This is a genomic window from Rhodococcus sp. 2H158, from assembly GCF_053764755.1.
The window spans coordinates 283,915-341,585 of record NZ_JBSNCE010000001.1 but is presented as its reverse complement, the minus strand read 5'-3'; the positions used below and the strand labels follow the sequence as shown (position 1 = coordinate 341,585).

The window sequence follows — 57,671 nt, the reverse complement described above, 5'->3', positions numbered from 1 at the left end:
CGGGCACCGTGCCGCTGCTGGCCATGCGGCTCATGCAGGCCCTCGCCGACGCCGGCCTGCCGCCGGGGGTGCTCAACCTCGTCATCGGCGGCCGGGCGGTCGGCGCCGGCATCGCCGACCATCCGGGGATCGACGCGCTGACCTTCACCGGTTCCACGGCGGTGGGCCGGAGCCTCGCGGCGGCGGGAGCCGCGCGGGGGGTGCCGGTGCAGGCGGAGATGGGCGGCAAGAACGCGGCGGTGGTGCTCGGCGACGCGGACCTCGATCTCGCCGCCGAACAGGTGCTGCTCGGCGCGTTCCGGTCGTCGGGACAGAAGTGCACGGCGACGTCGCGGCTGATCGTCACGGACGACGTCGCCGACGAGTTCGTCGGTGAACTCGTCGCCCGGATCGGGAAGTGGACCGTCGGCAATCCCCTGGACGAGCACGTCCACATGGGTCCGGTGGTCGACGCCGCGGCGCGGGCGTCGATCCGGGCGGGGGTCGACGAGGCGGTACGCCAGGGTGCCCGCGTGTTGTGTGGGGGCAGGCCCTACGAGGACGGTGAACTGGCGGCCGGGTTCTACGTGCCGCCCACCGTGCTCGAGCTGCCCGGCACCCGGCTCGACGTGTGGCGCGAGGAACTGTTCGGGCCCGTACTGGCCGTGTGCCGGGCGGCCGACGCCGAGACGGCGTTCGCGCTCGCCGACGACAGCGAGTACGGCTTGTCGGCGGCCGTGTTCACCCAGGACCTCACCCGCGCCCTCGGGGCGCTCGAGGGCCTGGACGTGGGCATCCTGCACATCAACTCCGAATCCGCCGGCGCCGACCCGCACGTCCCGTTCGGCGGCGCGAAGAAGAGCGGGTACGGCCCGAAGGAACAGGGTCGGGCCGCACGGGAGTTCTTCACCCACACCACGACCGTCTACCTTCGCGGCGGGAGGCCGATCGCATGAGCAGGGGCGCACTCGACGGCATCGTCGTCGCCGACTTCACCCGGGTCCTCGCCGGCCCCTACGCCACGATGATGCTCGCGGACATGGGTGCCGAGGTCGTCAAGATCGAACGTCCCGGCACCGGCGACGACACCCGCGCGTGGGGACCGCCCTACGACGACGAGGGCTCGGCCACGTACTTCAACTCGGTGAACCGCAACAAGACCTCCGTGGTCCTGGACCTCGCGTCGGAGGACGGCCGCGCCGAGGCCCGTCGGCTCGTGGCGCGCGCGGACATCGTGGTCGAGAACTTCCGCGCGGGCACCATGGAGCGGCTCGGCCTGGGCTACGACGAGCTGCTCGACGTCAACCCGGGGCTGATCTACTGCTCCGTCACCGGTTTCGGGAGCGGCGACGGAGCGACCCTGCCGGGCTACGACCTGCTCGTGCAGGCCGTCGGTGGGCTCATGAGCATCACCGGACCCGAGGCCGACGCGCCGACGAAGGTGGGCGTCGCGGTCGTCGACGTGCTCACGGGCCTGCACGCCCTCGCCGGGATCCTCGCTGCGCTGCACCACCGGGAGCGCACCGGCGAGGGGCAGCGCGTCGAAACCAATCTTCTTGCCGCGCTGCTGTCGTCGCTCGTCAATCAGGGCTCGGCGTACCTCGGTGCCGGGGTGGTGCCCGGCATCCTCGGCAACCGGCACCCGAGCATCGCCCCGTACGAGGTGTTCCCGACCAAGGACCGGCCGCTGGCGCTGGCGGTGGGCAACGACAAGCAGTTCACGCGGCTCGCCGAGACGATCGGCGCGCCCGAGCTGGCCACCGATCCGCGCTTCCGCAGCAACCCGCTGCGCGTCGCGCACCGCGAGGAACTGTGCGAGGGGATCACCTCGATCCTCGTCACGGCCGGGGCCGACCACTGGTACGACGAACTCTCCCGCGTGGGTGTTCCGGCCGGGCCCATCAACGACGTCGCCGAGGCCTTCGAGTTCGCCCGTCGCCTCGGTCTCGACGCCGTCGTGTCGGTGCCCGGAAGTGCCACACCGCAGGTCGGAAACCCGTTGACCTTCTCCAGGACTCCGGTCCGGTACCGGTCGGCTCCGCCACCCCTGGGTGGAGCCGCGGACTGACCGGAGCGGCCTGGAGGAGTGCCCGTCCCGTCGCGTCCGGCCGCGGCGGGACGGGCGTCGTGCCGCACCGAACCGAACGGCGGCGCGCACCTCCGTCGTCCGTCCCCTCCCGCGATCAGGGATGCGCGGCGGCACGATCCTCGTGTGCGGGAACGGTGGATGCGGGCCGGCGCAGACCGAAGGACTCGAAGCCGACGACGTACAGCAGCGTCACCAACGCGAACAGGTCCATGAACCCGAGGGCGTTGCCGTGCAGACCGTCGGCGACGGCCGGTTCGTGCAGCACGATCTCGGCGACCACGTAGTAGTACAGCACGAACGTGGTCACGGCGAGGGCGAACGTGATCGCCACGCGCGACAGCAGATTCGCCACGGCCCCGCCGCCCGTCGGCTTGTTTCCGAAGGCGTTGGCCCACAGGATCATCCATGCCACCCAGCACACGCCCAGCTGGGCCGGGAACTGATCGAGCGGGAAACCCGGTTCGGCTGCCGTGCCGGGGCCGACGAGCACCGCACACACGGCGCGCAGTGCCGCGAACAGCACGGTGCCGAGCACGATGTTGCCGACCGTCGAGACCAGTGCGACCCGCATGCGGCTGCCGGCGAGCCGCCACGGCCAGTTCTCCAAGGTCTGCCCTGTGAGCACGATCGCGACGATGATCGAGTAGTACCAGCCGAGCAGTGTGTCGATGCCGAGCAGTGCTGTGCCCTCCCGAACCGTCTCCGAGACCGCGGGTACGCCCAACACGAGATAGAGCAGTGCGGTGGGGACGAGGAGGGAGACGATTTCGCAGGCGCCGACCCACGGCTGTTTCAGGCCCAGATCGGTCCACGGCCAGTGTCCCCAGTTGAGCACCACCAGCACCCACGTGGAGAAGCCGAACAGGACGAACAACGCGCCCGTGAAGTAGCCCAGGCCGTCGGGGCGGTCGGCCGCGTAGTCGGGATACAGGTGGCCGATTCCGCTCGCCAGGACATACGTGACGACGACGGCGAAAGCCGAGGTGGCGGCGAGGAACACAATGCCGCGCCAGGGTTGCCGTAGCCGGTCGAATCCCCAGAGTTCGAGGTTGAATCCGGCCCACACGACGAACAGGAGGGCCCAGAACAGGGCGGCGTTGAACGGCAACGGATACAGGTCGAACGGGCTGAGCTGCGGGTCGGCGAGCAGATACCACGCCGCGACGGAGACGGTGGTGATCACGGCGGTGTTGGCGACACCGAATCCGAGCCACCCCGGGGACGTGTCGGCGTGCGAGCGTTCGGGCATGGGGTACCGAAACCTTCTGTGATGCCCTCGAAACGAGGGGCGAGGGGAACGTCGGCCGAGGAGATCGGTGAGTGGTGTGGTGGCCGGAGTCGGCTGCCGGATCGCGGACCGTGTCCTCGAGGGTTCTTCGTCAGCTCCGGCGGCGCAGTTCGGGACCGGCCGTGGGAGCGTGGGGCATCGGAGTGTCCTTCCCGTGAGAATGCGACTCGTGAGAATGTGACTCGGAGCACACTCGAAACGATCACGCGTCACAACCGTTGCGCCGCGTTGCATCCCCCGCCCGGGTCCGGATCGTCCGCCCCGGCCGTCCGGCATCTCCCGGGCCTTGACGGCCGGCCACGACTCCGCCCGGGTGTGGATGGAGTCGAGGTCGCAGCGGTCACCCGAAATGTTGGCTACAATTGTGTACATGACGACTCTTCCGGTGGCCGAGGCGCGGGCGCAGTTCTCCCGCCTGGTCGACGAGGCCGAGCGCACCCACGAGCGGTTCGAGATCACCCGAAATGGGCACCGGGCCGCGGTGCTGCTCGGTGCCGACGACTACGACGCGCTGCGCGAGACCATTGCCGTGCTGGCCGAGAAGTCCCTGCTTGCCGACCACCTCACGGGAATGGCCGAGATCGAGGCCGGGGACAGCCTCGATGCCGCATCCCTCGCCGAGATCATGTCCGCGGGCAAGCCCGACGACGAGTGAGCGTTCCCGGCGAGCCCTACACCCTGATCGTGGCCCGTACCGCTGCCCGTGCGCTCGAGCGGACCCTGCCCGAGAAGGTCGCCGCCGCGGTGTACGAGTTCATCACCGGGCCCCTCCTCGAAAACCCGCACCGGGTCGGCAAGGAACTCGCCCCACCGTTGGCACCGGCCTACTCCGCCCGCCGCGGCTCCTACCGGGTGCTGTACCTGATCGACGAGAACACCCGCCAGGTCCGAGTCACCGCGATCTCCCACCGCGCCGACGCGTACCGCACCTGAATCTTCCGGGGCGCGGCCGGGGTGACGATCTCGTCGAGGCGCTGCGACCGGACGTCGGCACCTATCCGCCACGGCCGTCCAGCATCTCCCGGGCCTTGACGGCCAGCCACCACTCCACCCGGGTGTGGATCGAGTCGAGGTCGCGGCCGGTGAGTTCGGTGATGCGGGCGAGCCGGTTCCGCAGGGTGTGCCGGTGGATGCCGAGGGCAACGGCGGTGCTCTCGGCCTGACCGTTGTGCTCGAGGTACGCGGCGAGGGTCTCGACCAGACGTCCGCTCGATCCGTGCTTCGCGTCGTAGGCATCGAGTGCTTCGAGGCCGGTGCGGGCGATGGCCTGCAACGCGTCCGGATCCTGCATGCCCAGCAACACGGAAAAGGTACCGAGCTCGGCGAACGCCACCGGTGTCCGGCCCCCGTCCCGCGCTGCCCGGGCCGCCGAGAGAGCCTGCTGCACACCGATGTTCGCGTCCTTGACGCCGCACGGACCACCCAGCCCGCACCGGACCGGGCGGCCGAGCTGCGCGCGGACGCGGTCCTGGACCCGGGTCGCGATCTCGCGGGCGCGGTCGGCCGGCAGGACCACCGCGACATCCGCGCCGGCCGAGGCCGTCAGGTGGGGGATCCCCTCGGCGGCGAGGGCTGCGCCGACCTCGGTCCCGGCCGCCTCCTCCCGTCGCGGCTCCTACCGGGTGCTGTACCCGATCGACGAGGGCGTAGAGGGTGCGATCCGATTCCCGCACGACAGTTGCGCCTGCGACCGAGGCGGCCGCAGAACGTGCTCGCCCGGTCTGCGAACCCGATATTCGCCCGTTTCGCAGCGCAGTCAGGCGCGAGCGAGGTTCGAATCAGCCAGCTTGTCGATGCGCGCTGCGAGATCCAGGATTCGGTGCGCATCTCGCACGTGCAGACTCTCGATCATCTTCCCGTCCAGCGTGATTACGCTGCTTCCTGCGGCTGCGGCATCCTCGTACGCTACAACGACCCGCCGTGCATATTCGATCTCCTCCGAAGAGGGTCCGAAGACCGCGTTGGCCGGACCGATCTGCGAAGGGTGGACGACGGTCTTGCCATCGAAGCCCATTTCACGCCCTTGGCGAGCTTCGGCCAGGTAGCCGTCGCTGTCACGGATGTCGTTGAACACCCCGTCCAAGATCACCTTTCCCGCCGTTCGGGCACCCAGAACGCCGAGTGACAAGCTTGTCAGGACCGGAGCCCGTCCGGGACGCGGAAGAGCATGAAGATCGTTGATCAGGTCGTTGGTTCCGACGACCAGCACAGACACGCGATCGCTGGCAGAAGCGAGCTCTTCGACGTGCAGGAAGGCAGCCGGCGTCTCGATCATGAGCCAGAGAGTCGTCCGCTCCCCTGCCCCTGCAGCGTCCAGTTCGTTCACCAGCATGCGGACATCGTCGCCGGACTCGATCTTCGGCACCAGAACGCCGTCGGCACCGGACCGGGCAGCCGCCGCCATATCGCCTGCGTGCCAATCGGTACCGATTCCGTTGACCCGAATCACCACCTCGCGGGGCTTCAGGACGCCGGAGCGCACGACCTTGCACACACGGTCCCTCGAGTCCGATTTGGCATCGTCGCCGACGGCGTCTTCGAGGTCGAGAATCACTACGTCGGCGGGTAGATTTCCAGCCTTCTCCAGGGCGCGTGTGTTGTTCCCGGGAACGTAGAGAGCGGAACGGCGGGGACGCGCTACATCGGTCATGGACTGGGCCTTCTTTCGCTTGGCGGGACATCCGCTCATGAGATTGTTAGTCCGCTAACAAGCTTTGTCAACCCTGGCGCACCTTCACCGATGTCCTTAGGGCCGTCTCTTAAATATTGTTCGTTGACAAACTAGCAATTTGGTGGTGTTCTTTCGGGCACGAGGTCTCCGTCACACCCGATCCTGCACTGTGCTCCACTTCATCCTTGCCGACGTCCGGGCGGGTGGACCGGCATCGGCCTCATCCTTGGGCGGATCCGACGACGAGCTGTCGCGGACGACCCCAAGCAGCGACTGCGCACTCCTGACGATCTTCCATACCAGCAACTTCGACAACTCGGCCGACAGACCAGAAAAACCGGAGGGTCAATGATCATGAAAATATCGATGTTCGGCTTGCGTGGCAGGCTTCGGACTGCGACCGGCTGCCTGGCAGCGATCGCTCTCCTCACGGCCGGCTGCGCGAGCACCGACAGCAACGGTGACGCGGAGACATCGGATTCGGGCCCGATCACTCTCTACGCAAGCATGGGTGTTTCCGGGACCGGAGCGGCGATCCAGCCTGCCGTCGAGGCCGGGGTGCGCGCTGCCGTCTCGACGATCAACGACAACGGAGGACTGCTGGGTCGTCCCATCGAGGTGGAAGTCCAGAACAACGAAAGTGACCCCACCAAGGCGGTGTCGCTGCTACAAGCAGAGATGAACGGCTCCACTCCCCCCGATCTCGTGTGGGCGGGAACATCGAGCTCTGAAACCCTTGCGCTCATGGGGGTTACCACGAGGTCGAAGGTCATGGCGTTCACTCCGGGCAACAATCAGGAACTCGGCGACGCGTCGAAGTTCCCGTACCTCTTCGGATCCTCGCCTGTCGGCAGCGCCATCGCCGACACGCTGACCGACTACCTGGTGGACGGCGGGTACAAGACCATCGGAATCCTGACACCCAACGACGCCCTCGGAAACTCGGCGGCAGAGCGGTACAAGGCTGCCTTCGAAGAGGAGGGCCTCGCCGTGGTGACCGATCGCTACGAGACCGACGCTGTGGAGATGGACGGACCGTTGGCGCGTCTGGCCGACAAGAATCCGGACGTGGTCGTCTTCAATGCCGTGGCCAACCCCGCTTACGTCCTCAAGAGCCGAATCAAGGTCGGCCTGGAGGACGTACCGTTCGTCGGCGACCTCTCGACCACCAATGTCGACTTCGCCGGAGCGGTGAGCCCGCAGGAGAAGGAAGGCGTCACTCTGGCTGCCTACACGCTCGCAACTACTCAGAGCGACCGCCCGGGTGCCAAGAATCTGCTGGACTCTCTGCACTCAGCAGGCGTGAACATGAAGTCGTCGCTGAGTCTCTACGGGATTGCCTACGACGTGGTCCTGTCCTACGCCAACGCGGTCGACGCCGTCGGCTCCACCGACGTGGACAAGGTCCGAGCAGCAATGGAATCCGGTGACGGGGATACCTATCCGCTGTCGCTGACCGATGATCAGGGATGGACCGAGGAAGTTCATCTGGGTAGCGGAGATGCGCCCAACTATTTCACCTTCATCCCCGTCTCTCCGCTGGTCGACGGCCAGTTCCAGCTCGGCTCCTGAGAAAGGCAGCACGCAGTGTCGACAGCAATTCTCACCGGGTTGGTCCTCGGATCGATCTACATTCTCGTCGCCGTCGGATACAACATCGTCTTCCTTGCATCGGGAGCATTCAACTTCGCTCAGGCCGCCGTGGTCATGCTCGGTGCCTTCGTCGCCTCCACGTTCGGTGTCGAACGTGGAGTCCCGACGATCGGAGTCCTCGCCTTGGCTGCACTGATCGGTGCTGTCGTCGGAATCGCCACCGAAATCGCCGCAATCCGTCCGGTCATAGGCAAGGGATTGCACGGGGAACTCGTGACCACCGTCGGGGTATCGACGATTCTGACCGGTCTCGTCGTCGTGATCTGGGGCGTCGATACTCGGCCGATCAATCCGCTGATCTCGGCGGACACCGTCAGTGTCCTGGGTGGTCGTGTCACAGTGGACGGCCTCGTTCTGATCGCCGCCGCGGTCCTCAGCTGCGTTGCCCTGTGGGGCTGGTCCCGCTTCACATTGGGCGGATTGGCGTCTCTCGCCGTGTCCGAGAACCGTGAAGCGGCGACATTGCGCGGAATCAACGTCAATTACCTGTCGATACTCGCCACCGCGGCTGCCGGAGCCATCGGTGGTGCCGCCGGCGTATTCGTCGGCACGCAGACGTTGGCGGTCCCGACCATCGCCGCAGTTCTCACACTGAACTCGTTCTTGGTACTCATCATCGGCGGGATGGGCTCCTTCCCCGGACTTCTGATCGGTGGACTGGTGGTCGGCACTCTCGAAGCGCTGACCGGAAGGTACCTGGGCAGCGAATACGTCACTCTCGCGCTGTTCGCGCTTCTTCTCGCCGTCCTCCTGGTGAAACCCGAGGGCCTCTTCGGACAGAAAGTCAACAGAGTCGTATGAACCTCTTTCCTCGCCTGAAAATAGACGGACGCCGTCTTTGGCTTCTCCCCTTGTCGCTGGGGGTGCTGGTGCTGCTGGCACCACTGTTCGGTCTGAGCGCGGTGAATCAACGCCAGTTCATCCTGGTGGCAGTTCTCGCCCTCACGGTCAGCGGGCTCAACTTGGCGTGGGGCTACGGGGGAGAACTCGCGATCGGTCAGTTGGCCATGTATGCCCTCGGTGCGTACGTCACCGGCTGGATGGTGATGGAGGGTTACGACCTGGCCTTCGCCATGCTGGCCTCGTGTATCGCGGCGGCCGCCCTCGGCCTGCTCACAGGTCTACCCGCATTGCGTGTGCGTGGCTGGGGCGTCGCCATGGCCTCGTTCTTCTTGATCATCCTGATTCCCGACATCATCAAGCTCTTCGAAGATCAGACCGGTGGCCAGATCGGCATGATCGGGATCCCGGGTCCGGTTCTCTTCGGGCAGGAGCTCTCGGACGATCAGTTCTACGGACTCGTCATGCTCTGTCTGATCGTGTGGCTCGTCCTCATGCGCAACCTGGTTACATCCCGCCACGGGTCCGCTCTGCGCGTGATGCGTGAAAGTCCTGTCCTGACTGCGAGTCTAGGACTCGATGTACGGCGCCTGAAGCTCACGATCTACGTCATGGCGGCGATTCCGGCGGGACTCGCCGGCAGCCTCTTCGTCTTCGTCGACCGATTCATCGCTCCGGACTACTTCGATTTCGCCGCCGCTATTCTCATCGTCGCCGCTGCTGTCCTGGGCGGAGCCGAGACCGTCTACGGCGCGATCGTCGGAGCAGCGATTCTGACGATCCTTCCGCAACGCTTCGGATCGTTCGATCATTACGCCGAGATCGTATTCGGTGCTTTCCTCCTCGTCGGAGGCATCCTCCTGACCAACACGCGACTCAGGAACGGCCTCGACAGCCTGAAGCTACGAATCCGCAATTGGGGAAGCACACCGACCGCCCGGGCCTCCACGGAGGCCGCTCGCGTACCCGAACTGGCACCGCGTGCGCTGAAGGTCGATTCGATAACCAAGACGTTCGGCGGCAATACTGCTCTCAACGGTGTGACGATCGAAGCGCAACCCGGGCAGATCACAGCTCTGATCGGCGCCAACGGATCGGGAAAGACCACAATGCTCAACGTGATCTCCGGCTTCTACCCTGCGGACTCGGGCACGGTCTCTCTCGACGGCGAACCGCTGCCCTTGGGCAAAGCGTCGCAGACCGCCCGTCGAGGCATCGCCCGCACATTCCAGACCCCCATCGTGCCGTCCTCGATGACGACAGAGGAGGCCGTCGAGGTCGCCCGTTACGTACGTGACTACTGCGGGATCCCGAGTTCGATGCTCCGCTTACCGAAACATCGGGATGTGGCCCGCAGAGACGAGGACGAGGCTGGCACCTGGTTGCGTGCAACAGGGCTCGCTCACGAATCCAACTCACTCGCAAGGGGGTTGTCACTGGGCGATCGACGAATGCTCGAGGTTGCACGTGCACTGGCGACCGGCGCCTCCGTCCTGCTTCTCGACGAAGTCGCCTCCGGGTTGGACCCGGTCGATCTGGACCGATTGAGCGTTCTGCTGCGTGCAGTACGGGATGCAGGTGGCACCGTTGTTCTGGTCGAACACAACTTTCGTCTGGTCTGCGACCTCGCCGACTCGATCTACGTTCTCGAACGTGGGGAGCTGATCGCTCAGGGAGACCCCGACGCGATCCAACGTGATCCGGCTGTCGCGCGCAGCTATCTGGGCGACGAGCTCTCGTCGGAGGACGAACTCGCCTCCCTCGACACCGTGGGGAGTAACCATGACTGACCGCGACACGGTTCTGGAAGTTTCGGGCCTTTCCGCGGGCTACGGAGACATCGGTGTCCTGTTCGACGTCGGTCTCACCGCCTGGAAAGGTTCGGTCACCGCAGTATTCGGATCCAACGGTGCCGGCAAGACCACCCTGATGTCTGCCATTACCGGCCTGATTCGTACCAGCAGTGGCCACATCGAACTCGACGGCGTCGACATCTCCGACAAACCCGCTCACAAGCGCTCGGCGGCCGGCGTCGCCCTGGTGCAAGAGAACAAGCGCGTCTTCCACAAGCGCACGGTGCATGAAAACCTCGTACTCGGTGGACACGCCCTCGGGCGTTCGGAGCGCCATAGAGCTCTGACCACCGCATACGACCGCTTTCCGGTCCTGAGGGACAAGAGCAACGACAAGGCCGGATCTCTTTCCGGTGGACAACAGCAGATGCTCGCCATTGCGCAAGCGTTGATGCCAGGTCCGAAAGTTCTTCTTCTGGACGAGCCCTCTGCAGGGCTGGCACCCATCATCGTCAACGACCTGCTTCACAGTATTGCCCGCATGAAGGCCGAGGGCATGGCAGTCGTTCTCGTCGAGCAGCTCGTCGGTCAAGCGCTTTCGATCGCCGACCACGTAGTAGCGCTACAACATGGTCGAGTGGTGATCGATTCCGACGCCGCCTCAGTGGATGACGAGAAGTTGCGCGCCGCCTATCTGGGAGCGAGCGATGAAGAGGTAGCTCACCGAGTCGACGCAGCAGATTCGATGTACGTGGAATCCGGCGCGATCAGGTCGGATACGTCGAGAACCTGACAACCCGTCACCGGGTGTGGGTCGTATCTCACGCTGTGGGGACCCACACCCGGGCTTCTGGAAAGGCTTCAACGCATGACACAGGCTTCGGCGAACGAACCCGCTCTCGGCGCGGGGGTGCTCCGGTCACGGATCGCAGACCTGCTGGACAAACAATCGTTGTACGAGAATATTGCGCTCTACTGCCGTGGAATGGACCGCAAGGACCTCGCGACGATGCAGTCGACCTTCTGGCCCGAGGCCACCGACGATCACGGCGCGTTCGTGGGATCGGCATACGACTTCTGTGAATGGGCTTACGAGAACCAGAAGAAGGGACAGCATCGTTCGCATCACTACATCACGAACGTACTGATCGACTTGGACGAAGACACTGCCCGACGAGAGACGGCGGTGGTCTATGTCATGGTTCGCCCCGAGGAGGACCGGATCGAGGTCATGGGTGGGCGGTACCGTGACGTCTGCGAGAAGAGAAGGGGGGAATGGAAAGTTCTCAGGCGAGTTGTGATCTTCGATTTCGCCCAACAGCTCTCACCGATCGCAGACTTCGGCGACGTCTTCGGCGGCATACCTCCGAGCGCCCACTTCGGCGGCCTGTTTCCGAATGATCCTGTGTACGAGTCCGAGTGGTGATTTCCGGACAGACCAGGAAGGCTGTCGACGGCCATGTGGCACAGGGCAGCTCTGGGGACGTTGCAACTGCGAGTCGATGACCTCGGTCGACGCCGGCTCCGGATGGCAATTCGGATGCCTTCTCCTGCGCATCCACCGAAGCCGGCCCCGTCAGATGGCGTTGAACCAGTCGTACCGATAGAGCTGACCTCGCGCCTACTCGTCCGCGCCTACTCGGTGGAGGCCTTCACAGTCCTTCCGGGACGGGACTCTTGGAGAGATACTGTGTGCACTGCTCCATATACGCAGTGAGTACGGAGACAGGGTCGATTCCCTCAGGATCGAGCATCCAGAGATAGCCGACTCCACGAAGTTGAGCCACGATCCCTGCTGCATGCTGTTCCGGGTCCAGTTCCGGGTTGATCGAACCGTCCTCCATTCCCTTCTGGAGGATCGACATTACCTGTGACTGCAGGTCGCGGTGGAAGTCCACCATCCTGGGACGCAGGTCCGGAACCGGCCTGAGCGCTTCGAAGGACAGGGCGTACATCACCGCCAGCGACCAAGCATCGCTCTCATAGGAATCGCGGATCCTGGAGATGAAGGCCTGCAGAATTTCGAGACCCGTCCGGCCGTCATCCTCCGGCTGCACCGCCGCAACCTGAACAGACCAGTGCTCGACGATCTCGTCGACGAGTGCTTCGAGGAGTTTGCCCTTGGAGCCGAATCTCGCTGTCGCGAGGCTCCGGCTGTATCCGGCCCGTTCACCGATCGTCGCCAGAGTCATCACCTGGTAACCACCCTCGATTACGAGATCGCCCGCCGCCTTGAGAAGAAGGCGCGTCGAACGCTCGGAACGAATCTGATGGCCGTTCGGCTCACGTGAAGTTGCCACATGACGATTATAGTTGACCAGCCAACACGAGTCTGCCCCCTCGGCGGGTTCCACCGCCCGCGCACTGCATCACTGCTCGGACGGGCCCGAGCGCATCCGGCCCCGTCCCCCGCCCTGCGGATGCTCGCTGGTCACGTGGGGTGGGGGTGACGGCTTCTGCACCGCATGTCTTCCGGCGTCCTTGGTGTATCGGCACCGTGTGGAAGCGCCTCTATTCCGGAGGGGAGGTCGCCGCATGGGCCCCGATACCCCCGGTCCGGTAGTTGATTCCGGGCATGATCCGACGCAACCGCTCCGCGAATCCGTCGGTCGTGAGGCCGAAGTGCGCGAGTATGTCCTCCTCGGAGGCTCCTCGGCGCGGGGTCCACACAGCGGCGAACTCGAGAAGACGTCGAGACTCGGTGTCCAGATGCTTCGATCCGGAAACTACATTCTTGCGGCTGCTGTCCAGGACTGTTCGCCCGGTATTCCTGTCCGGCCTTGAATCGGTACTCGTGCCGAGATACTGCCTGGCGAGCCCTCGTCATCGTGGACGGTGAAACTCACCGGCGCGAGCCGTCGTGAGCCTCTGCCAAGTCCGGCTCCTCCATTGCTCGATCCTGGCCGCGGTTCGCTACCAGGACCCCTACGACGATCATCCCGACAGCGGCAACCGTCGCGGGTATGACAGCCAGCAGGAAGATGGTCTTGGCCGGCACGTGCGCCGCCAGAAGCGCTCCACCGATGGTAGGGCCGACCACCGACCCGACCCGCCCGACTCCGGAAAGGAAGCCGAGGCCTGTGGCTCGCAGCCAGCTCGGATAGACGTCGGTGGCGACTGCATTGACGGACATCTGAGTGCCGATCGCACAGGCGCCGACTACGAACAGGGAGATCGACAGGACGGCCAGGGAGCCCAGCGACACAGCCGTCACGACAGTTGCGAGTGCGGCAACCAGGAAGGCCGCACTCAAGAGCCTGTAGGGATTCGCGCTTCGGTCCACTCGAGTACCAATGGCAACTCCACCGATCATCGCCCCGAGGTTGCAGATCGCGGAGGCGAGGACGGCCTGCTGGGTCGAGAAGCCGGCATCGGTGAGGACCGACGGTATCCACGACATCAGGAAGAGAATCAGAAGTACTGCGCTGAAGAACACTACGCAGAGCACCAATGTAACCGGGGCATGGCGCCGAGCGAACAGCAGCTTGATCGATGGCTTGTTTCCCCCGCCGTCGTTCTGCACAGTCAGCGGTACACCGGAAGGAGCCACGGCCTGCGCGTTCACGGCTCGCAGGATCGATCGTGCCTCGTCGTGCCGTCCCTTGATCGTCAAGAACTGCACGGTCTCCGGGAGCCACCGAACGAGCGCCGGAACCAGCAGAAGCGGAAACAGGCCTCCGACGACGAAGACAGACCGCCATCCGAGGGTGGGCATGATTGCGCTGGCCAACAACCCGCCGAGAAATCCTCCCGCGGCGCTGCTGGCGCCGACAATCGTGACGACCGTGGCCCGGATCCGTTTGGGGGCGAACTCCGCACCGTAGGCGTAACTGTTCGGAATGACCGCGCCGAGTCCGATCCCTGCGAGGAAACGCAGCGGAATGATCTGTCCGATGTCCTGTGTGGCAACGACGCAGAGGGTCATCGATCCGAAGATGACGACACCGGCAATCAACACCGGCCGTCGACCGTAACGATCCGCTCGCGGAGCCAAGATCACTGCGCCGACGATCATTCCGAGTAACGAGGCGACGATTGCGGGGGTCAGGCTCGCGGTGGTCGTCCCCCATTCCTCGGCGATGGCCGGCGCAGTAATCGCCATGATCAGAGCATCGAATCCGTCGAAGAAGGACACTGCCATGACCGACGCAATCGCTTTGCGCTGCAGAGAAGACAACGACGCGTTGTCGATGATGCGCTGGATATCGAACGTGGGTGGTGTAGGCACGTGATGGTCCTCGGGTCAGATCGATGAGATTCGAGGTGACGCAATCGCTTGGTCACGACCGAGTCGTTCGGGATTCCGCCTGTTCGTGTTGCGCGTCACAGCTATAGTCGACCAAGAAACTTTGGTTGTCAACCTACAAACATTTTCGACGGCATGACTCTCCGCCCCGTGCTGCCCTGCGGCGCACCCCGCTGCAGCGCGGGATCCCTTGTGTCTCGGATTCCGACGCGCGAGATCGGTCGTCCGGGTAAGTGACCTACGCTCCCGGCGACAACGTCGGTACTTGCTGGGGTCGGTACCAGCAGCTACCCTACATTAAATTGCTAGTCGACCAACTATGATTGGGGCTATTCGTGAACCGTACACTGGCCGATCCGCGACCCAGAATCCCACTCGCCTACCGAACCGAGGAACGAGAAGCCATTCAGGAGATGGCCCGCGACTTCGCCATGCGTGAAGTCCTTCCGGTAGCGAACGAACTCGACCCGCAACACGGCCTCATCCCCGATGCCCTTCGCGCCAAGATGGCGGAACTCGGCTTCTTCGGGGTCCTGATCCCCGAAGAACACGGCGGCTTGGGCCTGGGTGTTTTCGAGTACGCACTGATCACCGAAGAACTCGCACGCGCGTGGATGAGCGTCGCCAGCATCATTACGCGCTCCAGTGTCGCCTCCGCCCTGGACCCGACCCAGCGGGCCGAAATACTGCCTCGCGCCGCACGCGGCGAATGGCTTGGTGCGTTCGCTATGAGTGAGCCTGGAGCGGGATCCGATATCGCGGCCATCCGTACGCGGGCCGACAAGGTCGACGGCGGCTGGGTGATCAACGGACAGAAGATGTGGTGTACATTTGCCGACCAGTCCGACGGGATCATCGTGGTCGCGCGGACCGAACCCTACGACCCCCAGAATCGACACAAGGGCATTCGCCGCTTCATCGCCTACAAGAACCGGGGCGAGTTCCCCGAGGGCTGCACGGGGACACCCGTCCGAAAGATCGGCTACCACGGATGGCACACGTTCGAACTGTCCTTCAACGACTGCTTCGTACCCGATGACGCCCTTCTGGGGTACGAGCAGGACCCGAAAAGCCCCGATCAAGGATTCAAGCGTGTTGCTGCCGGCATGCTGACGCCCCGCGTCCACACTGCCGCCCGCTCGATCGGACTGGCTCGGGGCGCACTCGAGGACTCGATCAAGTACGTCCAAGAGCGAGAACAGTTCGGGCACTCCATCGGTGACTTCCAGGCGACCCGATTCAAGATTGCAAGGATGGCAACGGAAATCGAGATGTGCCGGGCTCTGATGTACGAGGTCGCGTCCGACATCGACCGAGGTGAGGCATCGGATATGAGGGCCGCGATGGTGAAATACGCAGCGGCGGAGATGTCCGAACGAGTGACATCGGAGGCTCTGCAGATTCACGGCGGCGCTGGATACACCACCGACTTCCCCATCGAGCGCTACTGGCGCGATGCACGTCTGACGAAGATCTTCGAGGGCACCTCCGAGATCATGCAGCGTCTGGTCTCCGATCGACTCCTGCCCCCCACCCCCTTCCGATGAAAAGCGCATCTCGGGGCACGCCCGGTGAAGCCGGCTGAGCCGGATCCGATCCGAAGGTCGGACTCCTTTCGGTCGACGAACGAGGATGAGAGATGGAAGCTCAGCACACGCTCAACGGACACCAGGTCCGTTCCGAACGTTCTACCCGTCTTCTGCTTCGCGCCGCAGCGGAACTCGTCGCGGAGGGCGGCTATCAGCTCATGACCCTTGCGACGGTCGGTGAACGCGCCGGGTACAGCCGCAGTCTTGCCACCGCCCGTTTCGGTTCCAAGGCGAAACTACTCGAAGCTCTCGTCGAAGAGATCGTCGTGCGATGGAGTGTGGAGACCGTCGAGCCGGAACTGCAGGATCTGTCCGGACTCGATGCGTTACGAGTGATGTTGACCGAGATCAAGGCTTCGTACGAGAAGAGCCCTCGGTCGTTGAGCACTCTCTACGCGCTGATCTTCGAGGCGGTGGGCCCGATTCCCGAACTACGGGACCGTTTCGTCGCCTTCCACAGGAACCAGCGGACTCGCGTCGCCACCTATATCAGGAGCGGTTTGGGGGACGGTTCGATCCGAGCCGGAATAGACCCTGACGAGCAGGCTGCGATGATCGTCGGTCAGCTGCGCGGCGTCGGATACCTGTGGAAGCTGGACCCGGACGACATCGACTCCGGCGCAGTCCTTGCCGCCTTCATCGACCAAGTCGTCCGTGACCTTGCCGCCGCACCCCCGCAGGCAGAGAACAACCTTTACGACGAACGTCTGCGCGTCTGAGTTCCGTCCGACGAACGATGTTCAATCTCACCCGAGCCTGTGAGGTCGACACCTACAGGTGGATAGAGGTACGCCATGCCAGGACCTTTGGCAGATATTAAAGTTATCGAACTGGCCGCAATCGGGCCCGGACCACATGCCGGCATGATCCTCGCGGATCTCGGCGCCGATGTGGTCCGCGTCGAACGGCGGGACGCCCCGTTCGGGCTGGGGCCGCAAGGCCGTAACGAGCAGTTGCGGGGTCGGCGTGTCATTACCGCCGACCTCAAGTCCGACACGGATCGAGCAACCGTACTGGGGCTGGTGAGACATGCCGATGTACTCATCGAGGGGTATCGGCCCGGTGTTGCCGAGCGCCTCGGTCTCGGACCCGAGGCATGCCATGCGGTGAATCCTCGTCTCGTCTATGGGCGAATGACCGGCTGGGGACAGGAGGGTCCGCTCGCGAACCGGGCCGGGCACGACATCAACTACCTTTCGATCGCAGGCATCCTCAATGCCGTGGGTCGAGCCGGACAACGACCGGTACCCCCGCTGAATCTCATCGGTGATTACGGCGGGGGCTCGACGTACCTCCTGATCGGTGTCCTGGCTGCGCTGTGGGAGCGGGAACGATCCGGCAGCGGCCAGGTCATCGACGCCGCGATGATCGACGGTGCCAGCAACCTCGCCCATATGCTGTGGTCGATGTACGGCGGGGGCGCGTGGAGCATCCATCGTGGCGAGAACTTCCTCGACGGCGGCGCGCCCTTCTACGACACCTACGAATGCGCGGACGGCGGGTACATGGCGGTCGGTGCGGTCGAGCCCCAGTTCTACCGACGACTGCTCGAGGGCACTGGTCTGACAGAAGAAGACCTGCCCGATCAGCACGACCGAGCCGGATGGCCTGTGATTCGTGCCCGGTTGACCGAAGCATTCCTCGCCGAACCCCGGCGACACTGGGAAGACGTCTTCGGTTCGGTCGATGCGTGTGTGACACCGGTCCTTTCCTTCGATGAGGCCGCCCGCCACGAACACGTTGTCGCCCGCGGCATCGTCGAGAACATGGGGGGCATCGTGCAACCCGCTCCCGCCCCCCGGTTCTCCCGCACCGCAACGGATATCCCGCAACGGCCGCCGAGCCGTCCGGTCGCCGCCCACGTGATTCTCTCGGACTGGAGCATGACAGGAAAAGACCGGAGCTGACCTGCCCCGACGGCTCGACGCAGTGCGCCCCTACCGAACGAAGAGAACCGCCGCCCGGATCATCCGAGCGGCGGTTCTCTTCGTTCACGAGCGGGCGCCGGCATCAAGCCTGTCGTCTATCCCGTTCTACGCACCTTCCGACAGCAACGACCACACACCGTCTGCACCGGCTGCGACCGTGAGCGCGCCGACTTCCTCGGCCCAGTTCCGTGCAGCACCACACTCGTCGCGCCAGCTCCAGATCCGAGTGGTGCACTGTCGCAGATCGTGTTCCTCGGTGAATCCGATCGCGCCGTGGATCTGGTGCGCGATCCTGGCGACGTTCCCCGCTGCTTCTGCAGCAGCCACCTTTCCTGCAGAGATCGCGAGTTGCCACCCCTCACCGTCGTCGAGTGCCATCGCCGCCGACTCGGCCACCGTCTTGCACAGCAGTACTTCACCGGCCATCTCCGCGATCTGGTGCTGAACGGATTGGAACTTGTCGAGCGACCGACCGAACTGCTCTCGCTCGGAAGCGTAGGTGAGTGACATCTCGAGGGACCGTTGCGCTGCCCCGGCCAGCATCGCCATACGCGCCAGCGCACCGCGGGCGACGAACAGGCCCTCGTCGATCCCGGAGTCTTCCGGAATGACGTGGACCCTGTGCGATGGCAGCGAGACCCGGCGGACCACCACGCGATCGCGTGGTTCCCCCGCGACATTGGTTCCCGGATCCTCCTCGAGCTCATCACGCCGGAACACCACGACGTGGGAGGCGGTCAGGACCACGAGGTGATCGGCGATTCGAGCCCACGGAACACGGATCAACTCGCCGTCGGCCAGCCAGCCGTCCGACTCCCGGACGAGCGCGAAGTGCGCCCCTGCGGCGGCCGCAGCCATCGGACCTTCCGGGATCGGGGCGTGACAGGCGCCGAGCAGCCATGCTGCCTGCAATGCCGTCTCGGCGAGAGGGACTGAAGCCCAATGCTGTCCGAGAACCCGCAGCACTGTCGCTGCAGCGTGGACATCCCCGCCGGATCCACCCTGCTCTTCGGGAACGGACAGAAGGGTGATGCCGATCTGGTCGAGCGCGGACCACAGCTGCGCGTTCCACTCCGTACCGTCGGCAAGTCCTGTCGGGGACGGATAGCGCTCACACGCATCGGACACCGCTTCGGCGAGAGCCTCGGCAATTTCGCTCATGCCACCTTCACCGCCTTCGCCACGACTCCGCGCAGTATTTCGTTTGTGCCCCCGCGAAGAGTGAATCCGGGGCTGTGCAGGACCGCTTCGGCGATCATCCGAGGTAATCGCTGCAGCGAGTCCAGGTCCGGTTCGACACCGACCATCAGCCGGATGCTGTCGATGAGATCCCCCTCGAAGCGCGTACCGAGATCCTTGACGATCGCCGCAGCAGTCGCAGGGTCTGCTCCGTCGTCGAGCCGGCCGGCTACAGCGAGGGACATCTGTCGGAGAGCCCACAAGCGCGACACGAGTTCGCCCAAGCGGACCCGATCGATATCGATACGGCTTCGGTTCATTTCACGAAGTGCCTCCACAAGCAGTGGGAAGGTCGACAAGATTCTCTCCGGCCCACTCCGCTCGAAGGCAAGTTCGCCGGTGACTTGTTTCCACCCGGCGCCCGGCGCACCCAGCACCCGCGAGTCCGGCACGAAAGTGTCGTGGAAGACGACTTCGTTGAAATGATGCTCGCCGGTCAGCAACTTGATCGGGCGGACCTCGATAGCCGGGTCCGGGAGTTCGATGATGACCTGGGTCAGGCCCGCGTGCCGGGACTCGCCGAGAGGCTCGGTTCGAATCAACGCGATCATCGCGTGAGCATGGTGCGCACCGCTGGTCCAGATCTTGGTGCCGGTGACCTTCCAGCCACCGTCCACCCTGACTCCTCGGGTACGGACCGAGGCGAGGTCGGATCCGGTGTCCGGCTCGCTCATGCCGATGGCGAAATAGCATTCCCCGCTGGCGATTCGAGGCAGGAAGGTCTTCCGTTGCTCCTCGGTTCCGAACTCGAGCAGCGATTGTCCGGACTGCCGGTCCGCGATCCAGTGCGCGGCCACGGGAGCGCCGGCGGCAAGTAGTTCCTCGGTGACCACGAAACGCGCCAACGCACCTTCGGCCGAGCCCCCGTACTCCGCGGGGAAGGCCATCCCGATCCAACCACGCTCGGCGAGCCGGCGACTGAAGTCCGGGTCCCAACCTGCCAGCCACTGATCGCAGTGCGGGGTGATACGCCCCTCCGAGATCTCCTCGCGCAGGAATGCCCGTACTCGGTGCCGCAGCTCCACCAGCCGATCCGGCAGCCTCACGGGTGACAGATTCAGAAACTCCATCGAAGCCCTTCCATAGTGGGACTACGCCCGGTCAACGTACGGCCCAACGGCCCGTGTACGGAGGGGGATCAGACTTGTCCAAGAACGCCCGGAACGCCGCGGGCGCGTCCTCGGTAGCGAAGTTGACCGCCTGTGCAGCGGCCTCGTTGCGAATTGCGGCGGGAAGGTCGATACCGACGCCCTCGTTGATCAGAGCCTTGGTCTGCGCCACCGCGATCGGGGGCAGTGCGGACAGCCGCTCGGCGAGGTCGTCGACGAAGTCGTCCAGCTCATCGGGAGGCCGTACCCAGCCCACCATCCCAATGCGGTGTGCCTCAGCCGCGTCGATCACCTCGGCGAGCAGCGCCAGCTGTTTCGCCTGCTGCATACCGACGATCTTCGGAAGCAGCCAGGAACCGCCGAAGTCGACGGACAGGCCTCGGCGCACGAAGATCTCACTGAACCGGGCGCGACTCGATGCGACAACGAAGTCGCACGCCAGCGCCATGTTGCACCCGGCACCGGCCGCAACCCCGTCCACCTTGGCGATCACGGGCATGGGCAGTTCGAACAGCGCCAGCGCGACGTCGCCGATGCGGCGCAGCCGTGGGATCGGGTGCTCCTCGTGTCTGCTCTTGGCGACATCGGCACCCGCACAGAAGGCGCCGCCTGCTCCCTGCAGGACCACGACCCGGGTGTCGGAGTCGTTGCGAATACCCTGCAATATCTCGGTGAGCGTGCGCCACATCGACGTGTCGATCGCGTTCTTGCGCTCGGGCCGGTTCAACGTGATGGTCGTGACGCCGCGAGCCGACGCGAGGACGACCGGTTCCGCTGAGTCCATCGGGTTTACCTGCCTTCGAATGACGGCGCGCGCCGCTCGCTGAGTGCGGCGCGCGCTTCAACGGAATCCCTGGTGCCGTGCACCACGGCCAGGTGGGAGGAGATCAAGTCGAGCGCGGTTCGCAGGTCGGAATGGACCGACTGCTGGGCGGCCCGCTTGATCATCGCGACGTTGATCGGTGGTTGCGCAGCGAGCCTATGCACGAAAGCGCGGTAGTTGTCGTCGAAGTCGCTGTCCGGAAGAACTCTGGTGGCCAAACCGATCCGCAGCGCCTCGTCTGCGTCCACGAAGTCCCCCGTCCAGAGCAACTCCAGGGCTTTGGACATGCCGACCAGGCGCGGAAGGTAATAGCATCCTCCGTCTCCCGGAACCAGGCCGACGCGGATATACGCCTCCGACATCCGAGCCGATTGGGCCAGCAGACGGATGTCGCACATGAGCGCCATATCCATCCCGGCGCCTACCGCTGCGCCGTTGACAGCGGCGATCAGCGGCTTGGACAGCTCGTCCACGGCTCGCGCCACTTCGTGGATGCCCTCGGTGAGCATGGACTTCAGTGCGAAGGGTTCGTCACCGACAGCCTCGAGCACCGACAGATCGATACCGGAGCAGAATGCGTCGCCGCTGCCGGTGACGACTACAACCCGTACCCGAGGGTCGGTGCGCGCGGATCTGAGCGCGTTCGCCCAGGCCTCGATCATCTCGAGCGTGAATGCGTTCTTGGCGTGGGGACGATTCAACAGGATCGTCCCCACACCGTCTTGAACCGTGTACTCCAGGTCAGCCATCGGCCGGTCTAACGAGGCGCCATGCGGAGCGCGCCGTCGAGCCGGATCGTCTCGCCGTTGAGATAGGCGTTCTCCAGGATCTGCGTCGCGAGCTGGGCGAACTCATCGGGCGTACCGAGTCGCTGCGGATTCGGAACGCTGACTGCGAGGCTCTGCCGAACATCCTCGCGCAGGCGGCCGAGCAGAGGCGTGTCCATGATGCCGGGTGCGATCGAGCAGACGCGAATCCCCTTGCTTGCCAGATCACGTGCGGCAGTGAGCGTCATACCCACGATTCCCGCCTTCGACGCCGTATACGGAATCTGTCCGATCTGACCCTCGAATGCGGCCACGGAGGCGGTCATGACGATCGCGCCACGTTCCCCGCCGATCGGCTCGTGCTTGGCCATGCGGGCGGCGCCGAGTCGCAGCGCGTTGAAGCTGCCGACCAGGTTGAGCTTGATGACGAACTCGAAGTCCGCGAGCGAACCCGGGTTACCTTCCTTGTCGAGCAGACGGAGCCTGCGACCGGAGCCTGCGCAGTGAACGAGGCCCTTGAGAGGTCCCATCTGTTCGGCAGCGTCCAGAGCGTCCCCGAAGGACTTCTCGTCCGTGACGTCGCCCGGCGTGAAGATCGCGCTCTCGCCGAGTTCCTTTGCCGCCGTGTCGCCGTTCGAGCCGGGAAGGTCCACCAGGGCGACCCTGGCACCTGCGTCGACCAGTCGCTGGGCCGTGGCCAGACCCAGTCCGGATGCTCCGCCCGTCACCGCGATGACGGATCCTTTCACCTGCATGCTGTTCTCCTGTTCAGTCTTCAGTGGGGTGTCAGAGCAGTTCGAGAATCGTCGCGTTGGCGAGACCGCCTGCTTCACACATGGTCTGCAGTCCGTATCGAATTCCGTTGTCGCGCATGTGATGGACCAGTCGAGTCATGAGAATCGCCCCGGATCCACCGAGCGGGTGGCCGACGGCGATGGCGCCGCCGAGGGGGTTCATACGGTCTTCCTTTGCGCCGGTCTCGGCCAGCCAAGCCAGCGGGACGGATGCAAACGCCTCGTTGACCTCGAAGGCGCCGATCTCGTCGATCGAGAGTCCGGACTTCTTCAACGCCAGTTCGGTGGCGCGGATCGGGGCCGTCAGCATGATCACGGGATCGTCACCTGCCACGACAGCAGTGTGGATCCGGGCCAGGGGCTTGAATCCGTGTTCTCGGGCGACTTCGGAGGAAGTCAGCAGCAGTGCGCCGGAACCGTCCGAGATCTGCGAGGCATTTCCTGCCGACACGACCCCGTCGCTCTTGAACGGGGTGGGGAGGGTGGCGAGCTTTTCCAGGGTGCCACCCCGACGAACGCCTTCGTCGGATTCCAAGCCGCCGATCGACACCAGTTGCGAGTCGAACGCGCCGGCATCGATGGCCTCGGCAGCCAGCTGGTGCGACCGCAGGGAGTACTCGTCGAGTGCGGTTCGGGACATCCCCCACCGCTCAGCGATCATTTCGGCACCGATACCCTGGTTGAACCCCTCGACACCGTAGCGCTCGAGCAGGACATCGGGTGCGGGCTGGCCGCCCTGGGCTGCGCTCCCAATCGGAACCCGCGTCATCGACTCCACGCCGCCGGCCACGACGAAGTCGTAGTGCCCTGCGATAACACCGGCCGCCGCGAAACTGACGGCCTGCTGGCTCGACCCGCATGCGCGGGTCACCGATGTAGCGGGAACGGACTCCGGCCAACCGGCCGCCAGGACGGCGTTTCTGCCGATGTTGCTGGCCTGCTCGGATACCTGGCTCACGCACCCCCAGATCACGTCGTCCACCGAGGCGGGGTCGAGGCCGGTGCGGGCGGCCAGGGCCTGCAGCACGGTGGCGGAGATGACGGCGGGATGGATGTCTGCCAGAGCTCCGTTCCGCTTGCCGATCGGTGTGCGGACGGCATCGACGATGACCGCATCTCTCATCTTCTTGCTCCTAATTTCATTGCGTGTCAACTAACAAGTATTTGAGGACGACAACACTCACCGGAAGCCGGTTGCGCAGGCTGTCCGTGTCCCGGTACGCAGCGTTACTGCTTGGCCGTCTCGCCTCCGTCGATGACATATACGGCCCCGGAGACGAATTTCGACGCCGACGACGAGAGGTAGCAGACCAGAGGGCCGATCTCGTCCGGCTCGGCCATCCGCCTCGCCGGAATCTTCCGCACGCGCTTGGCGAGAATCTCCGGGTTGCCGGTGACATACGACTGCGCCTCGGTGGAAAACGCCCCGGGGGCAATGGCATTGACCTGGATGTCGTGTCGGGCCCACTCTGCCGCGAGCGCCTTGGTCAGCTGGATCGCCGCACCTTTGGACGCGGAATACGCGGCCAGCGTCGCCTTACCGAGGATGCCCGAGGTGGACACGACGTTGATGATGCGCCCGCCCTTGCCCGCCTCGACGAAATGCCGGGCGGCAGCCTGCGAGAGTACGGCGATCGAGGCGACGTTGACCTCCATGGTCTCGTCGAACAGCGACATGTCCATCTCGAGGAAGTCTGCGGCAAGGGCGACACCCGCGTTGTTCACCACGGCGTCGAGGCTTCCGAGGGTCTCCACGGCGACCGCAGCGAGCGCGCCGACCTGCTCCCGATCGCGCATATCGCACACATGCGGGTGGATGGTGCCGGCGAAGTCCTCCGCTGCCAGCTCGCGGAGGCTGGCTTCCGTCCTCGCCACCGCCAGAACGTTCGCACCTTCGGCGGCCAGCGCCCGTGCGGCAGCTCGTCCCAGGCCCTTGCTCGCACCGGTGACGATGACTCCGCGGCCGGCCAGATTCAAATCCATATCGTGTACCTCTCCCGTTCGAATTCGCGACCGCAGTTCACGAACCGGTCCATACCGGTGCGCGCTTCTCTGTGAAGGCGAGCGCGCCTTCCTTCGCGTCCGCCGACGATCGCACCGGGGCGGTCAGCTCCGCCTGCCGCTCGAAAGCCTCCTCTGCCGGCCAGCCGGGGCTGTCCTGCAGAATCTGCTTCGTCGCTGCGACGGCCAGGGGGCCACAGACGGCGATCTCGGCGGCGAGTTCGAGTGCGGCGGCGACCGCCGTACCCGGCGCGACCACCTTGTTGACCAGCCCGAGACGCTCCGCGTCCCGCGCGGAGATCTGCTTTCCGGTGAGCGACAGCTCCATCGCCACGTGGTAGGGCAGACGCCCCGGAAGACGCAGCAATCCACCGCCGGCGGCGACAAGACCACGCTTCACCTCGGGCAGCGCGAAGAAGGCGTTCTCCGCGGCAACGATCATGTCGCACGCGAGGACGATCTCGAAACCTCCCGCGACAGCAGGGCCGTCGACCGCTGCGATGATGGGCTTTCGCGGGGGCTCCTGCGCGATACCGGCGAACCCACGGCGGGGGGTGAGCGGTCGTTCGCCGCGCAGGAATGCTTTGAGGTCCATGCCGGCACAGAACGTGGGACCGTTCGCTGCCAGCACCGCAACGGTGAGATCGCGGCGGTCGTCGAACTCGGTCAACGCCGCGTCGATGGCGTTGGACATATCCAAGTTGACGGCATTGCGTGCTGCAGGCCGATTGAGCGTGATAGTCCGCACGCCATTGTGGTCGGAGACGAGCAACGGTTGCTCGACATCGGTGTCCGTTGAAGTCACGGTCGGCTCCAGGAAGGTCGTGGGTGGGATCGAGGCGGACGGAGATGCCGCTCGAACCTTGTCCCGGTTGAAAATTCGGTCGACGAAGTGATCTCGATTCAGGGAGCGCGAGATGACGAACCGGTGGCTCTATCCGGTTGTCGCCGGCTCGATCCGCAGAAGTCGCGCAAGATTCCCGCCCAGGATTCCGCGCTCTTCCTCCGCGGTGAGGCCGAGTGCCTTGATGGCGGCGATCTCCGTTGCGGGGTCGGTCATCGGCCAGTCCGATCCGTAGACGACGCGGTCGGCACCGTGGCGTCGGATGAGGCTCCGGATTCGTTCCTGGGGTAGCGTCCCCATGCTCGGCGGCCACGATGTCTCGAGGTGGACGTCCGTTCCGACCGACCATTGCTCGGCTTCGTCGAGGACCTGGTACCCGCCGTAATGGGCGGCGACGAGACGCAGACCTTCGACCTCGGTCAGCATGGCGTGAAAGTGCTTCGGTGCGCCGCGTTCGTTCTGGTGTGCGTCCCCACCGGAACCCACGTGCGCGATGACCGGGATGTCGTTCTCCGCCAGGGCGGTGAGAATTTCACGTGTGCGGACGTCGGCGAAGGCGACCGATTGGAAGAGCGGATGCAGTTTGACCCCGACGACGCCGTTGTCCCACAGTGCTCGGAGGTTTTCGTCGACGGACAGGTCGGGATGGACCGTACCGAACGGGATGAAGCGTGAGCGGTCTACCTTGCCGATGAACTCGTTTGTGCGCCAGACGTTCTTGCCGACATTGGCAACGGCGAGGGTCATCGCCAGGTCGATACCGGCGGCATCCATCGTGCGGCGCAACCCGTCCAGCGTGCCGTCGTGGACCGGATCCAGGCCGACAGGACGGTCAGCGAGCACCTTGCGGGCGATCTCGTCAGGCCATACGTGGCAATGAGCATCGATGATCACTGGGAGTACTCCTTGATGAGCTTCTTCGACAGTGAATCGAGCAGAACCTCTGTTGCACCTTCGTAGACACGCATCGGACGTGCCGCCCGGTAGAGACGCTCGATCCGGGAACCGCGGACCAGACCGAATCGACCCATGACCTGGACACTGCGATCGACGGCACGGCCGGCGACTTCCGTCGCACCGATCTTGGCCATCGACGACAGGTGGAGACTGCCGGTCGGGTCGGAAGCTGCGGCGCGGGCCACCTGATAGGTGAACGTGCGCGCCATCTCGATCTCGGTCCACGACATCGCCAGCATCTGCGGTACCGGACCGAGACGTGCCAGCGGTGTACCGAACTGCTCCCGGGTGGTGGTGTGGCCGAGCGCGTCGTCGAGCGCTGCCTGAGCCGTACCGATGGCTGCACCGGCTACCGACACACGGAAGGTGGCGAGCGTGGCGAGCACGAGGGCGAAACCCTTGCCGGGAGCGCCGAGCCGATGTGAGATCGGCACGCGGACGTTGTCGAACACGATGTCGCCCAACACGTGAGGAGCGATGATCTGATGGGGTCGGCTCGTAGTGACGCCCGGGGTATCCGCAGGTACCAGCACGAGGGAGTATCCCGCTCCCCCGCCTGCCACATCCTCTTTGCCGAGGACACAGTAGTAGCTTGCGTCGCCCGCGTTGGTGATGAAGCTCTTGGCGCCGTTGACGACGAGGATGTCGCCGTCGGCCGTGATCGTGGTGCTCAGTGCCTTGAGGTCCGATCCCACCTCGGGTTCGGTCAGTGCCAGGGCGGCGATGGCGTCCATGTCGGCAACGCGAGGGAGCCAACGTTCCTTCATCTCGTCGGAGCCGCCCACGGAGATCGCATAACTTCCGATACCTTGCATCGCGAAGAGCGAATCCAGGTGACTCGAGGACGCGGCGAGCTGTTCACGCACGATCGTCACGGCGAGTGAGTCGGGGTTGTCGAAATGTCCCCCGTATGCAGCCGGCACTTGTACGGCCGCGAGGCCGCTCTCCTTCAGAAGCCGGAGAATCTCGGGATCGACCGAGTCACTCTCGTCGGCGCGGTCGGCGTGCGGGAGAGCGTCGTCGGCGAGGGCGCGGGCGCGCTTCTGCAGGGCGAGATAGTCCGCCTCGAGGGGATGGAACTGTGTGCTCACAGCTTCACCACCACGAACCTGGTCTGCGTGTAGTGGCGCAATGCCTCCATACCCTTCTCTCTTCCGTATCCGCTGTTCTTGACGCCGCCGAACGGACCCTCGACCAAACCCGCCATCCAGTCGTTGACATAGACTTGGCCGGCTTCGAGGCGAGATGCAACGCGGTGGGCCCGCCCGACATCACCGGTCCAGACACCCGCGGCGAGTCCGAAGTCGGAATCGTTCGCGATCGCAACGGCTTCGTCCTCCGAACCGAACCGAAGAACCGCGAGTACCGGTCCGAAGACTTCCTCGCGCGCAATCGTCATGGTGTTCGTTACGTCGGTGTAGACGGTCGGCTCGACGAGCCACCCGTCACCCGCCGGAGAGCCACCGGTCGCCAGGGTCGCACCGTCCTTGCGGGCGACCTCGAAGTACGACTGCACCTTCTCGAACTGGTCCTGCGTGGTCATGTGGCCGTAGGACTTCCCCGGCTGTACCTTTTTCACTTCCTCGAGCAGCAGCGTGACGAATTCGTCGTGGATTTCCTCGGCTACCAGCAGTCGGGTCCCCGCACTGCAGATCTGGCCGGCGTTCGCGGTGAAGGCACGCACCGCGCCTGCTGCGGCTTCCGGCAGGTTCGCGTCGGCGAAGACGATGTTGGCGGACTTGCCACCCAGTTCGAGGGTCAGAGGCAGTACGCGGTCCGCGGCGATACGCCCGATCTCGCGACCCGCCCGCAGTGAACCCGTGAAGGCCACCTTGCGCACGTCACGATGCTCGACCAGTGGTTGTCCGGCTCCCTGGCCGGTACCCGTCACGACGTTGAGCACGCCGTCCGGAAGACCTACCGTCGTTGCGATACGCGCGAGCTCGAGTGTGGTCGCAGAGGTGAACTCCGAGGGTTTGACCACCGCCACATTACCGGCCAACAGAGCGGGCGCCACTGCCCGGGCGGCCTGATTGAGCGGCGCATTCCACGGGGTGATGACGCCGATGACGCCGTAGGGCTCGTAGGTGGAGTATCCGTGCCTGTCCGGGCCGAGGTCGATCACTTCGCCCGAGGGGATGTTGGCCAGTCCGGCATAGAAATCGAAATAGCTGGCAGCTGCCTCGATCTCACGTAGCGCTTGCGCAGCCGGCTTGCCGGCCTCCTCGCCTTCGAGTTGGGCAAGCAGGTCTCGCTCGGCGCGCAGACCGTCGGCGACGGCGACCATCAACCGTCCGCGCACACTCGACTTGAGGGACTTCCAGGCATCGAATGCGGCCGCTGCCGACTCGACGGCCGCCTCCACGTCGGTCCGGTCCCCGGCCGTGATCTCGGCGACGGTCGAACCCGTCCACGGTGATGTCGACAAGATCCGTTCGCCGCCCTCGGGGATGCGTTCGGCACCGCCGATCCAGTGGCCGTACTTCTTCACGAGATCACCTCCTGCTCGGTCGACGCCGACCGTCCGCTGCTCATGCACTCAGCATGACGGAAAGTTTTAATTTGTCAACCAACAAAGATTGTTCTTCACTTCGCCGCCCGAGTGCGCTATGACTGTTTACAGTCAACCGAATTCATTCCCCTGCACATCCCGGCGAGGCCCGACACCCACCCCTCGGGTCATGATTGCCGTACCGCGCGTGAGCCGCTCTCGTCGGCTGCGCTACGCATCAGAGAGACAATTCATGGACTTCGACGACACCCCCGACCAAGCCCGCTTACGCGTTTCGGTACGCACATTCCTCACCGAACACGACCACGAACTCGCCCACGGTGACGGCGCATACCTCGAGGAGCCCGGCACAGACAGAGTCGAGGCGCTTCGGCGAACGCAGGCCGTCCTGTTCGACGGCGGCCTCATCGGTCTGACATGGCCGTCGGAATACGGCGGCGGAGGCGGCACGAACGCGCAGCAGGCCGTGGTCAACGAGGAGTTGCATCGCGCGCGGATCGCCGGCCCGATCGGACACGTCGGGCTGGGTATGTGTGGCCCCACGGTCTTGCGCCACGGCAGCGAGGACCAGAAGCAACGCTATATTCGCCGGCTGCTGCGGGCCGACGATCTGTGGTGCCAGCTCTTCAGCGAACCAGGAAGCGGTAGCGATCTGGCAGCACTGCGAACGAAAGCGGTGCTCCAGGACGACGGCTGGCACATCCAGGGACAGAAGGTATGGACCACCCTCGCCCAGCATTCCCGCTACGGCATCCTGCTCTGCCGCACCAACCCGGACGCGCCCAGACATCGCGGGCTGACCATGTTCGTCCTCGACATGCACGCGCCCGGGGTCACCGTCCGGCCGCTACGACAGATGAACGGCCACCAGAGCTTCAACGAGGTGTTCCTGGACGACGTCGTGATCGACGACTCCGAACGCCTCGGCGACGTCGACGACGGATGGCGCGTCGCGCTCACCACCCTGATGAACGAGCGGATGGCCGTGGGCGGAGGCGGCGGCGAGATCGGAATCCGGAGCGATGCCCTCGTGGCACACGCGGCGGAACGACTCCCCCACCTCGACGAGGATCGCCGCGTTCTGGCCGTCCAGTCACTGGGCAGGGTGCTGGTGGAGTCCCTGGCTGCACGCTACACCGGCTACCGACTCCAGACGAGCCTGGAAAAGGGTGGTCGGCCGGGGCCCGAAGCCAGCGCCGGGAAGCTGACCGCCGTCCGTGTAGCCCATGCGACCGCCGATCTCGGCCAGCGGTTGCTCGGCGACGAAGCCGTGCTGGCACGCTCGAGTGAAGGCGACTGGCGCTGGGCTACGTCTCAGGCCTCCACCCCGGGGATCGCCCTTGCCGGCGGCGCCGACGAGATTCTCCGAAACATTCTCGGTGAACGCGTACTGGGACTCGCACCGGACCGCAGTCCCGCCACACCGAGCAAGCAAGCCGAGAGTAGGTAACGAACGATGGATTTCGATATCAGCGAAGAACAGCGAAGCTTCGCCGAACACTCGCGCGAGTTCTTCACCGAGCACGCCGGACCGGAGCGCGCACGGGCACTTCTCGACGGGAGCTGCGAGATCGCACCCGGCCGGAAGTTGCTGGCCGAATTGGGATTTTCGTCACTGACGATCCCCGAAGAGGCCGGAGGCATCGGTGCGGACCTGCTCGATCTGGCGTTAGTTGCCGAGCAGGCAGGCCGTCAACTGGCCGGCCCGTCTCTCGCCTCCGCCGCACGGGCCGCTGTCCTCCTCGAAGGGGACACCGAACGTCTGCGCGCCATCAGCGAGGGCACCATGTCCGTCGCAGTTCTCGACGGCTCCCCCAGCCGTCAGGCTCCCTCCATGGATGTCATCGGAGCCACCCATTTCCTCGCCCTCCACGGAGAAGATCTCGTCCTGGGAGAAGGACGAGTGACCCCCGGTGAGCACATCGACGCCACTCGTGGACTCGGCTACGTCGAACTGACGTCGTTCGAGACCGTCCACCAGGGCGCCCGCAGCCGTTGGGAAAGAGCCAAGCAGGTGGCCTGCGTCGTTCTCGCCGCCGAGAGTCTCGGCGGCGCCGAACGCGTCGTCGAACTCGGCATCGAGCATGCCAAGGCGCGCAAGGCTTTCGGCCGGGAGATCGGCGGATTCCAGGCGGTCAAGCATCGGCTGGTGGATGATTGGGTCGCCGTCGATCAGCTGCGCTCCCTGGTGTGGTGGGCTGCCTGGGCAGCCGACAACGCGCCGGACCAACTCCCGATCGCGGCGTCGGCGGCGAAGGCATACTCCGCCGGCACATTCCAGACTGCATGCGAGACCCTCATCCATGTGCTCGGCGCTGTCGGATTCACGTGGGAACATGACGCACACCTGTACTGGCGACGGGCCAAAGTCGACCGCCTGCTCCTGGGAGACGAAAGCGAACATTTCGCCGAGGTAGCCCTGCGCAGCCTCGCGGCCACGCACTCTGCAAGCGAAATGGCCGAAATCGTACCCGTCTGATCGACGGGCACGATCGGAATCGCCGAACGGCACGAGCCGGATCGACATCGGGACCTGCCCCGGTCCGAGACATTGTTCTACGGACCGGGTCAGGTCCCTTTTCCATGCAAGCACGCGCCACACCCGCCCATCGAGCACGCGGTCTCGAACGAACAAGGGCGGTGGCACCCGGGTGCCACCGCCCTTGCCTCTGCCGACTCGACCGTCAGATGTAATAACCGCCGTTCACGGCGATGTTCTGTCCGGTCATGAACCGTGCGCCGTCGCCGACCAGGAACGTGATGACCGGTGCGATGTCGCGATCCGGGTCTCCGAACTCTCCACCCAGCGGCACCTTCTGTCGCATCATCTCGGCGTACGCAGCCTTCTCTTCATCCGTCATCTTGCTGAGATGCTGCTCGAGCATCGACGTCGAGGCGGACGGGTGAACCACGTTCGCACGGACGCCGAACTTGGCCCACTCGACCGCGATGGTTCGGGTCCATGCCGTCACCGCGCCCTTCGACGCTGCGTAGACCGCACCGTTCGGATAGGCGGTCAAGGCCGCCGACGAGGCGAAATTCGTGATACTGCTCCGCTCCCCCTGCTTGAGATACGGCAGGGCCGCCTGGTTCGTCAGCATCGGACCACGCCCGTTGACGTCCATAGCGCGCGCCCAGTCGTCGTCCGTGACGTCCTCGGCCGGGCCCTGCACCAGAATTCCCGCCACGTGCACCAATGCATCGAGCCCCCCCATATCGGTGGCTGCTCGGTCGACGACGTCGAAGACCTGGTCACGGTCGGTGACGTCGCAGAACAGGAAGCGCTGGCCGGCCCGCTCGGCTACCTCACGGCCCATCTCCTCCGCTCGGTCGAGTGAGACCACCGACGCGCCGGCCTGTGCCAGGGAGCGCACGCATGCCGCGCCCACCCCACTGGCGCCACCGACGACGATGACCCTCTTGTCCATCTCAGCTCTCCTGTCCGTCGGCCCACTCGAGCCAGCGCGCCGGGCTGGATTCGAAGCTCCTCGGCTCCTCGGTCGTCGCGACCTCAGTGTGGAGGATGTGCCCGGTCTCGGGATCGAGGTACTTCCGTGTCTCGACGCCTTCGTTCACCGTCTCCACCAGGACCGGACATCCATCGCTCCAGTGCGTCGGAGCCTGGGCGAGGATCGCACCCGACCGAACGCTGACAGCGAAACCGCCACGCTGCTCGACGCCCGGCGCGATCGGCAGGGCCGGATACGCCTCGAGCCCGTCGACACATCGTTGGGACGGCGCGGTCACGGGAGGGAGGGCTGCGGCCAGGCGCTGTCGGAGGATCTCGGCACGGTGGGTGGTGGTGCCGTCCGAGACATCGACGCCGTAGACGTCGCTTGCTTGTCGTGCGGTGATCAGTCCGGCCTCGACATCTGCCAGGACAGCGGAAACGTCACGGTCCAGGGGATCTCCCCAACCACCGCCGCCGGCGGCCTTGACGGCGTAGCTGTGTCCTTCCGGCAAGTGGAATCCCTGCGTGAGCGTCCCGATGGGGGTGGCGCCGGACTCCGGATCGATCAGTTCGATCGATGCGGGGCGGCCGGGCGACCCACCGGCACTGCCCGGCATGGGGATCAGTCCGTGCCCACCGATGCTGGCCCCGGTCAGGTCCGGAGAACCGTCGACAGTGAATGCGAAATCCACGCCCCGGCCGCCGCGGTATCGGCCGGCGCCGGATGCATCACAGGAGCGACGCCGGTACTCGAACCGCAGCGGATACCAGGACTCGGTGACCTCGACATCGTTGGTCTGGATGGCAGCCTGCTTACCCACCAGATAGAAATTGAAGTCGGTACCGTCCCGGTCGTTGCCCGCCGGCGACCCGACGGCAGTGCCGTCGATCATGATCCACGAATCGGTGGTGCCCGTGAGTCCCTTGCCGGAGAACGTGACGACGGCATTCGCCGACATCGTCTGCGAACTGGACAAATACGGTCGGCTCGGGCTGTCCGGTGATGCGGCGACGGCCTGATGGAAGGTACGCATCGCCGCCTCACTGGCGTCATGCGACGCCGCGAGGTGCGCGGCCCCCACCGGCGCCGGATGGGTGCAGTTGAGCATGCTGCCCACGGGGCAGTGGACGCTGATCGCGTCGTAGTACCCCTGGTTGAGCGGAAGTTCCTGTCCGATCAGGCGCTGGAGTTCGACGCCGATCTTGCCCTTGATGATGTACTCCTTCGAGTTGAAGAAGTGTGTGGTCTGAGGCGCTGTGCCGGTGAAATCGAATCGGATGGAATCGCCGTCGACAGTGGTGGTGCAGGGGATACGGAACTTCTCCTCGTTCCACTCCGTCCAACTGGTCGACCGGTAGACGCCGTCTTCGATGAGCGCGATCTCCCGTCGTACGGCCTCTTCGGTACGGCGGTTGAGCTCGTCGAAGCCGTTCTGGAGGGCGTCGGCGCCGATACGCTCGGCCAACTCCTTCACCTTCGCGGCTCCCACATCGACGCCGGCCATCAGTCCCCGGATGTCCATCTCCACGAGATGGGGCATGCGGACATTGTTGAGAAGGATGTTCCAGGTGTCTCGTTGTTCCACGCCCGCTGCGGTGACCTTGACCGCGGGAAGCCGAATGGCTTCCTGGAAGCAATCGGTGGCGTTCGGCGCGAACGAGCCGGGAACCATGCCGCCGACGTCTACGAGGTGCGACGAGTTCGCCATCCAGGCAACCAGTCGCTCTTCTGCGAACACCGGCTTCATGATGAATACGTCCTGGGCGTGGAGTCCGCCGCCACGGTGAGGGTCGTTGGCCAGGAAGACATCCCCGTCCTGGATATTGTCGCCGTGTTCGGTGAACACACCAGCGACGGCGTTGGTGGCTGCGTAGAAGTGGTACGCGATGTGGCCACCGCCGGTCACCAGCCGTCCTCGGGCGTCGAGCAGGGTACACGAATAGTCACCCCCTTCGACCACGAGTGGGCTCACCGCCGTGCGTTTGATCGTCGCGGCGCCCTCACCGCAGAACGCCTCGAGCTGGTGGCGCAGGACCTCGACCGCAATGTTGTCAAGCTGCATCGGAATTCACATCCAATCGAAGAGAGCGTCGCTCACCGACAACGAGAGTGGCGCCGCGAGGTACGAAGACTGTGGTGTCGACATCGTCGGCAAGGGCCGGCCCGTCGATGCGGTCTCCGGGGATCAGGTCCGGGGTTCGGTAGCAGGGAACCTGCTCACTGCCGTCACGGTCGAGGAACACCGTGCGGTAGGAAGTCGGTTCCACGGATCCACCGGTTCGCTTCGTACCGTCCACCGGGAATGTCGCTCGGGGCAGTCGTCCGGTAGCGACGGCCCGCAGGAACGTCACCTCCAGTTGGGCATCCCTGCCGATTGCTCCCGCTCCGTAACGCGCGGCGTACTTCTCGAGGAATGCCGCGCGGATGGCGTCCCGGTCGAACACTGGAGTTTCGAGCGGAACCGATACTTCGGAGGTCTGCCGGAAGAAGCGAATTCCGACGTCGTAGGTCACGACACAATCCTGCTCGGGGACACCGTCGTCACCTACATCCTTGGCGACAGCACTGCCGAGTTTGTCGAGCTCGGCGCCGATCTCCTCCGCATCCGCCCGGTCGAGCAGCACATCCGCCGACTTGATCCGTTGCCGTCGCACATCAGCGGACGCAGCGCCGAATGCCGAGAGGACCGAGGCCGCCGGAGGCACGATCACCTGCGGAATGTTCGTTGCCGCGGCGATGCTGGCGGTGAAGAGTCCCCCGCTGCCGCCGTAGGAGATGAGCGTGAGGGTACGCGGGTCGAGACCGCTTGCACCGGCGTGCAGACGAGTCGCCTTGGTCATCTCCGCGAGCGCGATCTCACGGATGCCCCACGCTGTCGCTTCTGCAGACAGACCGAGCGATTCGCCGAGTGCTCCACAGACTTTCAGGGCAGCGTCGCGGTCGAGGGTCATCGTGCCACCCACGAAGCTGCTCGGGTCGATGTAGCCGAGCACCACCAGCGCATCGGTGATTGTGGCGTCTTGTCCACCGTTGCCGTAACAGGCGGGTCCGGGCCATGCCCGCGCCGAGCGTGGCCCGACTCGCAGAAGTCCGCGCCCGTCGACCCAGGCGATAGACCCGCCACCCGAGCCGATGGACAAGGTGTCGATCCTGGGCTGAGCGAGAATCATCCCGTGCAGCTCCCCGCGCTCGGAGCGCTGGGGGAGTGAACCTGCGATGACGGCAAGGTCGAAGCTCGTTCCTCCCATATCGCCGCAGATGGCGTCGGTGAGGCCTTCGTCGGCACATACTTCCGCCGCCGCCATGACCCCGGCCGCAGGTCCGGAGGCAACCAGGATGACGGGGGAACGGCGTGCCTCGGCGAGAGTGACGGTCCCACCACTGGTCTGCAACAGAAGGAGCGGAACACGCAGACCACTGTCGGCCAGTTCCTGGGCGAGCGCCTCGATCCCGTCGAGAGCCTTGCACATGACAGCGTTGACCGCAGCGACCAGAGTTCGCTCGTACTCACGGATACTCGGGTGCAGTTCGACGCCGCTGAAGACCGGGATGTCGGGGAATTCCTCACGCAGGAACTCGACCACCGAGACCTCGTTGTCCGAGTTCTTGAACGACCACAGGAACGACACCGCGAGCGCTTCGATCCGGTGCGTTTCGATGAGCTCGTCGACGGCTGCACGGACCTCGTCGAGATCGACGTGCTGCAGCACCTTTCCGTTGCGATCCACGCGCTCCCGAATGCCGACGACGCCCGAACGTTCGATGGGGCTCCACGGCGGGATCAGGTAGCCATCGCTCGAGACACGGCGCGACCGTGCCATGGCGATGGTGTCCTCGAATCCGGCGGTGGTGAGAAGCCCGGCCTTGACGCCCTGCTTCTCCACGAGCGCATTGGTCACCGCCGTGGTTCCCAACCCGAACCGCTCGACCTTGTTCAGAAAGCTGCCCAGGTCCATGCCGATCTGCTCGGCCACGAGTCGGCACGCGCCCAGCACTCCACGACCGAAATTCTGCGGGTCCGTCGGGGATTTGGCGCGCCACAACGACTCACCGTCGCCGCAGGCGAGGTCCGTGAACGTCCCACCTACGTCGATCCCGATCGAGAATCCCTGTGATGCCGGAGTCGACACCTCGCTGACACTCATCAAATCTCCTTGTCGCTTTCGATACAACCGTGCGCAAATCCGTAGACGGTGGCCCCGTCCGTGGTGTCGAGCAATATCGCTCGCACCGGAGTGCCCGGCGTCGACGCTTGGTTGCAGGTGCAGAGGATTCGACCGGGTAGCCGGACTCCCGCGTTCATGTCGACTGCACCGGTGAGGTAAGGCGCCATGCTGCGCCAAGGTTCAGGAAGGCTGGCACCACTCGCCGGCAGCTTCGCCACGGCCTCGTGGATGCGTATCGCAACGTTCACCGTGCCGTGCGGGTCGATGGGCTCCCAGCGGTACTCACCACTCAGGCACTGTGGGCAATTGGTCGAGAGCGGGAACCGGATGCTTCCGCATTCACCACATCGTTGCAGTGACAGGTATCCGTTTCGAAGCGACTCCCAGAAGCCTGCGACGTCCGGATGTACGTGTTGTCCCGGGCCCGGTGGGGCGCTGATTCTCTGCAACGCGATCGCGGCGCCACTCCTGTCGTCCGGTGTCATGTCAGCTCACCTTTTCGTTCGTAAGTACCAGGGAGTCACCCCACGGGGTGCCCCACTGCAACGATTTCGCGTTCGCGATCTGCCGTGGGCCGGCCTCGCCTCGCAGCTGCCGCACCATCTCGATCATGTGGCCGTAGCCGTACAGATGACCTTCGGCCAGGCTCCCACCCGAAGTGTTCATCGGCAGTGGCGAGTCCAGGCCGATCCCCTTCTCCCTGCAGTACGCGGCAGCATCGCCGGCAGCACAGAAACCCCAGCGCTCCAACGCCATCCAGATCTGGTGCGAGAAGGGGTCGTAGGTATAGAAACCGTCCAGATCGTTACGATCGATGCCGGCCATCTCGAGGGCAGGGAACGTCTTCGGAGCTACGTAATCGTAGCTCGGACTCACTCCGGCACCCATTCCCGGACGGGAGAAGAACGTATAGCTGTCCGGGCTGGAGGGAATCCCCTGCATGCCCGCGATGCGTACGATCGGCCGCCCCAGATCTGCGGCGCGCTCTTCGGTCGTCACGAGCAGGCAAGTCGAACTGTCCACCATCTGGCAGATGTCGGCCTGACGAAGGGGGCCGAGCAATTCCGGCTGGTCCAGATACTGTTCGACGGTCAGCTCCTCGTCGCGCAGCACCGCCAGCGGATTCTGATGGGCGAATCGGCGCAGCGTCACCGGGATTACAGCAAGGTCTTCGGCCGTGGCGCCGTATCGGTCCATATATTGCTGGGTGGCGAGAGCAGCCCCGGCGCCGGCGCCCTGGGAGCCGTGCAGGGTCCAGTTCGCATAAGGCCCCCCGCCATCTCGCAAGGACTCGTCCATCCCCCCGAGCGGCGAACTCATCGGAGCCAATTTGCGAGCGTAGCCTGTGGCAGATACGGAACTGTTGATGACCGCTACGACCTCGGCGAGCCCCATCGTGACAGCCATGGCCGCCTGTTGCACCGTCGTCGCCGTCCAGCGACCGTGAGTCCACAGCTGGGATACCCACGTCAGGTGGAGTCCAGCAGCAACGGCGAATTCGTCGTAGTCGACTCCCCGCGGGGCGCCCCACGCGGTCACCAGGCCGTTGACATCGGCCTTGTCCAGGTTCGCGTCACGCAGGGCTGCGCGGAACGACTCGAACTGCAACCGAAGTGGACTTCGCCCCGGTGCACCGATGACGTCACTCGTGCCCAGGCCCACTACACAGGCATTCAGCTTCACGACGTGGAGCTCCTCTCTGGCGGGACCGTCGCCGCCCCCGCTCTCACCCATCGCGGCGTTCGTCATCGCGCCAACGTGATCTACAACATAACAGTTTATTGGTGTACGGCCAACTAGTTTTCCCTTCGGCGCCCCCGAAGGCTCGCCCGGGCGCGCTGACCGGGCGTCGAAGTACGCCTTGAGCTGCGCTTTCTTGCCGTCGCCAAAACTTGTTCGTTGACAAACTTTAAATTGCCGTCATCATGTAACCCATGAACTCGAACCCCGTGCGGGCTCCAGCTCCACCCACCACAGCGCCCGGCACATCCGTCGGACGGTCTTCGGGCACACACGACGTCGACGTACCCGACCTCGACTCCTTCCCCCTGATCCCCAAGGGCAACAAGTACGAGGACTTCGAACTCGGCCAAACCATGAACCACCACTGGGGCCGCACCCTCACGGAGGCCGACAACGTGTCGTTCTCCACCGCAACCTGTGCCTGGTTGCCGCTGCATCTGAATATCGAGTATGCGCGATCCCAAGGTCACCCCGACACGGTCATCAACCCGATGCTGGTGCTATGCACGACCGTCGGCCTCTCCGTCGAGGACCTCAGCGAAAGCGGGGGCCCATTCCTCGGCATCGACGACTGCGTCTTCGTACGCCCGGTCTATCCGCGGGACACCATCACGGCCAGCTCGCAGGTTCTCGAAATGCGCACTTCTACCAGCAAACCCGGCGTCGGCATCATCACCTGGCGCACCACAGCAACCAACCAGCACGGCGAGACAGTCGTCGAATTTCTCCGAACCAACCTGGTCGCAGCGCGCGGCCACTCAGCCACAAAGTAGGGACACACCATGGCCGACAACCGACTGCGACGCAGCGAACTCTCCACCCCGGGCCACAGCCCCAAGATGATCGCAAAGGCCGCGGCCAGCGAAGCAGACCTGGTCTTCCTCGACCTCGAGGATTCCGTAGCCGCATCACAGAAGGTCGCTGCCCGTCGCAACATCATCGAAGGCCTGAACACCCTCGACTGGGGAATCAAGACCCGAGCATGCCGCATCAATCCCGTCGGCACCCAGTGGTGCTACGGCGACATCATCGAGATCGTGTCCGAGGCCGGTCGGAACCTCGACGTCATCATCATCCCCAAGGTGTTCGGACCCCGCGACGTGTGGTTCGTCGACGATCTCCTGACCCAGCTCGAGACGGATCTGGGACTCGAAGCAGGCCGCATCAAACTCGAAGTCCTCATCGAAGAAACCCAGGCGCTGTCCTGCGTCGAGGACATCGCCTCGTGCTCACCACGCCTGGAGGCGCTGATTCTCGGCGTCGGTGACCTCTCCGCCAGCCAGGGAATCCGCCTGGGACACATCGGTGCCGCGGCCGAAGGAGCGTACGGCTACCCCGGCGATGTCTGGCACTACGCGCGCAATCGCATGATCGGTGCGGCGCGCGCCAACGGACTCGACGCCATCGACGGACCTTTCGGTGCGATCTCCAACCCGGAAGGCTACGAGCGTGAGGCATCCTGGGCCGCAACACTGGGCAGCGTCGGGAAATGGGCAATCCACCCCAGCCAGATCGCCATCGCCAACAAGGTTTTCGCGCCCACGGCTACCGAGATCGAACGCGCCACCGCAGCTGTTCGCGCCGTGCAGGAAGCCGAAGCGGCCGGACTCGGCGCCGCCGCGCTCGACGGCATGATGATCGACGCCGCAACCGCACGGATCTTCGAAGGCGTCCTGGAACGCGCCCGCCAATGCGGTGTCGCATGACCACCACCGATGCCGGCGGTCCCCTGAGCGGAATCCGGGTACTCGACCTCACAGCCATGCTCGCCGGGCCCTTCGCCACCATGCTGCTGACCGACCTCGGTGCCGACGTCATCAAGGTCGAACCCCCTACCGGGGACAGGACCAGAGCGCTCGGCCCTCATCGCGCCGGTGACGACCCGAATCAAGCACTCGGCGGATACTTTCAATCCGTCAACCGCGGCAAGCGCAGTATCGTCCTGGACCTGAAAAGCGAGGAAGGCTCGGCGAAGTTTCGAGAACTGGTCCGCGTCGCCGATGTGGTCGTCGAGAACTTCTCCGCCGGTGTCATGGAACGGATGGGCCTGGGCTACGAATCCCTCGCCGCGGAGAACCCGCGACTGGTCTACGCGGCGATCCGTGGTTTCGGCGACGCCAGATCCGGCAAGAGCCCCTACGAGACCTGGCCCGCTTTCGACATCGTCGCGCAGGCCATGGGTGGTTTCGCCGGGATCACCGGACCCCTCGACGGCACTCCGCTGAAATCGGGCCCGGGCATCGGCGACATCTTCCCCGGCACCCTGCTCTCCCTGGGCATCGTTGCCGCGGTGCGGCATGCCGAACACACCGGTAAGGGCCAATTCGTCGACGTGGCAATGTACGACGCCATCCTTGCCATGTGTGAACGGCTCGTCTACCAGCACTCGTATCTGGGAATCGTCCCGCGCCCCATGGGCAACGGTCATCCATTGCTGGCACCGTTCGACATCATGCAGACCCGCGACGGTTGGATCGCCGTTGCAGCCCCCAGCGACAACCACTGGCGCATACTGGCCACGGCCATGGACCGACCGGAGCTCGGGGACGATCCGCGATTCGCAAGCAACGCTGCGCGCCTCACCAATATCGCCGAGGTTCGCAAGATTCTCGGCGCATGGCTCGCAGACCGGACGACGTCGGAGATCGTAGATTCGCTCGGCGGCCGCGTGCCGATCGGACCGGTCCACACCGCCGCCGACATCTTCGACGACGAACACGTCCGCCTTCGCGACATGCTCGTCGACGTCGAACAGCCCGGTTCGGATGTGCCCGTGACAATTGCCGGCTCGCCGATCAAGTTCAGTGCCACCCCGGCCCAGGTTCGCGGACGCGGTCCCAAACTCGGGGAAGACGACGTCGCCACAGTCCTCACCGAGTGGTCCACCGATCGAATTCCCGGTTCACCGATTACAGAGGGGGGAGGCAGCAATGGCTGACCACCACGACGCACTACTCGGATCATGGGGCTGGTTCGAAGATTTCCGTCCCGGTCAGAGGATGAGACATTCGCGCGCCGCCACAGTGGGCGAGATCGAAGGCAGTGGGCCCGCGAAGCAGGTGATGAATACCGCGCAGGCGCATTTCAACGATCACTTCTTGAAAGGCTCCGCTTTGGGTGACGAGCGCCTTGTTTTCGGCCTCGCCACCGCCTCCCTGGTCTACGGCTTGGCGTCGCAGGACACCGCCGAACACGCCGTTGCCGAGCTCGGATGGTCGCGGCTGCGCTTCCGCGCGCCCGTGCACCACGGCGACACCATCGAGGCCTTCACCGAGGTCGTCTCGGTCACGCCCGGCGCCGACTCGACGGCACCCGGGACCGTGGTGTTCCGCCATTGGGGTCGCAGGCAGGATGGTCGCATCGTGTTCGAGGGCCAGCGGTCGACCCTCGTCCGCCGGCGCAGTTCGCGTGTCGGTGCGTGATTCGGGTGACGAATCGTCACAGGAGAGAACGTTTCCCTACGGTGAGGTACTAACGATGAGCGGAACCGACAACGGACGATCCGATATGCCCGGGACGCAGGAGACGCTCACCAACCAGGTCATCACGCGAGTCCGAGATCTCGATGATCTTCCCCCTCACGTCGTCACCGGCGCCGTGCACTGCATCCTCGACACACTCGGCGTCGCACTCGCAGGGATTCACGAACCCGTCACCACGCACGTGCGGGCCGACGTGCTCGACGAGGGCGGCAATGCGCAAGCGACGCTGTGGGGCACCGGTGAGCAGGTCACTCGTCCTCAGGCGGCCCTCGTCAACGGCACCGCCGCCCATGCCATCGACTTCGATGACGTCGTGTCACGGATGGACGGTCATCCCTCCGCTCCCCTGCTCCCGGCACTCATGGCCGCTGCCGAGGGCACCCCTGTCCGTGGGACAGATTTCATCGCGGCATTCGTGGCCGGGTTCGAGACCGAAGCCCTGATCGGTCAGTTGATGAAGCCGTCGCACTATGCGCGGGGCTTCCACGCAACTGCCACCGTCGGCGCGTTCGGCGCGGCGGCAGCAGTTGCACACCTGTTGCGGCTGGACGAGGCCCGGTGGGCACACGCATTCGGCATCGCCGGATCACGCGCGGCGGGCCTCAAATCGATGTTCGGAACGATGACCAAGCCACTGCAGGTCGGGGCCGCAGCCGAAAACGGTTTGAGATCAGCTACTCTGGCTGCCCGCGGGGTGACAGCCCATCCCGATGTCCTCGGCACGAGTCAAGGCTTCCGCGACACGCAGTCCGACGCCACCGGCACATCGGAGGCCTGGACGTGGACCGAGCCCTCCATCACCGAGGTGCTTTTCAAGTATCACGCTGCATGCTATCTGACGCACTCCGCGATCGAGGGGGCGTTGTCCTTGCGTGAGTCCGGGGTGACGCCGGACCTCGTCGAGTCGATCGAGATCCTCGTTCCGGGAGGTCACCTCCAGGTGTGCGATATCGCCGAGCCCTCCACCCCGCTCGAGGGGAAGTTCAGCCTGCGTTTCACCACGGCGATGGCATTCGTGACGGGCGACCTGACCGAACGTGCATTTTCGCCGACATCCCTTACGGACCCGCACATCCTCCATCTGCGGGATCGAGTACGGGTCACCGGTCGTACCGACACCGACAGTCGGTCTTCCATCGTGCGGGTCACTCTTTCCGATGGCACCGAGCGCGTCGCGGAAGTCGATGTCAACCGGACCACGCCCGCGGACCAACTGGCACGGCGCTGGGAGAGCCTCGTGACCAAGTTTCACTCGCTCGTAGATCCGGTGACAGGGCCGGACGTCGCGGACCGCATCGTGAAGGCCGTCGCGGACCTCCCCGCGGCCGAGAGTCTCGTTCCACTGTTCGGCACACTCTCAGCCGGCCGCGGTGGCGACCTTCGGAACTCGATCGTATGAGTGAGATTCGTCCGGACAGGAGAGCACGCGGTGAAGATCGGCATCGTCGGCGCGGGAAGCATTGGCAACTCGGACGCGCGCCTGCTGGAAGGTGACAAAGTCCCAGACTTCGGACGCAGGAGATGTGGAATGAACACCGTCGTCGACATATTGTTCATTACCCCAATGTCATGGTTATTGGCAGTACCGATTGTACTGCTCGACCGGCTGCTCGCGCCGGAGCTGCCCGTATCGCCGGACTAGGTGTGCAACTGACGGAGGCCCCTGACAGCGGGTTTCGCATCTTCTGTCGGAGGCGTTCGTAGGATGTTTGACCGGCCCGGGCACGGTGGGGGCGATTGTAGTTGTAGTGGTCCTCCCACTGTTGGAGATGTTCAGCGAACAGGTGGACGTCGTCGATGACCTCACCTTCGAGCAGCCGGTAGAACTCCGCGGAGTCGATGCGGTGGGAGCGTTCGATGCTCCGATGTTCGTCGCGCTGCTGCGGGAAGCTCTTCCGGCGGTGAATTGCTCGCCGTCGACGGGGGCGGATTCCTGTGGATCTCGCGGGCGATGTAGCGCTCGAGGCACCGGATGATTTCTCGTTGCTGAGCCCCTCTGCGGTGTGGCGTTCGACGTAGTCGCGAGTGGCCCGGTGGTGCCTCGTTCGGACGGTCGTGACGATGTGGAGCACACTGTTTGCCGCACGGTCACCGCTGCGACTGAGTCCGTGGCGGCCGGTAGTGCGTCCGCTTCTCGCCGGCTGGGGTGCAACGATCGTCAGCACCGACGACGGTGTCCACGCGAATGCACTCACCGGCCGCCTCGAAAGTCAGCTTCAGGTCGGCAAGGGACCCACCGACCGTCGGCACCTATCCGCCACGGCCGTCCAGCATCTCCCGGGCCTTGACGGCCAGCCACCACTCCACCCGGGTGTGGATCGAGTCGAGGTCGCGGCCGGTGAGTTCGGTGATGCGGGCGAGCCGGTTCCGCAGGGTGTGCCGGTGGATGCCCAGCGCGGCGGCGGTGCTCTCGGCCTGGCCGTTGTGCTCGAGGTACGCGGCGAGGGTCTCGACCAGACGTCCGCTCGATCCGTGCTTCGCGTCGTAGGCATCGAGTGCTTCGAGTCCGGTGCGGGCGATGGCCTGCAGCGCGTCCGGATCCTGCATGCCCAGCAACACGGAGAAGGTACCGAGCTCGGCGAACGCCACCGGTGTCCGGCCCCCGTCCCGCGCTGCCCGCGCCGCCGAGAAAGCCTGTTGCACACCGGTGTTCGCGTCCTTCACGCCGCACGGACCGCCCAGCCCGCACCGGACCGGCCGGCCGAGCTGCGCGCGGACCCGGTCCTGGACCCGGGTCGCGATCTCGCGGGCCCGGTCGGCCGGCAGGACCACGGCGACATCCGCGCCGACCGAGGCCGCCAGATGGGGTACGCCCTCCGCGGCGAGGACCGCGCCGACCTGCCGTTCCGCCGGCAGCAGCGGGCCGACCTCCGTCAGCACGGCGACCGCGACGGTGTCGGTCGGTTCGAACCCGAAATAGCGGAGCAGGCCGGCGTCCATGCGTTCGGGTGCGTCGAAGAGTGTCCGGGTGACGACGGCCCGCAGCCGCTGTTCCGCGCTCTGCACCTTCGCGGGCTTGCCGAGCTCGATGGAGATCAGCGACACGGCGTGGGCGAGGAGCAGACGGTCGGCCGGCGGGAGCGGCTCCGCGGTGCCGACGGCGAGGTATCCGTAGAGGTCCTGGGCCGCCGCGATGCTCTGAACGGTGTAGTGCCCCGCGGCGTCGGCCAGCACCTTGCTCATCTGCCGCCGCCGCGGAGATCGGGACGCCGACTCCGCCACCCCGCGCGCATGCCGGACCGCCCGCGTCGTGTCCGACCCGTATTCGGCGAGTACGCGATCGTCGGCGTCGACGACGGCGACGGCTCCGGCGAGGGCCTGACCGAGCGCGGTCACGACCGCGGGCACACCCCCGCGCAGCGTGGCCCGGGCCAGCCGCTCCTGCTGATCGACGACCCGCTGCACCGCGCGGACCTGGTCGGCGGTCAGTTCGTCGATGACCGCCCGGGTGATGGCGATGAAGGGCGTCGAGGCGGGCACGGCGAGCACCGGGAACCCCAGTGCGTCACCCGCGGCGCGCAGACCGTCGGGCACGCGGTCGAACCGGGTGCCGGTGTCGAACGCCAAGGCCACGCAGCCGGCCCCCACCAGGCCCTGGAGGTACGCGAACTGCTCGTCGGCGCCGGCGCCGATCTCCAGTCCGGTGGTCATCACGAGCTCTCCACCCGAGAGCCACGGGGTGGGGTCGGGAAGCTCGATCGGATGCGCCCACTCGATGACACGGTCGGCTCCGTCGCGACCCGCCACGAGAGTGAGCCCGAGCTCCGGCAGCGTCGTGAGCCGACGCACGGTGATGGCCATGATGACGATCCTTCCCCGCACCGGGCGGCTAGGAGGTGGGGTGTTCGGCGAGGACTTCGAGGGCCAGGTGCACGTCGGTGACGTCCCGGGGGGAACGCAGGGACCGGCCCAGCAGGTCCTCGACTCGTTTCACCCGGTGCCGCACGGTATTCGGATGCAGGTTCAGCTCCCGCGCCGTCCGCCCCACGTCCAGGTCCCGGGCCAGGTGGAGCACGAGGAAATCGACCAGGTCGTCGTGGCCGTCGAGCAGGGGGGCCAGGACCGCGGTGGCGCGCGCGAGGGCGGGCCCCGGGTCGCGGCCCGCCAGCAACCAGTCCGCGAGGCTCACGTCCTCGAAGCGCTGGGTGCTGCGGCCGAGCCGCTCGGCGGCCCGTCGCGCCCAGCGCGCCTCGCGCAGTTTGTCGGGCCCGCGCGCGGGATCGGTGAACGGCTCGCTCGAGCCGCACGTCAACCCCTGCGGAAGGTTGTTCGACCAGGAGTCGAGTGCCTCCGCCCGGGCGGGGACCACTCCGACGAGGCCACCCTCGCCCCGGGCGAGCAGCAGGGTCAGCCCGATGTCGCGGGCCAGCCCGGACACGTCCGTTTCGACGGCATCGAGCAGCGAGTTCGCCCGGAACACCCATCGGCGGTTGTCGTAGTCGGGTGCGGCGGACAAGGCCAGCATCCGCATATCGGGCTCGGGGCCGAACCGCAGCATCTCGAGCTGGTCCAGGACGGTGTCGGAATCGGCCGGATCGCCCGACGCCAGTGCCCGCACCAGTGCGGCGTGCCGCGCGCGGTTCTCGATGGTGGCGCGCTGGCGGGTGCGTTCGATCGTGTTGAGCAGCCTCAGCGACACCTCGACGGCGGGCGCGGTGAGCGGGTCGGTGAGTTCGTTGCTCTTGGACGCGAGGGCGAACCAGTAGTGCTGGCCGCCCGGCGAGATCGAGTGCGCGCTCACCGACCATCGGCCCACCCGGAACAGCAGCCGGCCGTCCCGGCCGCGCAGCTGATTGCGGATCAGGTGCACCGGTGCGCCGCCCGCCGAGGCCACGACGTCGCCGACCTCGTTGTAGAGGACCACGCTGCTGCGGAGCAGCCCGGCGAGCCGGGCCACGAGGTCGGCCTCCGGGGACTCGGCCGTCATCGCCTCGAGCAGGTGGTTCTGCATCTGCAGGGTGCGGCGCAGCAGCATCGAGTCCTGCGCCTGCGCCGCGGCGTTGACGCGGCCGACCACCTCCATGAACGGCAGTTCCGGCGGGATCGCCACCACGGCGAACCGATGGCGCTCGGCCTCGTCGAGCAGGGGCCGGGGGACGTCGTCGGTGATCACTCCGACGCCGTACCCGAGCGCGGCGATGCCGGACCCCACGAGCTCGCGGATCAGTTCGCGATAGGCCTGCTGCGGGTGCTCGTGGCCGGGGAAGCGCGAGCCGGTGGTGAGCATCATCGACCCCGGCCGCAGCCACCGCGTCGGGTTCTCGATCTCGATCGGGTGCGCGCCGGTGATTCCCACGTTGGGGTCGGCGTCGGTCGCCAGCCGGAGCCCGAGGTCGGGTTCGAGCAGCAGGTCGACGAGCCGGAAACGGTCCGGAAGCATGCCCGACATCTTTCTCCCATGGGTGTGAAGATCTCCAACGATTCGGGGAACTCGATTCACTTTCTCCAATTGATGGCCTCGCGACCAGGCCGAATACTGAGTTCCACCCGACCCAGGAGTATGACGATGATCACATCCCGCAATCCCCACCTGCGCGTCGCCGTGGACGTCGGAGGCACCTTCACGGACGTGTGCATCTTCGACGAGAGCGCATCGACCACCCGCATCGCGAAGGTTCCTTCGACCCCGGACGATCCCATGCGCGCCGTGATCGACGGTGTGCGCACCGCGGGCATCGACCTGACCGACGTGACCCTGTTCTCCCACGGCACCACCGTCGCGACCAACGCGCTCATCACCCGCAACTTCCCGCCCGCGGCCCTCGTCACCACCCGCGGGTTCCGCGACGTGCTCGAGATCCGCGACGGCACCAAGGACGAGTTGTGGGACACGTACGTCGACGTCGGCACCCCCTACATCCGCCGCCGTGACCGGTACGAGGTCACCGAACGCATCGACTACGCCGGCGAGGTCGTCACCCCGCTCGACGAGTCGGAGGTCCGGGAGATCGCCCGCATCCTGCGCCGCAAGAACATCAAGACCGTCGCGGTGTGCCTGATCAACAGCTACGTCAACAGCGCCCACGAGCAGCGCGTGCGGGCACTGCTCGAGGCCGAGCTGCCCGACGTCACCGTCTCCACCTCCAGCGAGATCCTCCCCGAGATCTTCGAGTACGACCGCGCCTCCACCACCGTCGCCAACGCCGTGCTGGCACCCCTGGTCAGCGGGTACGTCAACCGGCTCGAAGCGCAGCTGCGCACCGACGGATACGACGGCGACCTGCTCCTGCTCCATTCCGGCGGGGGCTCGATGACCCCCGCGATGGTGGAGAAGTATCCCGTCCGGCTCGCCGCCTCCGGCATCGCCGCCGGCGCGATCGCCGTGGCCGACATCGCCACCCGCTGCGGATACCCGAACGCGATCGGCCTGGACATGGGCGGTACCAGCACCGACATCTCGCTCGTCTACGACGGCGAGGTCCGCACCACCAAGCAGTGGCAGGTCGAGTACGGCTTCCCCATCTCCTTCCCCAGCATCGAGGTGCTCACCATCGGCGCCGGCGGCGGATCGCTGGCCTGGCTCGACGAGGCAGGCTCGCTGCGCAACGGGCCGCAGTCGGCCGGCGCCTCCCCCGGACCTGCCTGCTACCTGCGCGGCGGCACCGAGCCGACGAACACCGACGCCAACGTGCTGCTCGGCCGCCTGGGCACCGCCCTCATCGGTGGCGGACTCACCCTGGACGTGGCGGCCGCGGAGAACGCGATCAAGCAGAGCGTGGCCGGACCGCTCGGTCTCGACGCCGACACCGCGGCCAGCAACATCATCCAGGTGGCCAACGCCAACATGGCGGATGCGGTGCGGCTGTTGTCGATTCGGCGCGGCTACGATCCGCGCGACTTCGTCCTCGTCGTCTGCGGCGGCGCGGGCGCCCTGCACGGCGCGGCCCTCGCGAAGGAACTGTCCATTCCGACCGTCGTGGTGCCGCCCCATCCGGGCATCACCTCGGCGCAGGGGTGCCTGCTCGTCGACATCCGGCACGACCTGTCGGCCATGTTCCAGGGCCGCGTCGACGAGGTCGACATCACCACGCTCGAGCGCGAATTCCTGCGGCTCGAGCAGGAGGGCACGCAGCGTCTCCGCCACGAGGGGGTCGAACCCGAACGGATGGTCCTCGATCGTCATATCAGCATGCGCTACGCGGGGCAGTGGCGTTCGCTCACCGTCGCGGCCGGCAGCGGCCCCGGCTTCCTCGCGGAGGCCGTCGAGCGGTTCCACGAGGAGCACGAACGGGACTACTCGTTCCGGCGCGACGACACGCCCGTGGAGATCTACCAGATCGGGCTGCGCGCGGTGGGCACCACGCCGAAGCCGAACTTCCCGCGCACCTCCGAACCCACCACCGCGGAGCCGTCGCCCGTGGAACGGCGCAACGTCTACTTCGACGAGGCGCGCGGCCGGCTCGACACCCCCGTCTTCGACCGCGACACACTGGAGTTCGGCACGCGCATCCCCGGCCCGGCCGTGATCACCCAGCTCGACTCCACCACCGTCGTCCCCCCGGGGACCACCGCCACCATCGACGAGTGGGCGAACATCCGCATCGACATCCAGGAGACCCGATGACCACCACGTCCCCCACCCTCGATCCGGTCACGTTCGAGGTCCTCAAGAACGCGTTCGCCACGTCGGTCGACCTGATGTCCGAGCAGATCCTGCGCACCTGCTACTCGTTCGTCATCTACTCGCGGGACTTCTCCTCCGCGCTCTGCGACGCCGAGGGCAACACCGTGATGCAGGGCAGCCAGGACATCGCCGTCCACGTGGGCACCCTCCACTTCCAGTGCAAGGCCGTGCTGGAGGAATTCGGCTCCGACATCAACCCCGGCGACATCTTCATGGTCAACGACCCCTACCGGGGCGGCACCCACCTCAACGACGTCAGCTTCGTCCGGCCCATCTTCGCGGACGGCGTCCTCATCGCCTTCGCGCAGAACAAGGGTCACTGGGCCGACATCGGCGGCAGCGTCCCCGGGTCGTTCGACGTGACCGCCACCGAGCATTTCGGTGAGGGCCTGCGGATCACCCCGGTCCGGGTGTGGCACGAGGGCCGATTCCTGGCGGACGTCGCGAAACTGCTCGTCGCGAACACCCGGTCGCCGGAGATCAGCATGGGCGACCTGCACGCCCAGGCGGAGGCCACGGGCGTGTGTGAACGCGAAATCCTTCGCCTCGTGGACAAATACGGACGCGGCACCGTCACCGACGCGATGCGCGAGGTCCAGGACTACGTCGAGCGCATCGTGCGCAGCCGGGTCGCCGACCTGCCGGACGGCACGTGGACCACCGAGGACTATCTCGACTCCGATCCCGCCCGCCCCGAGGGGCTCGTCCCGATCCGCGTCACCATGACGATCGAGGGCGACCAGCTCAGCTACGACCTGACCGGCAGCGCACCGGCGGTCGCCAGCTTCCTCAACAGCGGCTACGGCACCGCGTTCTCCGGGATCGTGGCGGGCACCAAGTCGTTCTTCCCCGACGTGCCGCTGAACTCGGGCCTGTACAACGCGATCCGCACCGACCTCGGACCGGAGGGCACCGTCGTCAACGCGGGCTGGCCGCACGCGGTGACCGGATTCTGCTCCGGCCCCTACGAGAAGATCATGAACGCGATCTTCGAACTGTGGTCGAAGGTCGTGCCCTCCCGCGCCATCGCGTGCTCGTTCAACCTCGAGTACCTGCTCGTCGGCGGCCGCGACGCCCGCACCGACGACCGGCCGTTCTTCATGTGGTACGACTGGATGGCCGGCGGCTGGGGCGGACGCAGCTCGAAGGACGGATCGAGCGCCACCGCACCGGTGTTCGGTATCGGCCTGGCCGTGCAGCCGTGCGAGGGGCAGGAACGCCTCACCCCCGTGCTGACCAGCGAGCACGCCATCATCACCGATTCCGGTGGACCCGGGGAATACCGCGGCGGGTGCGGCCTGTCCAAGGGCGGCATCCTCACCGACAGCGACAGCAGCGTGATGTCGTACTGCTGTGACCGTTCCCGCTCGGTCACCTGGGGCATCGAGGGCGGCCTGCCGTCCATCCCGCACGGTGTGTGGCTCAACCGCGGCACCCCCGAGGAGCGCTTCCTCGGGTCCGTGTTCTCGAATGTGCCGGTCCAATCCGGAGATTCGTTCGAGCGGCCGTCGGCGGGCGGTGGTGGCTACGGGGATCCGCTGCAGCGGGACCCGGAGGCCGTGCTCGAGGACGTGATCGACGGATACGTCTCCGTCGAGCGCGCCGCCCTGGACTACGGCGTCGTCGTCGTGCCGGTGGACCCCGAGATCGACCGCTACGAGCTCGACCACGACGCCACCGAGAGCGTCCGCGAGGAGATCCGCGTGTCGCGCAAGGGCTGGCTCGACGAGGACCCCGAGACCGTCGCCGCCCGCTACCGCAGCGGTGAGCTGTCCATGCTCGACCTCGTGCGCCGCTACGGCGTGATCGTCGACTGGGGTACCGGCGAGCTGCTGCCCACGACCACCGCCCAGTTCCGCGATCTGCTGCGGACCCGCTCCGTCGCGCACTGGTCCTGAATCCCCGTGCGGGGCAGTGATCCCACTGCCCCGCAACGGGTTTCGTACTCTCCACCCTCCCTCGAAGCTCCCCTGCCGAACCTCCCGCCCCCGGTGCTGCGGGCGGTCGTGCGCCCCTGCGCCGGTTCGGATTCCCTCCCCCCGAGAGGCGACCCCATGTCCGATCACCTCACCGAATCTGCTCCCGGATCCCCCGCGGAGCAGGAAATCGTGCCCGAATCCGGGCGTCTGTCCCGCTGGTCGCTGACGATGGCCTGGTGGGCCATGTTCAGCGCCATGTTCTGGCTCTACATCGCGGTTGCCTCGGCCGGCGCGGTCGGGGTACCGGCCACCCTCGCCGGGATGGCTGCCTCGATCGCCACCTTCGGCGTCGTCAACCTGGTGCTCTCCCGCTATGCGATCCACACCGGCCTGTCGGTCGAGCTGCTGTCCCGGCGCATGTTCGGCGCCGTCGGCTCACTGCTCGCCCCGGTCCTGTTCGCGGCCACCGCGCTCTACTACGGGGTCTTCGAAGGTTCCATCGTCGCCGTGGCTCTGCAGGAGTACTTCGGCGGTGACCTCAGGCTGTGGTACCTGCTCTGCACGGTCTACATGATTCCCGTGGTGATCGGGGGTGTCGCCGCGTGGCTCGACAAGCTCAACGGGATCCTGCTGCCGTTCTATCTCGTCGGCATGGTCGCCGTCGTGGTGGCCGCGACCGTGCGCCAGGGTTACCCCACCGGATGGCTCACCGCCACGGTGGCATCGGGTCCGCTTCCCGGCTGGCTCACCGCCTACCTCGTCTACATGGGCGTCTGGGTGCTGATGATGTACACCTTCGACTACGCGAGACTCGGTCGCCGCGCCGACGCCGCCTTCCACGGCACCGTCACCTTCGGCTGGGTGTTCTATGCGCTGACCTTCGGTGTGAACGGGCTCGTCGGCCTCTATCTCCTCGGCGCCTGGGACATCGCCGGAACCGAGACCGGCGTGGTCGAGGCGGTCGTCGGCTCCCTCGGCTTCGCGGGGGTGCTGCTGATCATCGTGTCCCAGACCCGCATCAACTCGGCCAACTTCTATCTCGCCTCCACCAACCTCCAGGTGTTCGTCCACCGAGCACTGCGCATCGACGTGCCCCGAGCGGTATGGGTGGTGGTGACCGCCGTGCTCGCATACCTGCTCATGCTCACCGACGTGCTGGGGTACCTGCTGCAGGCCCTCGCCTGGCAGGGCGTGCTGATCACCGCCTGGGTGGCGATCGCGGTGGTCTACGTGCTGCGGGATCGGGGCCACGCCATGCCCCGCACCGCGTCCGGTGGGGCGCTGGCGTGGCTGATCTCCTCGGTCGCCGGCATCGCGCTCACCGTGCAGGAGGTCAGCGCGACATGGGCGCAGCTCGCCCCGGTGGTGACGGTGCTCCTGGCCGCGGGCAGCTACGTGCTGCTCACCCCGCGCGCGGGCGCGACGGGTGCCGCGCCGTCGGGCGACGAAGCGTCGCCGGACGCGCCGCAACCGGTCTGAATCCGGCGGACAATCGCCGCCACGGCGAGTGTGACACCTGCCCCTGTACGCAGCGGCCATGTCGTGGGTCACATCGCGGCCATAGTGTTCTCCCATCCGAGCGACAGCGCCGCCGGGACGCCGGAACCGGCACACGACGGCGGCCGCACACCAGGTCTCGAAGGGAGTGCCGTGCATACCGATCCACCGGCCGAAAGGTCCGCCACCCTGGGCCACGCGCTGAAGAAGCGCCATCTCACCATGCTGTCCATGGGAGGGGTGATCGGGGCCGGGTTCTTCGTGGGGATCAGCGCGATCATCGGCCAGGCCGGCCCCGGCGCCATCCTCACCTGCCTGATCTGTGGGCTCATCGTCTTCCTGGTCATGCGCATGCTCGGGGAGATGGCCGTCGCCAAGCCCTGCACCGGCTCGTTCACCGAATACGCCCGCGACGCCATGGGCAACTGGGCAGGCTTCGCCACCGGCTGGCTGTTCTGGTACTTCTGGGTGGTCGTCGTCGGGATCGAGGCCGTGGTGGGGGCCACCCTGCTCGCCCGCTGGCTCCCCGGCGTGCCGCTGTGGCTGATGGCCGCCGGCCTGCTGTTGATCATGACCGTCGTGAACCTGTTGTCGGTCGGCAACTTCGGTGAGGCCGAGTACTGGTTCGCCGGGATCAAGGTCGCGGTGATCATCGCGTTCCTCGTGCTGGCCGGTCTCTACGTGCTGGGCATCTGGCCCGGGGCCGAGCTGTCCTTCGGCAACCTGACTGCACACGGCGGCTTCCTGCCCCACGGCTTCACCCCCGTCATGGTCGGGGTGGTCGCCGTCATCTTCTCGATGACGGGGGCCGAGCTCGTCACGATCGCCGCGGCCGAGTCGAAGGAGCCGGCCGCGGCGATCCGCCGGGCCACCAGCACCGTCGTGTTCCGGATCCTCGCGTTCTTCGTCGGCGCGACGTTCCTGCTCGTGACCATGCTGCCGTGGGACAGCTATGTCGTCGGCGAATCCCCGTTCGTGGCCGCTCTCGACGTCCTGGGCATCCCCGGGGCCGCCGAGATCCTCAACTTCGTGGTGCTGGTCGCCGTGCTCTCGTGCCTGAACTCCGGGCTCTACACCGCGTCGCGCATGCTGTTCGTGCTCGGTGCCCACCGCGACGCACCCGCGTGGATGACGGCCGTCAACTCCCGCGGTGTCCCGCTGAAGGGCGTGCTGTCGTGCACGTTCGTCGGATACGTGTGCATCGTTGCCGCCTACGTCTGGCCCGACACGATCTTCCTGTATCTGGTCACGTCGTCCGGTGCGATCTGCCTGTTCGTGTACATCATGATCTGCCTGTCGGAGCTGGTGCTGCGCCGCCGCTGGGAACGCACGTCGCCGGAGATCCTGCAGTTCCGGGTGTGGCTCTACCCGGTCCTGCCGGTCGTCGTCACGGCCGTCATCGTCGCGATCCTCGTCGGCATGTGGTTCACCGGCGCCCGCGCCGAACTGGTGCAGTCGCTGATCGCGCTCGCGGTCATCGTCGCCGCATACCACCTCAAGACCCGGTACCTGCGCCGGCGCGGCGGCGAACGGGCCGCACCGCCGGAGGAGAGGGCGCTGGCCCGGGCGATGCACGTCGAAGCGGAGCCGCGCCCCGGAGGGCCGCAACCCGCGCCCTCGGGCAATCCGGCCCACTGACGATCCGCTCCGCGCCGCCGGCTGCCACGACAGCCGGCGGCGCGGAGTTGTGCTCGGAGGACAACACCCCGTCGGAACTCGAGCCCGCGAGGCCGTAGCCGAGACGTGATCCCCGTCACTACCGTTGTGGTCAGCCAAGAGGAGAGGACCGACGGTAGTGACGATCGAATATCTGGTGTGGCACCGCGAATCGGAGCGGCCCTGCGTGCGGGACGACGACCGGGAACTCACCTACGCCGAATTCGCCCGCAGGGTCGACGGTTTCGCGGCGCAACTCCAGCAGCACGGGATCGCTGCGGGTGACGTCGTCGCGGTGATGCTGCCGAACCGGGCCGAACTCCTCGTCGCCCTCATGGCGGCGTGGCGGCTGGGTGCGACGGCCACCCCCGTCAATCCCGCGTTCACCGCGACCGAGGCCGAGTACCAGATCGACGATGCGGGAGCCGCACTCGTTCTCAACACCGGTCCCGACGCCCCGTCGGGCGGCCGCCCGGTGATCCACGTGGACGACATGGCTACCGCCCCGCCGGCCGGATGGTCGGCCGGCGCCGATCCCCGTCCCGACGACACCGCCCTGCTGATCTACACCTCCGGCTCGACGGGCCGCCCGAAGGGCGTGCAGCTCGCCCACACGAACCTGCAGTTCATGGCCGACTCGTTCCGCACGCACCTGCAGCTGACCGAGGCCGACCACTGCCTGCTGATCCTGCCGCTGTTCCACGTCAACGCGATCGCGGTCAGTTTCCTGGCGCCGATCCTGGCCGGGGCGCAGCTCAGCATCACCGGCAGGTTCTCCCCGGCCCGGTTCTTCGACGACGTGGCACGGCTGCGGCCGACCTATTTCTCGGCCGTGCCCACCATCTACGCCCTGCTGGTCTCCCAGCCGCAGGACACCCCGGTGGACACCTCGTCGCTGCGCTTCGCGATCTGCGGCGCGGCCCCGATCTCGAAGGAACTCCTCGATCGGGTCGAGCAGCGCTTCGGCCTGGTCGTGGTCGAGGGCTACGGGCTCACCGAGGGTACCTGCGCGTCGGCGTGCAACCCGATCGACGGCCCCCGCAAGCTCGGCACCGTCGGCCCCGCGCTGCCCGGCCAGCAGATCGCCATCGCCGGACCCGACGGGCGGCACCTGCCGGCCGGGGCCACCGGCGAGGTGCTCATCAAGGGCCCCAACGTGATGCGCGGCTATCTCGGCCGGCCCGAGGAGACCGCCCGCACCGTCGTCGACGGCTGGCTGCACACCGGCGACGTCGGCCGGCTCGACGAGGACGGATACCTCACCCTCGTCGACCGCATCAAGGACATGATCATCCGTGGCGGGGAGAACCTGTATCCCAAGGAGATCGAGAACGCACTCGCCACGCACCCCGCGGTCCTCGAGTCCGCCGTGATCGGCGCGCCGCACGAGGTGTACGGCGAGGTTCCCGTCGCGTACGTCGTGACCTATCCCGAGCGGACCGTCACCGACTCCGAACTGCTCGCCCACGTCGCCGAGCGGCTGACGAGGGTCAAGGTGCCCGCAGAGGTGCACGTCGTCGCCGCCCTGCCGCGCAACCCCGTCGGCAAGATCGACAAACCCGGCCTGCGGCGCAGCCACGGTGCTCCCGTGCACGCCTGACCGCTCCCCGAAGGCACCACACGCTCCACCCCGACTCGCCGGCCCCGGGCCGGTGGGGCGGCCACCCCTACCCGAAAGGCGAATTCCCATGGGTTTCAAGACCGGCCACTTCCCGGAAGTGGACCCCGCCACGTTCCGTGACCTCCCGTTCCGGGATCGGTTGCGGGCCATGTCGACCCACTGGGTGGACTACGGATTCGGCACGCCGAAGATGGTGCACACCGTCTACATCCTCAAGCTGCTGTTCCTCTACGTCGGCGCCGGCACCGCCCTGGCGACGCTGACCTCGGGTCTGTCGTGGCTCGACGTCTCGTCGTGGTGGAACCAGCCGATCGTCTACCAGAAGCTGATCCTGTGGACCGTGCTGCTCGAGGCGCTCGGTCTCGCCGGTTCGTGGGGTCCGCTCGCCGGGCACTTCAAGCCGATGACCGGTGGCTTCCGGTACTGGCTCAAGCCCGAGACGATCCGGCTCCCACCGTGGCCGGGCAAGGTGCCCGGCACGGCCGGTGACCGCCGCACCGTCGGCGACGTGGCGCTCTACGCCCTTCTGCTCGTCAATCTGATTGTCGCCGTGGCTCTTCCGGGTGTGCATACCGCCTCCGTCGACGCCCTCGTCGCCGACAACGCCGGCCTCGTCCGCCCCGCGGTCGTGGCGCCGCTGATCGTGCTGCTGATCGTGATCGGCCTGCGGGACAAGGTCATCTTCATCGCCGCCCGCAGCGAGCAGTACCTGCCGGCGATGGTGTTCTTCACCTTCCTGCCCTTCGTCGACATGATCGTGGCCCTCAAGCTGCTCATCGTCACCGTCTGGGTCGGCGCCGGCGTCTCCAAGTTCGGCCGCCACTTCGCCATGGTGGTCCCCCCGATGATCAGCAACACCCCGTGGATGCTGTCCAAGCGGGTCAAGCGCATGCACTACCGCAGCTTCCCGAACGACCTGCGGCCCTCGCACCTCGGCAGCGGCGTCGCCCACGTCCTCGGCACGTTCGTCGAGATCGTCACCCCGCTGGTGCTGCTGTTCTCCACCAACCGCACGATCACGCTGCTCGCGGTGCTGCTGATGGTGGCGTTCCACTTCTTCATCGCCTCGACGTTCCCGCTCGCGGTGCCGCTGGAATGGAACCTGCTGTTCGCCTACGCCACGATCTTCCTGTTCTGGGGCTTCCCCGCCTGGGACGGCTACGCCGTGACCGACATGTCGTCGCTGTGGCTGGCGGGCGCGATCACCGCCGCGCTGTGCTTCTTCCCGGTCCTCGGCAACCTGCGCCCCGACCTGGTCTCGTTCCTGCCGTCCATGCGGCAGTACGCCGGCAACTGGGCCTCGGCCACCTGGGCGTTCGCGCCGGGTGCGGAGGAGAAGCTGAACCGGCACATCGTGCGGGCCGCCGAGAACACCCGCACCCAGCTGCT

At 66.1% G+C, this 57,671-nt stretch carries 50 protein-coding genes and 1 pseudogene (2 of these 51 only partly in view); 26 read left to right on the top strand and 25 right to left on the bottom strand.

The features are described 5' to 3' along the window. Nucleotides 1–935 carry the 3' portion of an aldehyde dehydrogenase family protein gene (locus ACWPOB_RS01585; protein WP_455399681.1) on the top strand. 532 nt of this gene lie to the left of the window's left edge, so the window shows 935 of its 1,467 coding nt (coding positions 533–1,467); the start codon falls outside the window, past its left edge; the stop codon is at nt 933–935. Then, a complete protein-coding gene (locus ACWPOB_RS01580; protein WP_455399680.1) occupies nt 932–2,047 on the top strand; it encodes a CaiB/BaiF CoA transferase family protein in 1,116 nt (371 codons plus the stop codon). Before ACWPOB_RS01585 ends, ACWPOB_RS01580 begins: the two co-directional genes overlap by 4 nt. Nucleotides 2,048–2,162: 115 nt before the next feature. On the opposite strand, the gene ACWPOB_RS01575 is transcribed toward ACWPOB_RS01580, so the two are convergent. Continuing rightward, nucleotides 2,163–3,317 carry a hypothetical protein gene (locus ACWPOB_RS01575; protein WP_455399679.1) on the bottom strand — a complete coding sequence of 385 codons (1,155 nt, stop codon included), beginning with the start codon at nt 3,315–3,317 and terminating at the stop codon, nt 2,163–2,165. Nucleotides 3,318–3,720: 403 nt separating this feature from the next. On the opposite strand from ACWPOB_RS01575, the gene ACWPOB_RS01570 reads away from it, so the two are divergent. Both ACWPOB_RS01570 and ACWPOB_RS01565 read left to right on the top strand, forming a co-directional pair. Next, complete coding sequence (locus tag ACWPOB_RS01570; RefSeq protein ID WP_100058228.1) at nt 3,721–4,011, top strand: type II toxin-antitoxin system Phd/YefM family antitoxin; 291 nt, start codon at nt 3,721–3,723, stop codon at nt 4,009–4,011. Further along, the gene (locus ACWPOB_RS01565; protein WP_455399678.1) at nt 4,008–4,289 is read left to right on the top strand and encodes a type II toxin-antitoxin system RelE family toxin; all 282 of its coding nucleotides are present in this window, start codon (nt 4,008–4,010) and stop codon (nt 4,287–4,289) included. Before ACWPOB_RS01570 ends, ACWPOB_RS01565 begins: the two co-directional genes overlap by 4 nt. 61 nt (nt 4,290–4,350) lie before the next feature. Here ACWPOB_RS01565 and ACWPOB_RS01560 read toward each other — a convergent pair whose 3' ends face one another. The 3 genes and pseudogenes from ACWPOB_RS01560 to ACWPOB_RS01550 form a co-directional block, all read right to left on the bottom strand. Next, nucleotides 4,351–4,647, bottom strand: a complete 297-nt coding sequence (locus tag ACWPOB_RS01560; RefSeq protein WP_455399711.1) for a PucR family transcriptional regulator — start codon at nt 4,645–4,647, stop codon at nt 4,351–4,353. Nucleotides 4,648–4,725: 78 nt separating this feature from the next. After that, nucleotides 4,726–4,944 (bottom strand): annotated as a pseudogene (locus tag ACWPOB_RS01555) (PucR family transcriptional regulator); the annotation flags it as partial. Nucleotides 4,945–5,112: 168 nt separating this feature from the next. Beyond that, nucleotides 5,113–6,006 (bottom strand): HpcH/HpaI aldolase/citrate lyase family protein, encoded by an 894-nt coding sequence (locus ACWPOB_RS01550; protein WP_100055313.1) that lies wholly within the window; start codon nt 6,004–6,006, stop codon nt 5,113–5,115. Between the two features lie 369 nt (nt 6,007–6,375). Here ACWPOB_RS01550 and ACWPOB_RS01545 point away from each other — a divergent pair, with 369 nt between their 5' ends. From ACWPOB_RS01545 to ACWPOB_RS01525, 5 genes are all read left to right on the top strand, one after another. Next, entirely contained in the window at nt 6,376–7,599 is a 1,224-nt protein-coding gene (locus ACWPOB_RS01545) for an ABC transporter substrate-binding protein (protein ID WP_100055312.1), read from the top strand. A gap of 39 nt (nt 7,600–7,638) precedes the next feature. Further along, nucleotides 7,639–8,481 carry a branched-chain amino acid ABC transporter permease gene (locus tag ACWPOB_RS01540; RefSeq protein ID WP_455399677.1) on the top strand — a complete coding sequence of 281 codons (843 nt, stop codon included), beginning with the start codon at nt 7,639–7,641 and terminating at the stop codon, nt 8,479–8,481. Beyond that, complete coding sequence (locus ACWPOB_RS01535) at nt 8,478–10,310, top strand: branched-chain amino acid ABC transporter ATP-binding protein/permease (protein ID WP_100055309.1); 1,833 nt, start codon at nt 8,478–8,480, stop codon at nt 10,308–10,310. The genes ACWPOB_RS01540 and ACWPOB_RS01535 overlap by 4 nt, the downstream gene beginning before the upstream one ends. After that, nucleotides 10,303–11,106 (top strand): ABC transporter ATP-binding protein, encoded by an 804-nt coding sequence (locus ACWPOB_RS01530; protein WP_455399676.1) that lies wholly within the window; start codon nt 10,303–10,305, stop codon nt 11,104–11,106. Before ACWPOB_RS01535 ends, ACWPOB_RS01530 begins: the two co-directional genes overlap by 8 nt. A 75-nt stretch (nt 11,107–11,181) precedes the next feature. Next, nucleotides 11,182–11,739 (top strand): nuclear transport factor 2 family protein, encoded by a 558-nt coding sequence (locus tag ACWPOB_RS01525; RefSeq protein ID WP_455399675.1) that lies wholly within the window; start codon nt 11,182–11,184, stop codon nt 11,737–11,739. 226 nt (nt 11,740–11,965) lie between these two features. On the opposite strand, the gene ACWPOB_RS01520 is transcribed toward ACWPOB_RS01525, so the two are convergent. Beyond that, complete coding sequence (locus ACWPOB_RS01520; protein WP_455399674.1) at nt 11,966–12,613, bottom strand: TetR/AcrR family transcriptional regulator; 648 nt, start codon at nt 12,611–12,613, stop codon at nt 11,966–11,968. A 542-nt stretch (nt 12,614–13,155) separates the two neighbouring features. Then, entirely contained in the window at nt 13,156–14,541 is a 1,386-nt protein-coding gene (locus ACWPOB_RS01515; protein ID WP_455399673.1) for an MFS transporter, read from the bottom strand. A 353-nt stretch (nt 14,542–14,894) separates the two neighbouring features. Here ACWPOB_RS01515 and ACWPOB_RS01510 point away from each other — a divergent pair, with 353 nt between their 5' ends. The 3 genes from ACWPOB_RS01510 (at nt 14,895) to ACWPOB_RS01500 (ending at nt 18,055) form a co-directional block, all read left to right on the top strand. Continuing rightward, entirely contained in the window at nt 14,895–16,106 is a 1,212-nt protein-coding gene (locus ACWPOB_RS01510; RefSeq protein WP_455399672.1) for an acyl-CoA dehydrogenase family protein, read from the top strand. A gap of 92 nt (nt 16,107–16,198) precedes the next feature. Then, nucleotides 16,199–16,867 carry a TetR/AcrR family transcriptional regulator gene (locus ACWPOB_RS01505; protein WP_100055303.1) on the top strand — a complete coding sequence of 223 codons (669 nt, stop codon included), beginning with the start codon at nt 16,199–16,201 and terminating at the stop codon, nt 16,865–16,867. A gap of 75 nt (nt 16,868–16,942) precedes the next feature. Continuing rightward, a complete protein-coding gene (locus ACWPOB_RS01500; protein ID WP_100055302.1) occupies nt 16,943–18,055 on the top strand; it encodes a CaiB/BaiF CoA transferase family protein in 1,113 nt (370 codons plus the stop codon). A 126-nt stretch (nt 18,056–18,181) separates the two neighbouring features. Here the strand turns inward: ACWPOB_RS01500 and ACWPOB_RS01495 are convergent, their stop codons facing one another. The 11 genes from ACWPOB_RS01495 to ACWPOB_RS01445 form a co-directional block, all read right to left on the bottom strand. Further along, a complete protein-coding gene (locus ACWPOB_RS01495; protein WP_455399671.1) occupies nt 18,182–19,237 on the bottom strand; it encodes an acyl-CoA dehydrogenase family protein in 1,056 nt (351 codons plus the stop codon). Beyond that, nucleotides 19,234–20,385 (bottom strand): acyl-CoA dehydrogenase family protein, encoded by a 1,152-nt coding sequence (locus ACWPOB_RS01490; protein ID WP_100055300.1) that lies wholly within the window; start codon nt 20,383–20,385, stop codon nt 19,234–19,236. Before ACWPOB_RS01490 ends, ACWPOB_RS01495 begins: the two co-directional genes overlap by 4 nt. Before the next feature lie 31 nt (nt 20,386–20,416). Further along, complete coding sequence (locus tag ACWPOB_RS01485) at nt 20,417–21,208, bottom strand: enoyl-CoA hydratase/isomerase family protein (RefSeq protein ID WP_100055299.1); 792 nt, start codon at nt 21,206–21,208, stop codon at nt 20,417–20,419. Between the two features lie 5 nt (nt 21,209–21,213). Then, nucleotides 21,214–21,996, bottom strand: a complete 783-nt coding sequence (locus ACWPOB_RS01480) for an enoyl-CoA hydratase/isomerase family protein (protein ID WP_100055298.1) — start codon at nt 21,994–21,996, stop codon at nt 21,214–21,216. An 8-nt stretch (nt 21,997–22,004) separates the two neighbouring features. Then, a complete protein-coding gene (locus ACWPOB_RS01475; protein WP_455399710.1) occupies nt 22,005–22,769 on the bottom strand; it encodes an SDR family NAD(P)-dependent oxidoreductase in 765 nt (254 codons plus the stop codon). A gap of 31 nt (nt 22,770–22,800) precedes the next feature. Then, nucleotides 22,801–23,931 (bottom strand): thiolase family protein, encoded by a 1,131-nt coding sequence (locus ACWPOB_RS01470; protein ID WP_455399670.1) that lies wholly within the window; start codon nt 23,929–23,931, stop codon nt 22,801–22,803. A 104-nt stretch (nt 23,932–24,035) separates the two neighbouring features. Further along, on the bottom strand, nt 24,036–24,791 hold the full coding sequence (locus tag ACWPOB_RS01465) for an SDR family NAD(P)-dependent oxidoreductase (protein ID WP_455399669.1): 756 nt from the start codon (nt 24,789–24,791) through the stop codon (nt 24,036–24,038). Between the two features lie 37 nt (nt 24,792–24,828). Beyond that, complete coding sequence (locus ACWPOB_RS01460) at nt 24,829–25,581, bottom strand: crotonase/enoyl-CoA hydratase family protein (protein WP_455399668.1); 753 nt, start codon at nt 25,579–25,581, stop codon at nt 24,829–24,831. A 162-nt stretch (nt 25,582–25,743) separates the two neighbouring features. Further along, nucleotides 25,744–26,547 carry an amidohydrolase family protein gene (locus ACWPOB_RS01455; RefSeq protein WP_455399667.1) on the bottom strand — a complete coding sequence of 268 codons (804 nt, stop codon included), beginning with the start codon at nt 26,545–26,547 and terminating at the stop codon, nt 25,744–25,746. Beyond that, complete coding sequence (locus ACWPOB_RS01450) at nt 26,544–27,701, bottom strand: acyl-CoA dehydrogenase family protein (RefSeq protein WP_455399666.1); 1,158 nt, start codon at nt 27,699–27,701, stop codon at nt 26,544–26,546. The genes ACWPOB_RS01455 and ACWPOB_RS01450 overlap by 4 nt, the downstream gene beginning before the upstream one ends. Then, nucleotides 27,698–29,101, bottom strand: a complete 1,404-nt coding sequence (locus tag ACWPOB_RS01445) for an aldehyde dehydrogenase family protein (protein WP_455399665.1) — start codon at nt 29,099–29,101, stop codon at nt 27,698–27,700. The genes ACWPOB_RS01450 and ACWPOB_RS01445 overlap by 4 nt, the downstream gene beginning before the upstream one ends. Nucleotides 29,102–29,354: 253 nt before the next feature. Between ACWPOB_RS01445 and ACWPOB_RS01440 the strand changes: the two genes are divergently transcribed. Next, complete coding sequence (locus tag ACWPOB_RS01440; protein ID WP_100055292.1) at nt 29,355–30,572, top strand: acyl-CoA dehydrogenase family protein; 1,218 nt, start codon at nt 29,355–29,357, stop codon at nt 30,570–30,572. A 6-nt stretch (nt 30,573–30,578) separates the two neighbouring features. Beyond that, entirely contained in the window at nt 30,579–31,601 is a 1,023-nt protein-coding gene (locus ACWPOB_RS01435) for an acyl-CoA dehydrogenase family protein (RefSeq protein ID WP_455399664.1), read from the top strand. A gap of 205 nt (nt 31,602–31,806) precedes the next feature. On the opposite strand, the gene ACWPOB_RS01430 is transcribed toward ACWPOB_RS01435, so the two are convergent. Genes ACWPOB_RS01430 through ACWPOB_RS01410 form a run of 5 tightly spaced genes read right to left on the bottom strand, consistent with a single transcriptional unit; the run spans nt 31,807 to nt 38,423 of the window. Beyond that, nucleotides 31,807–32,550 carry an SDR family NAD(P)-dependent oxidoreductase gene (locus ACWPOB_RS01430; protein ID WP_455399663.1) on the bottom strand — a complete coding sequence of 248 codons (744 nt, stop codon included), beginning with the start codon at nt 32,548–32,550 and terminating at the stop codon, nt 31,807–31,809. A 1-nt stretch (nt 32,551) separates the two neighbouring features. After that, entirely contained in the window at nt 32,552–34,636 is a 2,085-nt protein-coding gene (locus ACWPOB_RS01425; protein ID WP_455399662.1) for a hydantoinase B/oxoprolinase family protein, read from the bottom strand. Further along, nucleotides 34,626–36,719 (bottom strand): hydantoinase/oxoprolinase family protein, encoded by a 2,094-nt coding sequence (locus tag ACWPOB_RS01420; RefSeq protein WP_100055288.1) that lies wholly within the window; start codon nt 36,717–36,719, stop codon nt 34,626–34,628. Before ACWPOB_RS01420 ends, ACWPOB_RS01425 begins: the two co-directional genes overlap by 11 nt. Beyond that, a complete protein-coding gene (locus tag ACWPOB_RS01415; RefSeq protein WP_100055287.1) occupies nt 36,719–37,225 on the bottom strand; it encodes a zinc ribbon domain-containing protein in 507 nt (168 codons plus the stop codon). Before ACWPOB_RS01415 ends, ACWPOB_RS01420 begins: the two co-directional genes overlap by 1 nt. A gap of 1 nt (nt 37,226) precedes the next feature. Then, complete coding sequence (locus ACWPOB_RS01410; protein WP_455399661.1) at nt 37,227–38,423, bottom strand: thiolase family protein; 1,197 nt, start codon at nt 38,421–38,423, stop codon at nt 37,227–37,229. A gap of 251 nt (nt 38,424–38,674) precedes the next feature. Between ACWPOB_RS01410 and ACWPOB_RS01405 the strand changes: the two genes are divergently transcribed. Genes ACWPOB_RS01405 through ACWPOB_RS01380 form a run of 6 tightly spaced genes read left to right on the top strand, consistent with a single transcriptional unit; the run spans nt 38,675 to nt 43,607 of the window. Further along, complete coding sequence (locus tag ACWPOB_RS01405; protein WP_455399660.1) at nt 38,675–39,256, top strand: MaoC family dehydratase; 582 nt, start codon at nt 38,675–38,677, stop codon at nt 39,254–39,256. Nucleotides 39,257–39,265: 9 nt separating this feature from the next. Then, nucleotides 39,266–40,189, top strand: a complete 924-nt coding sequence (locus ACWPOB_RS01400; RefSeq protein ID WP_455399659.1) for an HpcH/HpaI aldolase/citrate lyase family protein — start codon at nt 39,266–39,268, stop codon at nt 40,187–40,189. Further along, nucleotides 40,186–41,421, top strand: a complete 1,236-nt coding sequence (locus ACWPOB_RS01395; protein WP_455399658.1) for a CaiB/BaiF CoA transferase family protein — start codon at nt 40,186–40,188, stop codon at nt 41,419–41,421. The genes ACWPOB_RS01400 and ACWPOB_RS01395 overlap by 4 nt, the downstream gene beginning before the upstream one ends. Beyond that, nucleotides 41,414–41,905: a MaoC family dehydratase gene (locus ACWPOB_RS01390; RefSeq protein ID WP_455399657.1), complete on the top strand. Its 492-nt coding sequence runs from the start codon at nt 41,414–41,416 to the stop codon at nt 41,903–41,905. Before ACWPOB_RS01395 ends, ACWPOB_RS01390 begins: the two co-directional genes overlap by 8 nt. Before the next feature lie 55 nt (nt 41,906–41,960). Continuing rightward, nucleotides 41,961–43,364, top strand: coding sequence for an MmgE/PrpD family protein (locus ACWPOB_RS01385; protein WP_455399656.1), 1,404 nt, complete (start codon nt 41,961–41,963; stop codon nt 43,362–43,364). A 30-nt stretch (nt 43,365–43,394) separates the two neighbouring features. Next, on the top strand, nt 43,395–43,607 hold the full coding sequence (locus tag ACWPOB_RS01380) for a hypothetical protein (protein WP_455399712.1): 213 nt from the start codon (nt 43,395–43,397) through the stop codon (nt 43,605–43,607). Here ACWPOB_RS01380 and ACWPOB_RS01375 read toward each other — a convergent pair. The 3 genes from ACWPOB_RS01375 to ACWPOB_RS01365 all read right to left on the bottom strand — a co-directional run bounded on the left by ACWPOB_RS01375 (nt 43,522) and on the right by ACWPOB_RS01365 (nt 47,354). Further along, complete coding sequence (locus ACWPOB_RS01375; RefSeq protein ID WP_455399709.1) at nt 43,522–44,130, bottom strand: transposase; 609 nt, start codon at nt 44,128–44,130, stop codon at nt 43,522–43,524. The genes ACWPOB_RS01380 and ACWPOB_RS01375 overlap by 86 nt on opposite strands. Before the next feature lie 85 nt (nt 44,131–44,215). After that, nucleotides 44,216–45,766 carry a PucR family transcriptional regulator gene (locus ACWPOB_RS01370; protein ID WP_455399655.1) on the bottom strand — a complete coding sequence of 517 codons (1,551 nt, stop codon included), beginning with the start codon at nt 45,764–45,766 and terminating at the stop codon, nt 44,216–44,218. Nucleotides 45,767–45,794: 28 nt separating this feature from the next. Beyond that, a complete protein-coding gene (locus tag ACWPOB_RS01365) occupies nt 45,795–47,354 on the bottom strand; it encodes a PucR family transcriptional regulator (protein WP_006932166.1) in 1,560 nt (519 codons plus the stop codon). Between the two features lie 111 nt (nt 47,355–47,465). Here ACWPOB_RS01365 and ACWPOB_RS01360 point away from each other — a divergent pair, with 111 nt between their 5' ends. From ACWPOB_RS01360 to ACWPOB_RS01335, 6 genes are all read left to right on the top strand, one after another. Further along, nucleotides 47,466–49,529, top strand: coding sequence for a hydantoinase/oxoprolinase family protein (locus ACWPOB_RS01360; RefSeq protein ID WP_455399654.1), 2,064 nt, complete (start codon nt 47,466–47,468; stop codon nt 49,527–49,529). Then, a complete protein-coding gene (locus ACWPOB_RS01355; RefSeq protein ID WP_455399653.1) occupies nt 49,526–51,487 on the top strand; it encodes a hydantoinase B/oxoprolinase family protein in 1,962 nt (653 codons plus the stop codon). Before ACWPOB_RS01360 ends, ACWPOB_RS01355 begins: the two co-directional genes overlap by 4 nt. A 156-nt stretch (nt 51,488–51,643) precedes the next feature. Then, nucleotides 51,644–52,987, top strand: a complete 1,344-nt coding sequence (locus ACWPOB_RS01350; RefSeq protein WP_455399652.1) for a purine-cytosine permease family protein — start codon at nt 51,644–51,646, stop codon at nt 52,985–52,987. A 171-nt stretch (nt 52,988–53,158) separates the two neighbouring features. Then, on the top strand, nt 53,159–54,643 hold the full coding sequence (locus tag ACWPOB_RS01345; protein ID WP_455399651.1) for an amino acid permease: 1,485 nt from the start codon (nt 53,159–53,161) through the stop codon (nt 54,641–54,643). A 157-nt stretch (nt 54,644–54,800) separates the two neighbouring features. Further along, nucleotides 54,801–56,261: a class I adenylate-forming enzyme family protein gene (locus ACWPOB_RS01340; protein WP_455399650.1), complete on the top strand. Its 1,461-nt coding sequence runs from the start codon at nt 54,801–54,803 to the stop codon at nt 56,259–56,261. Nucleotides 56,262–56,349: 88 nt separating this feature from the next. Next, nucleotides 56,350–57,671: the 5' portion of a DUF3556 domain-containing protein gene (locus tag ACWPOB_RS01335; protein ID WP_455399649.1), read on the top strand. It continues 478 nt past the right edge of the window; only the first 1,322 of its 1,800 coding nucleotides appear in the window; the start codon lies at nt 56,350–56,352; the stop codon falls past the right edge of the window.

Bases quoted from the DNA above. Each gene is read 5' to 3' on its own strand.
- ACWPOB_RS01395 (WP_455399658.1), top strand. From the start codon at position 40,186: ATGACCACCACCGATGCCGGCGGTCCCCTGAGCGGAATCCGGGTACTC.
- ACWPOB_RS01490 (WP_100055300.1), bottom strand. From the start codon at position 20,385: ATGGAGTTTCTGAATCTGTCACCCGTGAGGCTGCCGGATCGGCTGGTG.
- ACWPOB_RS01350 (WP_455399652.1), top strand. From the start codon at position 51,644: ATGTCCGATCACCTCACCGAATCTGCTCCCGGATCCCCCGCGGAGCAG.
- ACWPOB_RS01370 (WP_455399655.1), bottom strand. From the start codon at position 45,766: ATGGCCATCACCGTGCGTCGGCTCACGACGCTGCCGGAGCTCGGGCTC.
- ACWPOB_RS01415 (WP_100055287.1), bottom strand. From the start codon at position 37,225: ATGACACCGGACGACAGGAGTGGCGCCGCGATCGCGTTGCAGAGAATC.
- ACWPOB_RS01420 (WP_100055288.1), bottom strand. From the start codon at position 36,719: ATGAGTGTCAGCGAGGTGTCGACTCCGGCATCACAGGGATTCTCGATC.
- ACWPOB_RS01440 (WP_100055292.1), top strand. From the start codon at position 29,355: ATGGACTTCGACGACACCCCCGACCAAGCCCGCTTACGCGTTTCGGTA.
- ACWPOB_RS01365 (WP_006932166.1), bottom strand. From the start codon at position 47,354: ATGTCGGGCATGCTTCCGGACCGTTTCCGGCTCGTCGACCTGCTGCTC.
- ACWPOB_RS01425 (WP_455399662.1), bottom strand. From the start codon at position 34,636: ATGCAGCTTGACAACATTGCGGTCGAGGTCCTGCGCCACCAGCTCGAG.
- ACWPOB_RS01535 (WP_100055309.1), top strand. From the start codon at position 8,478: ATGAACCTCTTTCCTCGCCTGAAAATAGACGGACGCCGTCTTTGGCTT.
- ACWPOB_RS01530 (WP_455399676.1), top strand. From the start codon at position 10,303: ATGACTGACCGCGACACGGTTCTGGAAGTTTCGGGCCTTTCCGCGGGC.
- ACWPOB_RS01405 (WP_455399660.1), top strand. From the start codon at position 38,675: ATGAACTCGAACCCCGTGCGGGCTCCAGCTCCACCCACCACAGCGCCC.
- ACWPOB_RS01480 (WP_100055298.1), bottom strand. From the start codon at position 21,996: ATGGCTGACCTGGAGTACACGGTTCAAGACGGTGTGGGGACGATCCTG.
- ACWPOB_RS01385 (WP_455399656.1), top strand. From the start codon at position 41,961: ATGAGCGGAACCGACAACGGACGATCCGATATGCCCGGGACGCAGGAG.
- ACWPOB_RS01495 (WP_455399671.1), bottom strand. From the start codon at position 19,237: ATGAGCGAAATTGCCGAGGCTCTCGCCGAAGCGGTGTCCGATGCGTGT.
- ACWPOB_RS01430 (WP_455399663.1), bottom strand. From the start codon at position 32,550: ATGGACAAGAGGGTCATCGTCGTCGGTGGCGCCAGTGGGGTGGGCGCG.
- ACWPOB_RS01500 (WP_100055302.1), top strand. From the start codon at position 16,943: ATGCCAGGACCTTTGGCAGATATTAAAGTTATCGAACTGGCCGCAATC.
- ACWPOB_RS01390 (WP_455399657.1), top strand. From the start codon at position 41,414: ATGGCTGACCACCACGACGCACTACTCGGATCATGGGGCTGGTTCGAA.
- ACWPOB_RS01525 (WP_455399675.1), top strand. From the start codon at position 11,182: ATGACACAGGCTTCGGCGAACGAACCCGCTCTCGGCGCGGGGGTGCTC.
- ACWPOB_RS01470 (WP_455399670.1), bottom strand. From the start codon at position 23,931: ATGAGAGATGCGGTCATCGTCGATGCCGTCCGCACACCGATCGGCAAG.
- ACWPOB_RS01475 (WP_455399710.1), bottom strand. From the start codon at position 22,769: ATGCAGGTGAAAGGATCCGTCATCGCGGTGACGGGCGGAGCATCCGGA.
- ACWPOB_RS01485 (WP_100055299.1), bottom strand. From the start codon at position 21,208: ATGGACTCAGCGGAACCGGTCGTCCTCGCGTCGGCTCGCGGCGTCACG.
- ACWPOB_RS01505 (WP_100055303.1), top strand. From the start codon at position 16,199: ATGGAAGCTCAGCACACGCTCAACGGACACCAGGTCCGTTCCGAACGT.
- ACWPOB_RS01550 (WP_100055313.1), bottom strand. From the start codon at position 6,006: ATGACCGATGTAGCGCGTCCCCGCCGTTCCGCTCTCTACGTTCCCGGG.
- ACWPOB_RS01580 (WP_455399680.1), top strand. From the start codon at position 932: ATGAGCAGGGGCGCACTCGACGGCATCGTCGTCGCCGACTTCACCCGG.
- ACWPOB_RS01545 (WP_100055312.1), top strand. From the start codon at position 6,376: ATGATCATGAAAATATCGATGTTCGGCTTGCGTGGCAGGCTTCGGACT.
- ACWPOB_RS01465 (WP_455399669.1), bottom strand. From the start codon at position 24,791: ATGGATTTGAATCTGGCCGGCCGCGGAGTCATCGTCACCGGTGCGAGC.
- ACWPOB_RS01360 (WP_455399654.1), top strand. From the start codon at position 47,466: ATGACGATGATCACATCCCGCAATCCCCACCTGCGCGTCGCCGTGGAC.
- ACWPOB_RS01355 (WP_455399653.1), top strand. From the start codon at position 49,526: ATGACCACCACGTCCCCCACCCTCGATCCGGTCACGTTCGAGGTCCTC.
- ACWPOB_RS01400 (WP_455399659.1), top strand. From the start codon at position 39,266: ATGGCCGACAACCGACTGCGACGCAGCGAACTCTCCACCCCGGGCCAC.
- ACWPOB_RS01560 (WP_455399711.1), bottom strand. From the start codon at position 4,647: ATGCAGGATCCGGACGCGTTGCAGGCCATCGCCCGCACCGGCCTCGAA.
- ACWPOB_RS01575 (WP_455399679.1), bottom strand. From the start codon at position 3,317: ATGCCCGAACGCTCGCACGCCGACACGTCCCCGGGGTGGCTCGGATTC.
- ACWPOB_RS01435 (WP_455399664.1), top strand. From the start codon at position 30,579: ATGGATTTCGATATCAGCGAAGAACAGCGAAGCTTCGCCGAACACTCG.